50 protein-coding genes and 2 pseudogenes (1 of these 52 running past the window's edge) are annotated in these 57671 nt (G+C 67.2%); 32 read left to right on the forward strand and 20 right to left on the reverse strand.

Features of this window, described 5'->3' with window-relative positions; translation table 11 throughout:
- A pseudogene (locus tag ASE90_RS19585) lies at window positions 1-103 on the forward strand (IS481 family transposase); the annotation flags it as partial.
- 563 nt (window positions 104-666) lie between these two features.
- Here the strand turns inward: ASE90_RS19585 and ASE90_RS06685 are convergent.
- Window positions 667-1074 (reverse strand): response regulator, encoded by a 408-nt coding sequence (locus ASE90_RS06685; RefSeq protein ID WP_055998092.1) that lies wholly within the window; start codon window positions 1072-1074, stop codon window positions 667-669.
- A 183-nt stretch (window positions 1075-1257) separates the two neighbouring features.
- Here ASE90_RS06685 and ASE90_RS19025 point away from each other — a divergent pair, with 183 nt between their 5' ends.
- Window positions 1258-4065 carry an MHYT domain-containing protein gene (locus tag ASE90_RS19025; protein WP_162235062.1) on the forward strand — a complete coding sequence of 936 codons (2808 nt, stop codon included), beginning with the start codon at window positions 1258-1260 and terminating at the stop codon, window positions 4063-4065.
- 188 nt (window positions 4066-4253) lie between these two features.
- Complete coding sequence (locus ASE90_RS06695; RefSeq protein WP_055998095.1) at window positions 4254-4604, forward strand: DUF3147 family protein; 351 nt, start codon at window positions 4254-4256, stop codon at window positions 4602-4604.
- Between the two features lie 257 nt (window positions 4605-4861).
- On the opposite strand, the gene ASE90_RS06700 is transcribed toward ASE90_RS06695, so the two are convergent.
- Window positions 4862-5302 carry a MucR family transcriptional regulator gene (locus ASE90_RS06700; RefSeq protein ID WP_055998098.1) on the reverse strand — a complete coding sequence of 147 codons (441 nt, stop codon included), beginning with the start codon at window positions 5300-5302 and terminating at the stop codon, window positions 4862-4864.
- 84 nt (window positions 5303-5386) lie between these two features.
- Entirely contained in the window at window positions 5387-5569 is a 183-nt protein-coding gene (locus tag ASE90_RS06705; RefSeq protein WP_055998101.1) for a hypothetical protein, read from the reverse strand.
- Between the two features lie 638 nt (window positions 5570-6207).
- Between ASE90_RS06705 and ASE90_RS06715 the strand changes: the two genes are divergently transcribed.
- Window positions 6208-7383, forward strand: coding sequence for a glycoside hydrolase family 5 protein (locus ASE90_RS06715; RefSeq protein ID WP_200910811.1), 1176 nt, complete (start codon window positions 6208-6210; stop codon window positions 7381-7383).
- 23 nt (window positions 7384-7406) lie between these two features.
- Window positions 7407-8978 carry a GH39 family glycosyl hydrolase gene (locus ASE90_RS06720; protein ID WP_235531699.1) on the forward strand — a complete coding sequence of 524 codons (1572 nt, stop codon included), beginning with the start codon at window positions 7407-7409 and terminating at the stop codon, window positions 8976-8978.
- Window positions 8979-9057: 79 nt separating this feature from the next.
- On the opposite strand, the gene ASE90_RS06725 is transcribed toward ASE90_RS06720, so the two are convergent.
- Window positions 9058-9609 (reverse strand): phosphoribosyltransferase, encoded by a 552-nt coding sequence (locus ASE90_RS06725; RefSeq protein WP_055998110.1) that lies wholly within the window; start codon window positions 9607-9609, stop codon window positions 9058-9060.
- A 129-nt stretch (window positions 9610-9738) separates the two neighbouring features.
- On the reverse strand, window positions 9739-10752 hold the full coding sequence (locus ASE90_RS06730; RefSeq protein WP_055998113.1) for an adenosine deaminase: 1014 nt from the start codon (window positions 10750-10752) through the stop codon (window positions 9739-9741).
- Window positions 10753-10950: 198 nt separating this feature from the next.
- Between ASE90_RS06730 and ASE90_RS06740 the strand changes: the two genes are divergently transcribed.
- Window positions 10951-12393 (forward strand): nucleobase:cation symporter-2 family protein, encoded by a 1443-nt coding sequence (locus ASE90_RS06740; protein ID WP_200910813.1) that lies wholly within the window; start codon window positions 10951-10953, stop codon window positions 12391-12393.
- Window positions 12394-12396: 3 nt separating this feature from the next.
- Here the strand turns inward: ASE90_RS06740 and ASE90_RS06745 are convergent, their stop codons facing one another.
- The 3 genes from ASE90_RS06745 to ASE90_RS06755 are packed head-to-tail and all read right to left on the reverse strand — an operon-like array spanning window position 12397 to window position 17418.
- Window positions 12397-13755 carry an 8-oxoguanine deaminase gene (locus ASE90_RS06745; protein WP_055998119.1) on the reverse strand — a complete coding sequence of 453 codons (1359 nt, stop codon included), beginning with the start codon at window positions 13753-13755 and terminating at the stop codon, window positions 12397-12399.
- 10 nt (window positions 13756-13765) lie between these two features.
- Window positions 13766-14869, reverse strand: a complete 1104-nt coding sequence (locus ASE90_RS06750; protein WP_082449633.1) for a purine nucleoside permease — start codon at window positions 14867-14869, stop codon at window positions 13766-13768.
- Window positions 14870-14925: 56 nt separating this feature from the next.
- Window positions 14926-17418, reverse strand: coding sequence for a TonB-dependent siderophore receptor (locus ASE90_RS06755; RefSeq protein ID WP_082449634.1), 2493 nt, complete (start codon window positions 17416-17418; stop codon window positions 14926-14928).
- 228 nt (window positions 17419-17646) lie between these two features.
- On the opposite strand from ASE90_RS06755, the gene ASE90_RS06760 reads away from it, so the two are divergent.
- A complete protein-coding gene (locus tag ASE90_RS06760) occupies window positions 17647-18564 on the forward strand; it encodes a LysR family transcriptional regulator (protein WP_055998122.1) in 918 nt (305 codons plus the stop codon).
- Window positions 18565-18844: 280 nt separating this feature from the next.
- On the opposite strand, the gene ASE90_RS06765 is transcribed toward ASE90_RS06760, so the two are convergent.
- Genes ASE90_RS06765 through ASE90_RS06790 form a run of 6 tightly spaced genes read right to left on the reverse strand, consistent with a single transcriptional unit; the run spans window position 18845 to window position 27253 of the window.
- Complete coding sequence (locus ASE90_RS06765; RefSeq protein ID WP_082449635.1) at window positions 18845-19942, reverse strand: nucleoside hydrolase; 1098 nt, start codon at window positions 19940-19942, stop codon at window positions 18845-18847.
- Window positions 19942-21231 carry a guanine deaminase gene (gene guaD, locus ASE90_RS06770; RefSeq protein ID WP_055998125.1) on the reverse strand — a complete coding sequence of 430 codons (1290 nt, stop codon included), beginning with the start codon at window positions 21229-21231 and terminating at the stop codon, window positions 19942-19944. Before guaD ends, ASE90_RS06765 begins: the two co-directional genes overlap by 1 nt.
- Window positions 21228-22178 carry a xanthine dehydrogenase accessory protein XdhC gene (gene xdhC, locus ASE90_RS06775; RefSeq protein WP_055998128.1) on the reverse strand — a complete coding sequence of 317 codons (951 nt, stop codon included), beginning with the start codon at window positions 22176-22178 and terminating at the stop codon, window positions 21228-21230. The genes guaD and xdhC overlap by 4 nt, the downstream gene beginning before the upstream one ends.
- Window positions 22175-24487, reverse strand: coding sequence for a xanthine dehydrogenase molybdopterin binding subunit (gene xdhB, locus ASE90_RS06780; protein ID WP_055998131.1), 2313 nt, complete (start codon window positions 24485-24487; stop codon window positions 22175-22177). Before xdhB ends, xdhC begins: the two co-directional genes overlap by 4 nt.
- Window positions 24487-25893, reverse strand: a complete 1407-nt coding sequence (xdhA, locus tag ASE90_RS06785; protein ID WP_055998134.1) for a xanthine dehydrogenase small subunit — start codon at window positions 25891-25893, stop codon at window positions 24487-24489. Before xdhA ends, xdhB begins: the two co-directional genes overlap by 1 nt.
- A gap of 4 nt (window positions 25894-25897) precedes the next feature.
- Window positions 25898-27253, reverse strand: coding sequence for an NCS2 family permease (locus ASE90_RS06790; protein ID WP_055998136.1), 1356 nt, complete (start codon window positions 27251-27253; stop codon window positions 25898-25900).
- Window positions 27254-27505: 252 nt separating this feature from the next.
- Between ASE90_RS06790 and ASE90_RS06795 the strand changes: the two genes are divergently transcribed.
- The 12 genes from ASE90_RS06795 to ASE90_RS06845 all read left to right on the forward strand — a co-directional run bounded on the left by ASE90_RS06795 (window position 27506) and on the right by ASE90_RS06845 (window position 39319).
- Window positions 27506-29056: an adenosine deaminase family protein gene (locus ASE90_RS06795; RefSeq protein WP_235531700.1), complete on the forward strand. Its 1551-nt coding sequence runs from the start codon at window positions 27506-27508 to the stop codon at window positions 29054-29056.
- Between the two features lie 133 nt (window positions 29057-29189).
- Window positions 29190-29342 carry a hypothetical protein gene (locus ASE90_RS19590; protein WP_156361485.1) on the forward strand — a complete coding sequence of 51 codons (153 nt, stop codon included), beginning with the start codon at window positions 29190-29192 and terminating at the stop codon, window positions 29340-29342.
- Window positions 29339-30694, forward strand: coding sequence for an AtzE family amidohydrolase (locus ASE90_RS06800; RefSeq protein WP_055998139.1), 1356 nt, complete (start codon window positions 29339-29341; stop codon window positions 30692-30694). The genes ASE90_RS19590 and ASE90_RS06800 overlap by 4 nt, the downstream gene beginning before the upstream one ends.
- Window positions 30691-32274: a gamma-glutamyltransferase family protein gene (locus ASE90_RS06805; protein ID WP_055998236.1), complete on the forward strand. Its 1584-nt coding sequence runs from the start codon at window positions 30691-30693 to the stop codon at window positions 32272-32274. The genes ASE90_RS06800 and ASE90_RS06805 overlap by 4 nt, the downstream gene beginning before the upstream one ends.
- A complete protein-coding gene (locus tag ASE90_RS06810; RefSeq protein ID WP_055998142.1) occupies window positions 32268-33524 on the forward strand; it encodes an allantoate amidohydrolase in 1257 nt (418 codons plus the stop codon). Before ASE90_RS06805 ends, ASE90_RS06810 begins: the two co-directional genes overlap by 7 nt.
- A 37-nt stretch (window positions 33525-33561) precedes the next feature.
- Window positions 33562-34743 carry a pyridoxal-phosphate-dependent aminotransferase family protein gene (locus ASE90_RS06815; protein WP_200910819.1) on the forward strand — a complete coding sequence of 394 codons (1182 nt, stop codon included), beginning with the start codon at window positions 33562-33564 and terminating at the stop codon, window positions 34741-34743.
- Window positions 34740-35642, forward strand: a complete 903-nt coding sequence (puuE, locus tag ASE90_RS06820; protein WP_055998148.1) for an allantoinase PuuE — start codon at window positions 34740-34742, stop codon at window positions 35640-35642. Before ASE90_RS06815 ends, puuE begins: the two co-directional genes overlap by 4 nt.
- The gene (gene hpxZ / locus ASE90_RS06825) at window positions 35639-36019 is read left to right on the forward strand and encodes an oxalurate catabolism protein HpxZ (protein ID WP_055998152.1); all 381 of its coding nucleotides are present in this window, start codon (window positions 35639-35641) and stop codon (window positions 36017-36019) included. Before puuE ends, hpxZ begins: the two co-directional genes overlap by 4 nt.
- The gene (uraD, locus tag ASE90_RS06830; RefSeq protein ID WP_055998155.1) at window positions 36016-36507 is read left to right on the forward strand and encodes a 2-oxo-4-hydroxy-4-carboxy-5-ureidoimidazoline decarboxylase; all 492 of its coding nucleotides are present in this window, start codon (window positions 36016-36018) and stop codon (window positions 36505-36507) included. The genes hpxZ and uraD overlap by 4 nt, the downstream gene beginning before the upstream one ends.
- The gene (locus ASE90_RS06835; RefSeq protein WP_156361486.1) at window positions 36504-37931 is read left to right on the forward strand and encodes an FAD/NAD(P)-binding protein; all 1428 of its coding nucleotides are present in this window, start codon (window positions 36504-36506) and stop codon (window positions 37929-37931) included. The genes uraD and ASE90_RS06835 overlap by 4 nt, the downstream gene beginning before the upstream one ends.
- The gene (uraH, locus tag ASE90_RS06840; RefSeq protein ID WP_055998242.1) at window positions 37928-38269 is read left to right on the forward strand and encodes a hydroxyisourate hydrolase; all 342 of its coding nucleotides are present in this window, start codon (window positions 37928-37930) and stop codon (window positions 38267-38269) included. The genes ASE90_RS06835 and uraH overlap by 4 nt, the downstream gene beginning before the upstream one ends.
- 27 nt (window positions 38270-38296) lie before the next feature.
- The gene (locus tag ASE90_RS06845; RefSeq protein WP_055998158.1) at window positions 38297-39319 is read left to right on the forward strand and encodes a bile acid:sodium symporter family protein; all 1023 of its coding nucleotides are present in this window, start codon (window positions 38297-38299) and stop codon (window positions 39317-39319) included.
- On the opposite strand, the gene ASE90_RS19595 is transcribed toward ASE90_RS06845, so the two are convergent.
- A complete protein-coding gene (locus ASE90_RS19595; RefSeq protein ID WP_156361487.1) occupies window positions 39270-39419 on the reverse strand; it encodes a hypothetical protein in 150 nt (49 codons plus the stop codon). The two genes, ASE90_RS06845 and ASE90_RS19595, sit on opposite strands and share 50 nt — an antisense overlap.
- Window positions 39420-40193: a LysR family transcriptional regulator gene (locus tag ASE90_RS06850; RefSeq protein WP_162235063.1), complete on the reverse strand. Its 774-nt coding sequence runs from the start codon at window positions 40191-40193 to the stop codon at window positions 39420-39422.
- A gap of 252 nt (window positions 40194-40445) precedes the next feature.
- Between ASE90_RS06850 and ASE90_RS06855 the strand changes: the two genes are divergently transcribed.
- Together ASE90_RS06855 and ASE90_RS06860 are read left to right on the forward strand one after the other, a co-directional pair.
- Window positions 40446-41285 (forward strand): hydroxypyruvate isomerase family protein, encoded by an 840-nt coding sequence (locus ASE90_RS06855; protein ID WP_055998164.1) that lies wholly within the window; start codon window positions 40446-40448, stop codon window positions 41283-41285.
- Between the two features lie 394 nt (window positions 41286-41679).
- A complete protein-coding gene (locus ASE90_RS06860) occupies window positions 41680-44604 on the forward strand; it encodes a TonB-dependent receptor domain-containing protein (RefSeq protein WP_235531701.1) in 2925 nt (974 codons plus the stop codon).
- Window positions 44605-44628: 24 nt separating this feature from the next.
- On the opposite strand, the gene ASE90_RS06865 is transcribed toward ASE90_RS06860, so the two are convergent.
- Both ASE90_RS06865 and ASE90_RS06870 read right to left on the reverse strand, forming a co-directional pair.
- Window positions 44629-46062, reverse strand: a complete 1434-nt coding sequence (locus ASE90_RS06865) for a sensor histidine kinase (RefSeq protein WP_055998166.1) — start codon at window positions 46060-46062, stop codon at window positions 44629-44631.
- The gene (locus ASE90_RS06870; RefSeq protein ID WP_055998168.1) at window positions 46052-46717 is read right to left on the reverse strand and encodes a response regulator transcription factor; all 666 of its coding nucleotides are present in this window, start codon (window positions 46715-46717) and stop codon (window positions 46052-46054) included. Before ASE90_RS06870 ends, ASE90_RS06865 begins: the two co-directional genes overlap by 11 nt.
- Before the next feature lie 97 nt (window positions 46718-46814).
- On the opposite strand from ASE90_RS06870, the gene ASE90_RS06875 reads away from it, so the two are divergent.
- The 10 genes and pseudogenes from ASE90_RS06875 (at window position 46815) to ASE90_RS06915 (ending at window position 55352) form a co-directional block, all read left to right on the forward strand.
- Window positions 46815-47885 carry an ABC transporter substrate-binding protein gene (locus ASE90_RS06875; protein ID WP_055998171.1) on the forward strand — a complete coding sequence of 357 codons (1071 nt, stop codon included), beginning with the start codon at window positions 46815-46817 and terminating at the stop codon, window positions 47883-47885.
- A complete protein-coding gene (locus tag ASE90_RS06880) occupies window positions 47882-49375 on the forward strand; it encodes an OprO/OprP family phosphate-selective porin (protein ID WP_055998175.1) in 1494 nt (497 codons plus the stop codon). The genes ASE90_RS06875 and ASE90_RS06880 overlap by 4 nt, the downstream gene beginning before the upstream one ends.
- Window positions 49376-49397: 22 nt before the next feature.
- Complete coding sequence (locus ASE90_RS06885) at window positions 49398-50699, forward strand: CitMHS family transporter (RefSeq protein ID WP_055998178.1); 1302 nt, start codon at window positions 49398-49400, stop codon at window positions 50697-50699.
- A 4-nt stretch (window positions 50700-50703) separates the two neighbouring features.
- Window positions 50704-51197: YjbE family putative metal transport protein (locus ASE90_RS20520; protein ID WP_414888957.1), on the forward strand; the 494-nt coding region annotated here is incomplete at its 3' end.
- Between the two features lies 1 nt (window position 51198).
- Window positions 51199-51460, forward strand: a pseudogene (locus ASE90_RS20525) (TerC family protein); the annotation flags it as partial.
- Entirely contained in the window at window positions 51457-52506 is a 1050-nt protein-coding gene (locus ASE90_RS06895; RefSeq protein WP_055998181.1) for an AbrB family transcriptional regulator, read from the forward strand. The pseudogene ASE90_RS20525 and the gene ASE90_RS06895, both read left to right, overlap by 4 nt.
- Window positions 52503-53168, forward strand: a complete 666-nt coding sequence (locus tag ASE90_RS06900) for an alpha/beta fold hydrolase (protein WP_055998184.1) — start codon at window positions 52503-52505, stop codon at window positions 53166-53168. Before ASE90_RS06895 ends, ASE90_RS06900 begins: the two co-directional genes overlap by 4 nt.
- Before the next feature lie 25 nt (window positions 53169-53193).
- A complete protein-coding gene (locus tag ASE90_RS06905) occupies window positions 53194-53898 on the forward strand; it encodes an NAD-dependent deacylase (protein ID WP_055998187.1) in 705 nt (234 codons plus the stop codon).
- Window positions 53899-54066: 168 nt separating this feature from the next.
- Window positions 54067-54594: a sterol desaturase family protein gene (locus ASE90_RS06910; RefSeq protein WP_055998190.1), complete on the forward strand. Its 528-nt coding sequence runs from the start codon at window positions 54067-54069 to the stop codon at window positions 54592-54594.
- A 26-nt stretch (window positions 54595-54620) separates the two neighbouring features.
- Complete coding sequence (locus ASE90_RS06915) at window positions 54621-55352, forward strand: fatty acid desaturase (protein WP_235531702.1); 732 nt, start codon at window positions 54621-54623, stop codon at window positions 55350-55352.
- A gap of 34 nt (window positions 55353-55386) precedes the next feature.
- On the opposite strand, the gene ASE90_RS06920 is transcribed toward ASE90_RS06915, so the two are convergent.
- Together ASE90_RS06920 and ASE90_RS06925 are read right to left on the reverse strand one after the other, a co-directional pair.
- Window positions 55387-55761 carry a hypothetical protein gene (locus tag ASE90_RS06920; protein ID WP_055998193.1) on the reverse strand — a complete coding sequence of 125 codons (375 nt, stop codon included), beginning with the start codon at window positions 55759-55761 and terminating at the stop codon, window positions 55387-55389.
- Window positions 55762-55838: 77 nt separating this feature from the next.
- Window positions 55839-56471, reverse strand: coding sequence for a TetR/AcrR family transcriptional regulator (locus ASE90_RS06925; RefSeq protein ID WP_055998251.1), 633 nt, complete (start codon window positions 56469-56471; stop codon window positions 55839-55841).
- Between the two features lie 87 nt (window positions 56472-56558).
- Between ASE90_RS06925 and ASE90_RS06930 the strand changes: the two genes are divergently transcribed.
- A protein-coding gene (locus ASE90_RS06930; RefSeq protein ID WP_055998196.1) for an efflux transporter outer membrane subunit crosses the window boundary here: on the forward strand, window positions 56559-57671 show its 5' portion. 351 nt of this gene lie beyond the right edge of the window; only the first 1113 of its 1464 coding nucleotides appear in the window; its start codon is at window positions 56559-56561; the stop codon falls past the right edge of the window.

The following is a 57671-nucleotide window of genomic DNA, read 5'->3' on the forward strand; positions in this document are numbered from 1 at the left end:
CAGCGGCCTCACGCCCTACGAATACATCGCCAAGATCTGGACGTCAGAGCCAGACCGGTTCATCGTCAACCCGATCCACCAGATGCCGGGACTAAACAACTAGGCCCCGCCGCGAAGGGCCGGGTTGATCGATCCGGGGCTGTTCGACCAGTGGGTCGGCGCGGACTGGAATGTCGCCACGCGATGAATGCGGGTGCTGCCGATGCCGAGGACGATGCGTTCAACGCCGTGTAGCCCGGTTTGCCCGACTGGCCGCTATCTTCAGCCGCGTCGACGACCTCGGTCGCGATTCAATCCCTGACCCGGAAGGGTACGATCTTCGTCGGCGGCGATCTCGACGACAAGCGGGCATGACCGTTGCCGGCACCGCATACGGTTCTGCGAAAGTGACCGCTTAGCCAAACACATGATGGCGTCCGGTGTTCGGGGCGACCTTCCCGGCCGGCACGATGCCCGGCACATCATCCCCCAAAATTGCTTTTCGTCCTGGAGGCGGACGGGAAGGCAAGAGGCAATGCTACGTGGTTCGATAGCCATAGGAGGGTCGAGGCATCCCGGACCATTGGAGGGCGTATCCTGCCCATGGCTGATCTGTCGGGAAGCGCCATGCGGACGATCGCGCGGCTTCCCATGCCCGACGTCGGGTCACGTGCTGCTCCAACCCCGCTACACCGCCTTCTTCAGTGGCTCGGGCTTCTTCTCGTCGGGCAGGATCTTGCTGAGATGTTCGTGCACCATCCGCTGGTTGAAGGGCTTGGTGATGAAGGTCGCCCGTTCCGGCATGTCGCCATCCGCCGGGGAGACGTGACCGGACGCGATGACGATCTCGATCTGCGGCCACCGTGCCGCCACGTGCCGCGCAAGCGCGAAGCCGTTGATCGACCCCGGCATGTCGACGTCGGAGAACAGGAGTACGGTGCTTTCCCAGTGTTCGTCGAGCAGGACGACTGCTTCATCGCCGTCGAAGCTCTCCCGGACCCGGAAGCCGGCATCCTCGAGAATATACGTCGTCTCCATCATAATGATGGGATCGTCTTCGACGACGATGGCGTAGGGAACGGTGGACAGGGTCATGACGGCTCAACCGCTGTAGACCATTGGAGTTTCCACTGACGATGTCGTTTCCCGGCATGCCAGCTGTCGACCGCAGGAAAACGGGTACGAACTGGCCGACGGTCGTCGAGGTTGCGAAGCGACGGGACGTATGAAATCGTCATCGCCATGGTTCTACACGGCGTTCACGACTCATACCTCGTTATGCTCTCGACGATCGTCGCGATCACCGCGGCTTTCACGGCGCTCAGCCTTGCCGGGCGAATTCGCGAGTTACGCCGAAGTGCCCGGCGCATATGGCTGGTTGCCGCCGCGACGGCGCTTGGCGGCGGTATCTGGTCGATGCACTTCGTCGCGATGCTGGCGTTCAGCATGCCGGGCGTGGCTGTGCGCTACGACCTCGTACCGACCCTCTTCTCGCTGGCGCTTGCGATCGGATTTACGGGCGGCGGCCTTGCGCTGATCGACTGGTCGGCACCGACGATGCGCCGGACCCTTGTCGCGGGCCTCCTTATCGGTGCGGGTGTCGCGACGATGCATTATGTCGGGATGGCTGCGATGCGGATGCCGGCCATCGTTCGTTACGATCCGCTGTGGGTCGCGATCTCCGTCATCGTTGCGATCGGTGCAGCCACGGGTGCGGTTTGGCTGGCGACGCAGGACCAGCAGGTCGGTCGCCGCGCCATCGCCGCCGTGGTGATGGGCACGGCGATCGCCGGCATGCACTATTCGGGCATGTATGCCGCGACGTTCACCCAGACGTCCGTGTCCGGTGTCGCGGTGGGCGGCGTGGCAAGTTTCGACCAAGCGTTTCTGGCTACGGCGATCAGCCTGGTCACGCTGATCGTGCTCTTGCTGGCGCTGGCGGCAGTGCAACTGGAGCGCATGCTGCAGGGCATTGCGCGCCGGGAAACGCGCGTTCGCTTTTTCAGCGATCTCAACGACCGGCTGTTCGTCGCCAGCGGCGCCATGGAAGCGATGACCATTGCCACGACCGCGCTCGGGACCCGGCTTGGCGCTTCGCGTTGCGCCTATGCCGATGTGTATGCCGATGGCGACCGCTTCTGGATCCGAAGCGATTATACGGCCCCCGGGCACGACAGTTCGGCCGGCGAGTATAGCCTCGATCGCTTCGGGCCGGGTGCGGCGGCGGCGTTGCGGTCCGGATCGCCCATCGTCCTGCGCGACATCGCCGCTGACATCGGTCCCGGCGAAGGGAGCGAAATGTTTCACGCGATCGGCATCAACGCGATCATCTGCTGCCCGCTCATCAAGGACGGCCGCCTCGCCGCGATGATGGCGGTCCATCAGGATCGGGCGCGGCGGTGGACCGTCGAGGAGATCGACCTCGTCAAGGAGGTGGCCGATCGCTGCTGGGCGCATGTCGAGCGGATCGGCGCGGAGGCTAGACTCCGGACGAGCGAGGAGCGGCTTCGGCTCGCCGTCGATAACGCCGATATCGGCTTCTGGGACGTCGATCTGGTTGCGGACGAGCTGATCTGGCCACCGCGCACGAAAGCGATGTTCGGCATCGCCCCCGACATGCCGGTGACCCTCAAGGACTTTTACGACGGCCTGCACCCCGACGACCGCGACGCCACGTCACGGGCGTTCGCCGCCGCCATCGATCCCGCGCGACGGGCATTCTACGACGTGGAGTATCGGAGCATCGGCCGGGACGACGGTGTCGTCCGGTGGGTGGCCGCCAAGGGGCGCGGTATCTTCGACGATCGGGGCAACTGCATCCGGGTGGCCGGCACCGCGCTGGAGATCACGACGCGCAGGGAGGCGCAGGACGCGCTGCGTGAGCTGAATGCGACGCTGGAGGTGCGGGTCGACGCGGCGATCCGCGCGCGGGAAGAGGCACAGGCGGCACTGCGTCAAAGCCAGAAGATGGAGGCGATGGGCCAGTTGACCGGCGGTGTCGCGCACGACTTCAATAACCTGCTCACGCCGATCCTCGGCAGCCTCGACATGCTGCAACGCAAGGGCCTGGGGAACGAGCGGGAGCGGCGACTGATCGACGGGGCGGTGCAATCGGCGGAGCGTGCGCGGACGCTGGTGCAACGGCTGCTGGCGTTCGCGCGGCGGCAACCGCTGCAACCCGTACCGGTCGATGTCGCGGCGCTGATCGAGGGCATGGGCGACCTCGTGTCGAGCACGACCGGGCCGCAGATACGGGTCATCGTCGATGCCCCGGCCGATCTGCCGCCGGCCATGGCGGACCCGAACCAGCTCGAGATGGCGATCCTCAACCTCGCGGTGAATGCGCGCGACGCCATGCCGGACGGCGGCACGCTGCGCATTTCGGCAAGCCGCGAGTCGATCCGTACGGCGCATCGTTCCAACCTGCGGACCGGCCATTATCTGCGTCTGTCGGTCGCCGACACGGGGCAGGGGATGGACAGCGAAACGCAGGCAAGGGCGATCGAACCGTTCTTCTCGACGAAGGGGGTGGGGAAGGGGACCGGGCTTGGCCTGTCCATGGTCCATGGACTCGCATCCCAGCTGGGCGGTGCGCTCACTATCCAGAGCAGCCCGGGTCTGGGCACCAACGTCGAGCTCTGGCTGCCGGAGAGCGCAACGGCGGCCGAAGCCGGTCGGGTGCCGGACGTCGTCGCGTCGACGACGGCATCGGGTGTGGCGTTGCTGGTCGACGATGAAATACTGGTGCGAATGAGCACCGCCGCCATGCTGGCCGACTTCGGCTATGCCGTCGTCGAAGCCGATTCCGGCGAAGCGGCCATGCGGTTCGTCGAGGACGGCCGGCACTTCGACCTGGTCGTCACCGACCATTTGATGCCCGGCATCAGCGGGACCGACCTTATCCGGCATATCCGGACAATGCGACCGGGCACGCCGACGCTTCTGGTGTCGGGCTATGCCGATATCGAGGGACTGGACCCGGCCTTGCCGCGGCTAAGCAAGCCGTTCCGCAAGGACGAACTGGCAGCAGGTCTTCGCGAAGCGCAGTCCGGCCGCGTGTCTGCGGAGGTACCTGCAGGCGTCTGATCCCGGTGCCTGCGCTGCGGTTCTGCCAACCCGCTTGCCATTCGCACAACGCCTTGCTGTCACGGCCCTTGTCGGCGATGAGTTCGGCGGATGGTCACCGCGCGGCAATGCAGGTACGGGCCGTCTGCCGCTGCGGATATTTCCCGGTGTCGGTCGGCGTGGCGAAATACCGAGGAGAGTGTACGCAGATGTTCTACCTTGCCCTCAAGGCGCTGGTCTCCGGTATCCTGATCGCGGTCGCATCCGAAGTGGCGAAGCGGTTTCCGGGCTTCGGCGCGTTGATCGCCTCGCTACCGCTTGTCTCCGTGCTCGGCATGATATGGTTGTGGCGCGACAAGCCCGACGCCGAGAACATGGCCGCGCACGCTGGCGCAACCTTCTGGTACGTCATTCCGTCGCTGCCGATGTTCCTGCTCATTCCCGTGCTGTTGCGGGCCGGGTTGTCGTTCTGGCTGGCGCTGACGCTCGGGTGCATCCTGACGATCATGCTCTACTCGGCGATGACCGTGCTGGCCCCGCGGTTCGGGCTGCGCCTGTGATGTGGGATGCATCCCTCCAGCGGTTCGCCGTTCGGCGTCGTGCTGGCACCCTGCTCGGCGCGCAGGGGTAGCGGAAAAGGATCGTCCACAACGACGATCCGATGCGTGCTGGATGCGATCCCGGTCGGGTTGCCGACGGCGGAGCGTCAGCGTCCGCTTGCCGTCATCGGCGGACGGATCACGAAGCCACCACGACGGAGCGGATAAGCCTCGTATCTGCAGCGGCGCACCTGCGCCGTTGCAGATATGGCCATTCGTTATGCTTCGCTCGCTGCCGCGCCGCGTGGCTTGCGACCGAGACCGATCGTCTTGGCCATTGCCCGACGGCTTTCGCTGTAGGTCGGCGCGACCATCGGATAGTCAGCCTTCAGATTGTAGCGCTTGCGGTATTCGTCCGCGGTCAGACCGTTGCTGGAGAGGTGGCGGCGCAGCGTACGATAGGGCTTTCCGTCGATCATCGACAGGATGTGGTCCGGCGATGCAAGCGATTTGCGCACCGATACCGCCGGCGTGTATTCTTCGTTCTCGCCCCCAGTTTCCACGACCGCGGTCTCCGGCGCGTCGAGCTTCGTCAACGTTTCGTGCATTGCCTGGAGGAAAGCCGGTACGTCGGCCGTCGTCGCGCGCGTGTTGGAATTGCCCAGCCACGCTACCGTCAATTCGGTCGCAAGTTCAATCGTGTTCGTTATTTCAGTCATTCGCTTACATCCGGTACTATTGGTATCTTCTAGCTAGGCCAGAGATGATAACGATTCAATGTCTTCAGCCGTCAACAGGATAGATTAAAGACTGATCCCTCGTCTGATCATCTCGAACTTGGCGATCTCCTTGATCGGATTGTCCGCCTTTGCATCGAAGATATCGGCAAGGTCGAGAAGGTCGTCATTGTCGAGCGCCACGATCGCAGCTTCCATGGCGACGACACGCTGCTCGGTCCGTTCGCTTTTTTCAGCGAGCCGCTTCATTCTGGTTCTCAGCATATTGCAATCCTATGCGGCCGTTTTGGCATATCGTCCAGTGCAATACGAACTCCGTCGATCTCGTTACCGCTGCCGATCTTGATCCGCAGCGGACAACGCGATCGTTAGTCGGGAGTACGGCCGATTGATTGACACTTCATACTGATGCAGGCCGTTTCGGCGAATATCTGGCGTGATATTTTTCTGGCCGGATCGCGCCGACATTAACCGCGATCGGCGTTGCGTCGGTCATCGGCGACCAACAATGCTTCCCTTCGACCACAATGGTGTCGGCCAGTCGGACAGCGGAAGGCGGGACGGATGCTCTGTCGGGGGTGCTGCGCGATGGTCGTCGCCGCGAAACGAGGCGCGCCGAACGCGATCTTGCCCGCATGGCCCCGTTCACCGATCGTCATCAGGTCGCGGGGCAGTCATGCTGTGCGATACAGCGAACCGCCGAAGGATCGACGACACTATCGCTGCCGCCGCCATCCGCCGGTGTCGTGCTGCCGGTCGGTCGGTTCAGGGCTAACAATCCGGCTCCCGCCGTATAGAACAAGCATTGTCAGGAAGAGGATAATATCGTGCAGCATTCGTGGGTTTCTATGCGTACAAGTTGGAACGCTGGCCTGGCCGTGTTCGCGATGGGGATCATCACCGGCTGTTCCGGTGCCGGCAACGCGTCGGGAAGCGTGTCGGCCACGCCAACCGCGACGGTCACGCCGGCACCGATACAGACACCGGCCACGACGCCGTCACCCACGACGACCGCGACGCAGTTCGCCGCGCAGATGGTGCCCGGCTGGAACCTCGGCAATTCGCTGGAGGCGATCGGCAACGCGCCCGCTCTGACCACCGTTTCGCAAGAGACGGCATGGGGCAATCCGGTCGTGTCGCAGGCGCTGTTGAACGCGGTCGCGGCGGCGGGTTTCAAGAGCATCCGCGTGCCCGTTTCGTGGAAGCAATATGCCGACGCCAACGACCGGATCGGGTCGGCATGGTTCGACCGCGTCGCGCAGGTGGTCGATCAGGCGCGACAGGCCGGACTGATCGTCATCATCAACGTCCATTGGGACGGGGGCTGGCTGCAACCGACCTATGCCGATCAGGCGGCAGCCAACGCGCGCCTCAAGACCTTCTGGACGCAGATCGCCACGCGGTTCCGCGACCAGGACGACCGCCTGTTGTTCGCCGGCACCAACGAAGTCATGGTCAAGGACAATTACAACGCGCCAACCGCCGAACATTGCGCCGTGCAGAACGGTTTCAACAAGGTATTCGTCGACGCGGTGCGCGCGACCGGCGGCGGTAACGCGAGCCGCTATCTGATCGTGCAGGGCTATAACACCAACATCGATCACACCATCGCGTGCAACGCCACGCTCCCGACCGACAGCGTTGTCGGACGGATGATGATGGAGGTGCATTATTACGACCCCTATGATTTCGCGCTGAACGAGAAGAGCGCGATCTGGCAATGGGGCGCGGGCGCGACCGACCCGAAGGCCGTTCAGGCATGGGGAAACGAAGAGGGGGTCGATGCGGCGTTCCGGAAGGTGAAGGTGACGTTCGCCGACCGGGGCATTCCCGTCATTCTGGGGGAATATGGTGCGATCGCCAAGACGGAGTATGATCCGGCCGGCAAGTACCGGACCGCATGGGACCGCTATGTCACCCGGTCGGCGGTGCAGCACGGCATGGTCCCGATCTATTGGGACAATGGTCCGACCGGCAATCACACCCTCGGCCTGTTCGATCGCGCTGCGGCACGCGTTGTCCATGCCGATATCGTCGAGGCGATCGTAGACGCAGCGAAGTGATGAACCTTCCGATAGGCGGTTGCGTGCGGCGCGCGATGCTCGCCTCGGCGATGGTGTTGGGCATGGTCCTGACGCCGGCGAGCATCGTTCCGGCGATGGCGCAACGCGCGGCGGCGCGCGAGATCGTCGTCGACGTGCGCGGCGAAACCAGACCGCGCGATCGCATGGCGCAGATGTCGATCGGGTCCGACTTCCCCGGCACGCTGATCCGCGAGGACAGTCTGGCGCAGCTGGCGACGGTGCAGAAGGAACTGCGGTTCCGCTACATCCGCTTCCATCACGTCTTCGCCGACGAACTGGGTACCTATCGCGAGCAGAATGGCAGGCCGGTCTATGACTGGACCCGGCTGGACCATCTCTACGACCGGCTGCTCGGCATGGGGCTGAAACCGTTCGTCGAACTGGGCTTCACGCCCGATGCCATGAAACAGTCGGATCAGACCATCTTCTACTGGAAGGGCAACACCTCGCATCCGCAGCCCGAAAAGTGGACGGCGCTGGTCGATGCGTTCGTGCGGCATATGATCGCGCGCTACGGCCAACAGGAAGTCCACAGCTGGTATTTCGAATTCTGGAACGAGCCCAATCTGGCCGGTTTCTGGGAGAAGGGCGATCGGCAGGCCTATTTCGACTATTACGGCCGCACCGCGCGGACGATCAAGGCGATCGACCCCGCGCTGCGCGTCGGCGGGCCGTCGACCGCGGGTGCCGCGTGGGTGCCCGAATTCCTGCGCTATGTGGAGCGCGAGAAGCTCCCGATCGATTTCGTCACGACGCATACCTATGGCGTCGAAGGCGGCTTCCTCGATGAAAAGGGCGAAGGCGACAACAAGCTGTCGCGCAACCCCGACGCGATCGTCGATGACGTCCGCAAGGTGCGCGGGGAGATCGACGCGACGCGCTATGCCGGCCTGCCGCTGTTCTTCACCGAATGGAGCACCAGCTACAATCCGCGTGATCCGATCCACGACGATTATCTCGGCGCCGCCTATATCCTGTCCAAGCTGCGCCGGACCGAGGGGCTGGCGCAGGGCATGAGCTACTGGACCTATAGCGATCTGTTCGAGGAGCCCGGGCCGCAGCGCAAGCCGTTCGAGGGCGGCTTCGGGCTGATGAACCCACAGGGCATTCGCAAGGCGGCGTGGTTCGCGTACAAATATCTGGCGGAACTGGGCGACCGGGAACTCCCGACCGGCGACGATGCGAGCATCGCGACCTTGCGGGGCAATGCGTTGCAGGTGCTGGCATGGCGCGACGTGCTGCCCGACCAAAACGTCAGCAACCGGCCGTTCTTCACCAGGATCCGTCCGCCTGCCGGGGCACCGGACCTGAGGATTCAGGCGCGGGGGTTGAAGCCGGGGGCCTATCGCCTGTCGGTCCGGCGAACCGGATATGAACGCAACGACGCCTATACCCGCTACCTTCGGATGGGCAGCCCGGCGACGTTGACGTCGGCGCAACTCGGATCGCTGCAATCGCTGACGAAGGATGCCGCCGTCGTCCGTAGCATCGCCGTCGGCCGCGACGGCATCGCACGCGTCGATCTACCGATGCACGACCACGACGTCGTGATGATCGAACTGACCAGATCGTAACGCGCTTCGACGGGATGGCGGGCGTCGCGGGGCGTCCTGCCTTCCATTGCCCTTTCCTGCCGGGTGGACAGGATGACGTTCAGCGCAGGATGACGTCGGCGCCGTGTTTGTGCGCGCGAATTTCCGCTTCGCTCAGACCGTTGATCTCGTGCGGGAAGATCAACCAGTCGTTGGTCTCGTGGACGTAATAGTCGGGCTTCAGGTCGGTCACGTTGCGCGATGGTTTGAAATAGACGGTCGCGACCTTCACTTCGTCCGGGATGTTGTTGCGGCAGCGTTCTTTCAGCTCCTTCAGCACCGCACGGATCGAGCGGCCGGAATCGAAGACGTCATCGATCAGCAGCAGGCGATCCTCGGGGTTGAGGACGTCGATCAGATAGCCGAGGCCGTAGATGCGGACTTGCGGGTCCTGCCGGTCGATGCCGGTGTAGGAGGTGGTGCGGATCGCGATGTGATCGCTCTGGATACCGCGATATTCCAGCAGTTCCTGCACCGCGATGCCCACCGGTGCGCCCCCGCGCCAGATGCCGACGATATGGGTCGGCCGGAACCCCGAATCGAAGACGAGATTGGCGAGGCGAAAGGAATCCTCGAGCAGGCGATCGGCGGACAGATAGACTTTGGTGACCACAAGACTTCCAGTATCGTTGCACGGTTGGCGCGCGCGAAAAATCCGTCCGAAACGCCGCGATCATATTGTCGGCCGTCCGCCGAAAGCGCAAGCAGCCCGACCCCTGCCGAGACGAAGGACGGAACCTGCCTAGTCGGCGGTCCGGGCAAAGGCATCGAGCCCGGCGAGGTGGCCGGCGATCGCGGCATCGTCCATGAACGACCCGAGAAAGCTGTTGCGCGCCAGCGTCACGAGGTCCGCACGGGAGAGTTGCCGGGACCGGGCGACGGCGCGGTAATTCGCCGCGACATAGCCGCCGAAATAGGCCGGATCATCCGAATTGATCGTCGCGCGCAGCCCGAGGGCGAGCATCCGGTCGATCGGATGATCCGCCATGTCGTGCACAACGCACAGCTTGTGGTTGGATAGCGGACAGACGGTCAGCGTCATCGCTTCGCGGGCGAGGCGGGCGGTCAGCAGCGGGTCTTCGAGCGCGCGGTTGCCGTGGTCGAGACGGTCGATCCGCAACAGGTCGAGCGCTTCATGGACATAGGCGGGCGGCCCTTCCTCGCCGGCATGGGCCACGCGTTTGAGACCGGCATTGCCGGCGGCGGCGAACACCCGCGCGAATTTCGACGGCGGGTGGCCGACTTCCGAGGAATCGAGCCCGACGCCATCGATGCGGTCGAGCCACTTCTCCGCCTGCGCGAACGTGGCGAACGCAGCGTCCTCGTCGAGGTGACGCAGGAAGCACAGGATCAGCCTCGACGTCAGGCCATGGCGTTGCTGCGCGCGGGTCATGCCGGCGAGCAGTCCCTCCATCACCACGTCGAACGGAATACCGCGATCGGTATGGGTTTGCGGATCGAAGAAGATTTCGGAATGCACCACGCCATCGGCCGCCGCCCGGTCGAAATAGGCCACCGCAAGGTCGTGGAAATCCTCGGCGGTGCGCAACACGTCGGCACCGGCATAATAGATGTCGAGAAAGTCCTGCAGGTTGGAGAAGGCATAGGCGGCGCGGACTTCGTCCACCGAACGGAACGGGATGTCGACGCGGTTCCGCCGGGCAAGGTCGAACATCAGTTCCGGTTCGAGACTGCCCTCGATATGCAGATGCAGTTCGGCCTTGGGCAGGGCGGTGATGAAATCGTCATCGGTCATGCTGGCAGGCTCCATCGATTGCGCATCGTGGCGCGATGCATGCCCACCATGCGCAATCGCCGCCGCCGGCGATAGCCTCCCGACCCGAGATTCTGCCGGTGATCGGCCGGATGCGGCATCCCGGCGGCGAGCGATGCCTTTTCTCGATCGCTTCGTGCCAGAAACGGCGCTGGTGGCAGGCGGTTCGATGCCGATACCATGACCGTCATCGATCAGTGGACGGAGACCCACCCCATGCAATCGGCGACGACGGAGTTGCCCCTCGCGGGGCGGGGGCTGGCCGATGCTGCGTTCGCACCGGCGGACGACCGGAAGGCGGACGGCGTCGATGCGGTGTTGCCCGCCCGGCGACTGGTACCGCTGGCGCTCCAGCATGTGCTGGTCATGTATGCCGGGGCGGTCGCGGTGCCGCTGGTGGTCGGCCGTGCGCTCGACCTGCCGCCCGCGCAATTGGGGCTGCTGATCAGCGCCGATCTGGTCGCCTGTGGCTTCGCCACGTTGATCCAGACGCTGGGCCTGCCCAAGGTCGGCATCCGCCTGCCGATCGTGATGGGCGTGACCTTCGCGTCGATCAGCCCGATGCTGGCGATGATCGCCACCGGCCATGCCGAAGGATCGCCGCCCGAGACGGTGCTGCGCGGCATTTACGGGGCGGTCATCATCGCCGGGCTGTTCGGGTTCCTGATCGCGCCGTTCGTCGGCCGGGTGTCGCGCCTGTTTCCGCCGGCGGTGACCGGGACGGTGATCCTGTCGATCGGATTGAGCCTGATGCGGGTCGGCATCAACTGGACGGCGGGCGGACAGCCGACCGATCCCGGATATGGCGCACCGGCCCATCTGCTGCTCGCGCTGCTGACGCTCGGCGTCGTGCTGTGCCTGATGCGGTTCGGGCATGGCCTGTTGCGCAGCGGCGCGGTGCTCGTCGGCACGGTCGCAGGGACGGTCGTCGCCGGGGCGATGGGGCATGTCGATCTGACGCCGGTCCGCGATGCGCCGTGGTTCGCGCTGGTGCGTCCGTTCCAGTTCGGATGGCCGACGTTCGAAGTGCCGGCGTCGATCGCGATGTGCCTCGTCATGATGACGGTGATGATCGAATCCTTCGGCATGTTCATGGCGGCGGGGCAGATGGTCGGCCGGCCGGTCGATCGCGGCCAGATGGTGCGCGGGCTGCGCGGCGACGCGGCGGGCACGCTGCTGGGCGGGGTGTTCAATACCTTCCCCTACACCTCGTTCGCGCAGAATATCGGGTTGTTGAGCATCACCGGGGTGCGGTCGCGCTTCGTGTGTGCAGGGGCGGGGGTCATCCTGCTTGCGCTCGGTCTCTGTCCGAAGCTGGCGGCGCTGGTCGCGGCGGTGCCGTTGCCGGTGCTGGGCGGCGCGGCGCTGGTCATGTTCGGCATGATCGCGGCGACCGGCATTCGCATTCTGGGGTCGGTCGACCTGACCTTCGAACGGCTGGTGACCGTCGCGGTGTCGATCGCCGTCGGATTGATCCCGGTCCTGTCCGACCGGTTCTTTCAGGCGATGCCGACCGCGCTCGCGCCGTTGCTCCATTCGGGCATCGTGCTGGCGTCGATCAGCGCGGTCGGCCTCAATGCCTTTTTCAGCGGGCGGTCGAGTAGCGACGACCCAATGGCGTAAGGATCAGGGCGCTTGGAGCCGCGCGATCGACCGGCGGGCGTCGGCAAGGATCGCGGGCAGCGGCGCGCTGCGCAACGCGCCGCCGGCGACGATGGTCCGCCCCTCGACGATCAGGTCGCGGACGCCGGCGGGCGGGCAGAGCACCAGCCCGGCCACCACGTCCCACGCGCCGGTATTCGACGCCGTCGCCACGTCCCACACCGCCAGATCGGCGCGCCGGCCGACGGTCAGCGCGCCGCAGTCGTCGCGTCCGAGCATTTCCGCCCCGCCGCGCGTCGCGAGCCGTAGCGCGGCACGCGGGGATACCGCTTCGGCACCACCGACCACGCGTTGGAGCAGCAGGGCCTGCCGCGCCTCCTGCAACAGATTTCCGCTGTCGTTGGAGGCCGATCCGTCGACGCCCAGTCCCAGCGGCACGCCCGCCGCCAGCATCCGCGGTACGGGCGCGATTCCTGCACCCAGTCGACAGTTCGAGCAGGGGCAGTGCGCGACACCGGTGCCGGTCGCGGCGAACAGCGCGATCTCGTCGGCGTCGAGCTTGACGCCATGGGCCATCCACACGTCCGGCCCGGTCCAGCCGAGCCGTTCGGCATAGACGCCGGGCCGGCAGCCGAACCGTGCGAGCGAGAAGGCGACGTCGTCGTCGTCCTCCGCCAGATGGGTGTGCAGCATCACGCCCTTGTCGCGCGCGAGCAGTGCCGCGTCGCGCATCAGCCCCTCGCTGACCGAAAAGGGCGAACAGGGCGCGACGCCGATGCGGACCATCGCGCCGGGGGCGGGGTCGTGGAACCGGTCGATCACGCGGATGGTGTCGGCAAGGATCGCGGGTTCGCGCTCGACCAGCGCGTCGGGCGGCAGGCCGCCGGCGCTTTCGCCGACGCTCATGCTGCCGCGGGTGGCATGGAAGCGCAGCCCGATATCGGCGGCGGCGGCGATCGTGTCGTCGAGGGTGACACCGTTCGGGAAGAGATAGAGATGGTCGCTGCTGAGCGTGCAGCCCGACAGCGCCAGTTCGGCGAGGCCCAGTCGGGTCGCGGCATGGACGTCGTCGGGGCGATAGCGCGCCCAGATCGGGTAGAGCCGTCGCAGCCAGCCGAACAGCGAGGCATCGGTCGCGCCGGGCACCGCGCGGGTCAGCGACTGGAACAGGTGATGATGCGTGTTGACCAGCCCCGGCGTGACGACGCAGTCGCGCGCGTCGATCGTCCGGTCGGCGCGCTGGCGCAGCGGTGCCAGATCGGCGGTCGTACCGATCGCGGTGATGACCCCGTCCTGCCACGCGACCGCACCGTCGGCGATCTCGCGCCCGTCATCGTCCATGGTGACGAGCATGGCGGCCGAATGCAGGACGGTCAGGGTCATTTCGACAGCGTCATTTGGGCGGCGTCTTGCCGTAGCGATCCCAGTGGGCGAGCAATTCGGTCACCACCTTGTCGCCGACCCGGTACAGGCTCTCGACCGACGCGTTCAGACCAGCATAGCCTTCATTCTCCCGCAGCAGATAGTCGGCGGCGGTGACGCCGGGCGGCGGCAGGGTATAGTTGCTGCCGGTGCGCAGGACGAGGACGCGATCCTTGTCGACCCGCCCGATCCGCGACAGGTACTCGATCGCCTGCAGCGTCCCGGTTTCCTCCATCGCGCTGGTCACGAACTGCCCCTTGCCCTGCGTGAAATAGCGGGTGTGGTCGTTGGCCCAGCGATTGAGGAGCGCGCCATGCCAGAAGGTCATCGCCGAGAATTGGTCGCCGATCAGCACGAAGGGCGGCTTTTGCGCATTGGGATGGTCGGTATAGCGCGCGCGTTCGCGGGCGATGCCCGGATCGTCGGGCAACGCCACGTCGCGGGTCAGCCGATAGGCCCACTCGGTCAGGTCGGGGTTGAGCGCGAAAACCTCACCGCCATCGGTACGCGGCGGAGCGGGATCGTCCGGCCCCTTGCGATCGAGCGGGAAGTAGCCGCTTTTCCAGTTCTTGGGGATTTCGCGCGCGTCGATCTCGTGCGCCAGATCGCCGTCGACGACAAAGCGCGCCCATGCCGCCGAACCGATCGAGGCATCCTCCGGATCGATGCCGGCGATGCCCGCGACCAGCCAATAGGCACGCGACAGGTCGAGCCGGGTGTCGAGGCCGAGCGCGGTGATCGCCGCCGCCGACCGTACCGATCCGACCCCGGTGACGACGCCCAGTATCTGCGTGTCCGGGTTGTAATACAGGTCGTGAAAGCCGTGGGGGAAGGGAATGCGCTGGTGCAGATTGCGCCGCGTTTTCCACAACTGGAACTCGCCGGCGGTGTCGCCCTCGTCCTTGCCGATTTCGAACATGGTCACGACGACCATCCGCACCGGCAGCGGCTTGGCGCAGGGTGCGGCGATGGCGCACAGCGGCGCGGCGACGGCGGGCAGCGCCGTGGGTGCGGCCTGTGCGGACGGAGTGGGCGCGGCTGCGGCAAGCAACAGGCCGGTGACGAAAGCGTGCATGATCGATACTCCGGCGGGCGGGGAGGGGGCGTTCGGCCACCTCCCCGGAAACGCCATCAGAATTTATAGACGGCGGATGCCAGGAAGCTGCGCGGACGTTCGGGCAGGACGATGGTGCTGCCGAACAATTCGGTGAAGTTCGCGCGGAAATAGCGGGCATTGGTCGCGTTCTTGACCACCCCGCGGAACAGCCACGGGCCGGTCTGGTACGAACTCGACAGGTCGAGCAGCGTATAGCCGGGCAGGCGTACCGCCTGCGACTGACCTGAAAACACCGAATCGACCTTTACCAGACTGCCGCTGAACGACAGGCCGTTGTCGAAGCCATAGGTCGCCGTCGCCGAATAGAGATTGGCGGGAATGCCGGCGCGGCGCGCGTCGCTGCGGCTGTTGATCGGGACCAGTCCGATCGGTTGCCCGCCCAGATGCAGGGTCGGGTTGGTGACGTTGACCAGATCGTCGATGCCGAAGAAGCTGAACAGCGATCCGTTTTCCAGCCCGGTCAGGTTGACCACTTCGGTATGGGTATAGGCGGCGGTGATGAGGAGATGACGGTCGACCGCCCAGCGCGTCTCTGCTTCCACACCTTTCGTCTCGACCGCCTGGTTGACGGTGATCGACTGGATGTTGAAATCGGTCCGGTTCTGTTTGTAGACCGACAGCGCGGCATAGAGCGTATCGTTCAGCCAGCTCCCCTTCACGCCGCCTTCATAGAGGCGGGAAGTGGACATGAATGCCGATGCCACGGCTTCGGGAAGTACTTCGGCGCCCTGACCGACGACGATCGTCGATTGCTGCGACGCGGTCGCATAAGGAATGATGCCGAACGGCAGCTTGTACGACGCGCTCGCGGTCCACGACCAGCCATCGTCGCTGCCCTTTGCCGAATTGAGGGTCGGCACCCGGTCCATCACCGATGCGTCGTAGCGCGACGATGCGTCGACCTTGTCATAGCGTCCGCCCAGCAGCAGATCGAGCCCGAAGGCGAAGTCGAGGTCGAACAGCCCGGCGATGCCATAGTCGGTGGTGTGTCCGAAGACCCGGTCGGTATAGCCGCAATTGCATTCGTTCGCGAGCAGCCGGTTCGATGCCGGGGTATAACCCTGGGTCAGGTCGACCCGGTGGAAATATTCGAAGTCGAAATCGTCGCCATAGTCGAAATTGACGTAACGGATCGACGGCGACACCTGTGCAGAGAATTTGCCGACGCTCGTCTCGATCGATTTGGCGACGACGATCTTGTCTTCGATGACGTAGGACTTTACCCGCTGCGAAAATCCGTAATCATTGTTGTTGATGTTCTGCGTATTGTCGAAGAACAGCTGGTTCTTGACCGTCAGATTGTCGGCACCATCGTAGGTGACGTCGTAGTAAAGTGTCGTCTGCTTGTTGGTCAGCTTGTCGTTCACGCCGGTCAGCACGTCACGGCGGCTGAGCTTGGTGGTGCCGGTGTTGACGAGGTTGAGCTGCGGATAGGTCTGGGTGAAGCAGGCGTCGGTGAAGCCGCTGGCGAACGGGCTGAAACTGCTGTTCGGACAGGTGAAGTTGCCGAAGATCGACAGGCCGCCGGGGATCGAGGCCTTGATTTCCCCCTGCGAAATCTGGCCGTCGCCGCTGGTGTCGAGCGGCTTGGCGGTACCGGTGATGTAGGTGCCGTCATCGACCAGCTGCTGGGTCAGCCGGTTCCAGCCACCATTTTGCTGCCCTTTGAAATTCTGGTACTGGCCGCCGAATTCGATGCGGATGCGGTCGGTCAGCTGATGATCGAACGAACCCTGCAAAATCGTCTGCTTGGTCGACATGTTACGGTAATAGCTGCCCGAATCCTCGATCTCGGCATACAGGCTGTAGCCGAGATCGGCACCGAGGATGCGGGCGGGGCCGCGCACTTCGGCGCGCAGGTTGTTGCGGTCCCAGCTGCCGCCGGTGTAGCTGACCTCACCGCGCGGCGCGCTCAGCAACGCCCCGCCCGCCACCCGCGCCGATTTGGGCACGAAGTTCAGATAACCGCCGGTCTTGGACGGGCCATAGATGGGCGAGGCCGGGCCGCGGACGATATCGATCCGGTCGGCCGCAGCGATCGGCGTCGGATAGTTGCCGGCATTGTCGAGCCGGCGGACGCCACGGAAATAGGTTTCGCCCGGCGTGCCACGAATGTCGAGCGCGCCGCCGACCCCGAAGAAGGAGTTGGTGAAGGTGCCGGGCGACTGCGCGACCAGATCATAGATGTCGGTGATGCCGAAGCGTTCGATCTGTTCGTCGCTGATCGTCGAGGCGGAGCGCGGCGTTTCGACCAGCGTCTTGTCGAAGCCGAAGACCGATCCGACGTCCTTGACCGGCAGCGCGTTCAGCGAGCCGGTGACGACGATCTCGTTGCCGTCCTGCGGCTCGGTTTCGGCAGAGGTCGCAGTCGCAGCAAGTTCCTGCGCCTGTGCCGGCGCGGCCAGTGCCGTCCCGCACAGCAGCGACAGGAGCAGCGCGGCGCCGGTGCGACGCGTCGATTTCGGATCGTTCCCGACGATGGATACCGAACGAGCAAGCATGGTCATGGTCAGCCCCCCTATGACGTCCGATCGGTTCCCCCGGATCGGTCCGTCGCTGTTGTTCCCCGCCTCTCCCGGCATGTGCGCGGCGTTGTCCGCCGTCGTCGCCAGCTCGTTTCGAACGGGCAGCCAGACGGCGACCGCGTCACAATTCTGACTTCATAATTGACGTACGGGGGGCGATCGTTGCATTCAAACGCAATGATGACGACGATCCGTTGCAAAAATTAGCGCATGCCGGCCCTATCGCGGTTCATCCGGTATTTCATGGCGGTGGGGCGGCTCGGGTCGATCCGGCGCGCCGCCGATGAACTGTCGGTATCGGCGTCGGCGATCGACCGGCAGATCCTGAATGCCGAAGCGCGACTGGGCGTGCAGTTGTTCGAACGCCTGCCGACTGGTCTGCGGCTGACGGCGGCGGGCGAGGTCATGATGTCGGCGGGCGGACGCTGGCAAAAGCAGCTGGGCGACACGCTGTCGCAGATCGAGGATCTACGCGGGCTGAAGCGCGGTCATGTCGACATCGGGGTGATCGATGCGCTGGCAAAGGGGTATATGCCCGCCGCGATTCATGCGATCCAGCAAAGCCATCCCGGCATCACCATCGGCGTGCAGGTGCTGGGCAACGAGCAGGTGCGCCGCGCCATCGCCGCCAACGACGTCGATTTCGGCATCCTGTTCGATCCGCAATCCTATCGCGAGCTGACGGTTCGCGCCTTTGTGGATGTCGTGCTGGGGGTCGTCTCGCCGCCCGACCATCCGCTGGCGCAGCGGTCGGACGTCCGGTTCTCGGACTGCGACGGCGAGTCCGTGATCCTCCCCGCCGCCCCGCTGGCGGTGCATCAGCAGGTGGACATACTGCAGGCGACGTCTGGTGTCTCGCTCCACCGCCGGGCGACGTCCGACAATATCCAGATGATCGCCTCGCTGATTCAGGAGGGGGGAAGCGTAGGCATCCTTACCTCGCTGGACGTGTCGACCGAGGTTCGTGCCGGCACGCTGGCCTTTACCCGCATCGTCGACAAGGTGCTGCGCCCGATGACGCTGGCGCTGTGCACTGCGACCGCACGTACCCCGTCCTATGCCGCCACGATGGTGTTGCGCGAGATCGAGGCGGGGTTCACCCAGTTCGCCTATATCCCGCCGGCGTAGGGCCGATCGGCGTTCGGGAACCCCCTGGCCCGCTTCCCTTCCTGACAAGGGAGGGGAGTAACAGGCGACCGCGTCCGACGAAGGTCGATCAGGCCTAGGCGGGATCGACCTTCAGTTCGCTGGGCGCAGGAATAGCGTTCGATTCCCTTTGGTCACTCCCGCGCAGGCGGGAGCCCATATACGCCAGCGTCGCGGATCGAGCCGAACCGTCGGCGTCTATGGATTCCCGCCTGCGCGGGAATGACGAAATTCCGTGGCTATCGCTGAAGGTCGATCGGTCCTAGCGCACGGCAGGACGGGACAACAGTCGCAGCATCATCGCTTCCAGACGGGCGGGGTCGATCGTGCGGATCACCTCGGCGCGCTGTTCGCCGATACCCGGTTGATAGCCGGTGCTCCACGACAGCATGTCGCCGTAATTCGGCCCGAACTGCGTGTCGTAATCGACGAAGGCGGTGTCGCGCGCGGTGACGATGGTCGGGTCGAGCCAGACGCCGGCGGCGATTTCGTCCCACAGCGGAAAGCCGGGTTCGAGCGCGGCGATCCATGCGGCGACGGCGGGCGGCGACGCGCCCCGCAGCCGGGCGATCAGCGCGGGCGTCAGTTCGGTCGCGGTCGACGGATCGGCGGGGATGATCGTGATATGCCGCCACGGGCTGCGCGAGACGATGCTGGCCGCTTCGGGATCGAAGCGCGCGTTGAACTCGCGGCGCGGGGAGTGGAGGAATTCGCGGGCGAACTGGGTTGCCGAAACGCTGTCGCGCACCTGTCGGGGGTTCAGGCTGCCGCCCATATAGACCAGCTCCTTCGCAAGGCCGGCAAAGGCCGGATCGAGCCGCTGGGCCAGCGCGAGGTTGGTGAGCGGCCCCATCGCGATGATCGTCACCTGTCCCGGATGTTCCCGGACCATCCGTAAAAGGAAATTGGCGGCGATTTCGGGCGAGGGGCGGGTGGTCGGATTGCCGCCGGGCAGGTCGACCGGATCGTCGGCGCGGTAATAGGGGGGCGTGCTCTGCCGGGTCGGTTCGACCCATTGCCGCATCCATGCGCCTTTCCACGTCAGCTTGCCGTACAGGCTTTCCCAACGCTCCGTCAGCACCTCGGAATTGACCAGCGGATAGGTCGCGCCCTGCATGACCGGGACGGTCCGCTCCATCCGCTCGACGCCCTTCAACGCCATCGCCGTCGCGCGATTGGCCCAGACGTTGCCGGTCACCGTCGTGATCCCGAGCACCTCGACATCGGGAGCATCGAGCAGCATCGCATGGGCAAGGCCGAAGCCTTCGTCGTCGATGATGACGAGGCGGCGTGCCGGTTGCGCCTGCGCGGGCATCGTCGCCACCAGCAAGGCCATCAGGCCGAACAAGAACTTCCGCATCAACCCGTCCCCCGATCCCAAGCGCACTCGCCCATGATGTACGTTCGTCGCACGGTGCGGTCGTCGCCCAGCACCTGCATCGCGAACAGCCGCGCCGCGAGATCGGCCCCGGCGGTGCGCCGCGCGAGCAGCGGCGTGGCGGCGTCGTCCAGCACGACGAAATCGGCCTCCTGTCCCGGCAGCAGCGCGCCGACCCGGCCGGCGATGCCGAGCAGCGCCGCGCTGCCCCCGGTCGCCAGATAGAGCGCCCGGAACGGATCGAGCCGCATTTCGCGGGCGAGCGCGGCCTGATAGGCGACGCCAGCGGTGTGCAGCATCGAAAAGGACGTGCCCGCGCCGATATCGCTGCCAAGGCCCAGCCGCATCCGGTGCGCATCGGCCTGTCCGAAATCGAAGAAGCCCGAACCGAGGAAGAGATTGGAAGTCGGGCAGACCGCGATCCCTGCTCCGGTTTCGGCGATCCGCGCGCAGCTGCGATCGGTCAGGTGGATGCCGTGCGCGAACACCGACCGGGGACCGACCAGCCCGAACCGGTCATAGACGTCGAGATAGTCTTGCGCCGCGGGGAAGCGTTCGGCGACGGCGGCGCATTCGTATCTGTTTTCGGCGAGATGCGTGTGCAGCAGGACATCCGGGTTGGCGTCGAGCACGGCAGCGGCCTGTCGCAACTGTTCGTCGGACGAGGTCAGCGCGAAGCGCGGCGTCACCGCATAGCCGAGCCGCCCGCGCCCGCGCCACCGCCGGATCAGCGCCTCGCTGTCGGCGCGGCCCGCTTCGGCGGTGTCGCGCAGGCCGTCGGGGCCGAGGTCCATCAGCACTTTCCCCGAGACGATCCGCATCCGCCGGTCGAGCGCCGCGTCGAACAGCGCGTCGACCGATGCAGGATGTACGGTCGGGAATACCAGTGCGCTGGTGGTGCCGTTGCGCAGCAGCTCGGTCAGAAACGCGTCGGCGACGGTGGCGGCATGCACCGGATCGGCGAACGCCATTTCGGCGGGAAAGATATGGCGTTCGAGCCAGTCGAGCAGCTGTTCGCCGTGCGATGCGATCCGGTCCATCTGCGGATAATGAACATGCGCGTCGACGAAGCCTGGGACGGCGATGCCGGGCAGGCGTTCGACCGGCAGGCCGGCGAACCGCGACGCCAGTGCTGCATGATCGCCGCGGGCGACGACCAGCCCGTCCTCGACCACCAGCAGCCCATCGGGTTCGTGCCGGATCGCGCCGGGATCATCACGGGGATCGGCCGAAACCGACAGCAGTTCGGCGCGGAAGAGGCGGAGGGTCATGGATACTCCGGCGTGATGCGCGCGTCGGCGTTGGCGAGGGTGAGAAGCTGGGCGAGGAGCGACAGGGCGATGACGTCCGGTTCCTTGCCGGGGATCGTCGCCAGCCCGATCGGACAGGTGAGCCGCGCGCGGGCGTCGGTCGAAATCCCTTCGCAGGTCAGCCGGGCAAGGAACCGGGCGCGCTTGGTCGCCGAGCCGATCAGTCCGACATAGGCGAGCGGCGCACGGGTCAGGGCGGCCCTGGTCAGTGCATAGTCGAGCGCGTGGTCGTGCGTCAGGATCACGACGGCCGCTTCGTCGGGCGCATCGGACAGGCAGGCGGGCAGGCGATCCGCGTCGACGATCGTCACCCCCGGTGTATCGGCCAGTTCGGGACGGCTGTCGAACCAGGCGAGCCGCAGCGGGAGGCCGGCGGTCCGACGGGCGATCGCCTGCCCGACATGGCCGGCCCCGAACAGATACAGCGGCCGCTGCCACGCGCCGGGCCGTTCGGACCATGTCGTTCCCGCCGCGGGACGCGCGCCACGGGCCGATAGCGGCAGGATCGCCGCCGTCGGATCGGGTGCGCGCGCGATGCTCCCGGCGTGCAGCGTCGTGGTGAGCGTCGTGCCGGCAGCCGCCGCATCCAGCCATTCGAGCGCCGCCGGGTCGACCCGCTCGATCAGCAGGCGCACCCGCCCGCCACAGCATTGGCCGAGCAAGGGGCCGAGCGGATAATCCTGCACCCGCCAGCTGCCCGGCGGATAGGCGAGGATCGAGCGTGCCTGTTCGATCGCCTGATGCTCCAGCGCGCCGCCGCCGATCGTGTCGAACGAGGCCGCTGCGCCGACCGCCATTCGTGTGCCTGCGCCGCGCGGAGCCGATCCTTCGGTGGCGAGGACGGTGACCAGCGCGACCGGTTCCGCTAGCGCGGCACGGCGCAGACGCGCGATCCAGTCGCCGGTCATGCGCGATGCGCGGCGATCGCGCGCAGGATCGCCTCCGGCGTGGCGGGCGCGTCGAGCGGGGGAAAGGCGCGTCGATCGGGGACGGTCGCCGCCACCGCTTCGCCCAGTGCCGACAGGACGCACTGGGCCAGCATGAACGGCGGTTCGCCGACCGCTTTCGACCGGTTGATCGTCGGTTCGACATTCTCCCCGTCCCACAGCGCGATCGACAGGCGGTCGGGGCGGTCGGCGGCAGTCGGGATCTTGTAGGTCGCGGGCGAATGGGTCAGCAACCGGCCATCGTCGGCGAACACCAGTTCCTCGGTCGTCAGCCAGCCCTGCCCCTGCACGAAGCCGCCCTCGATCTGCCCCAGATCGATCGCCGGGTTGAGCGACCGGCCGACGTCGTGGAGGATGTCGACCGCCAGCACGCGATGTTCGCCGGTCAGCGTGTCCACCACCACCTCGGCACAGGCCGCGCCGTACGCGAAATAGTAGAAGGGGCGACCGCGATGGGCGGCACGGTCATAGGCGATGTGCGGAGTCGCGTAGAAGCCGGTCGACGACAGCGACACGCGCGCCAGATGCGCCTTGCGACACAGGGTGGCGAAGGGGATCGTCTCGGCCCCCGCAACGATGCCCGTCGGCGTGAAATGCACGGCGTCGGGTTCGCAGCCGCCAATCGACGCGGCGACCCCCGCCAGCCGGTCGCGGATCGTGCGCGCCGCCTCGAACGCCGCCATGCCGTTCAGGTCGGCCCCCGACGAGGCTGCGGTGGCGGAGGTGTTGGGCACCTTGTCGGTGCGGGTCGCGGTGATGCGCACCGCGCCGACCGGCACGGCGAACACGTCGGCCACGACCTGCGCGACCTTGATATACAGGCCCTGACCCATCTCGGTGCCGCCATGGTTCACCTGTATGCTGCCATCGGCGTAGACGTGCACCAGCGCCCCGGCCTGATTAAGATGGGTCGTCGTGAAGCTGATCCCGAACTTTACCGGGGCGAGCGCGATCCCCTTTTTCAGCACCTTATGACGCGCGTTGAAGTCGCGGACGGCGGCGCGGCGGGCGTCATAGTCGCTGTCGCGGCGCAGCCGGGCGATCAGCGCGGGCGCGATATTGTCGGTGATCGTCATGCCATAGGGCGTGACGTCACGCCCCGGCCCGTACAGGTTGGCGGTGCGCACATCGAGCGGGTCGCGCGCCAGCGACGCGGCGACGACATCGATGACCCGTTCGATCGCCAGCATCCCCTGCGGCCCGCCGAAACCGCGAAAGGCGGTGGCAGAAACGGTGTGAGTCTTCAGCCGTTCCGACAGGATCTCGACTGCCGGCAACCAATAGCTGTTGTCGGCGTGGAACATGGCGCGATCGTTGATCGCCGGCGACAGGTCGACCGTCGCGCCGCACCGCGACGCCAGCCGGAGGACCAGTCCGAGGATATGGCCATCGTCGTCGAAGCCGACATCATAATCGACGGTGAAGTCGTGGCGCTTGCCGGTCAGCACCATATCGTCGTCGCGGTCGCAACAGAATTTGGCGGGCCGACCGGTTTTGGCCGCGACCAGCGCGGCGGCGGCGGCGAAGGGCGCGGCCTGCGTTTCCTTGCCGCCGAACGCGCCGCCCATGCGGCGGACCTCGACCGTCACATCCGCCGACGTGACGCCGAGCAGATCGGCGACCAGATGCTGCACTTCGCTGGGATGCTGGGTCGAGCTGGCGATATGGACCTGTCCGTCCTCGCCCGGTCGGGCAAGGGCTATCTGGCCTTCCAGATAGAAATGATCCTGTCCGCCCATCGCGAAGCTGCCCGAGCGACGATGCGGTGTGGTGTCGAGCGCGGCGCCAGCATCGCCGCGTGCCATGCGCTGGGTCGGTTCGATCAGCGAGGCAGCGGCGCGGGCGTCGGCGATGGTCAGCAGCGCGGGGCGGGGGGCGTATTCGATCTTGCCGAGCCGCGCCGCCCGCCGCGCCGCACCCCGGCTGGTCGCGGCCACCAGAAACACCGGCTGGCCGCGATACAGGACTTCGCCATCGGCGAGCAGCCGGTCGTCATGCGCGACCGGGCTGACGTCGTTATGGCCCGGTATGTCCGCTGCGGTGAAGACCGCGACGACACCGGGCGCGGCGCGCACCGCCGACAGGTCGATCGCGACGATCCCGGCATGGGTTTCGGTCGACTGGCCGAAGGCAAGGTGCAGCAGGTCGGCGGCTTCGGGTTCGTCGTCGATATAGCGTGCAGCCCCGGTGACGTGCAGCAGCGCGCTGTCATGCGGCAGCGACGGCTTTACGTCGGATCGGACCGGAGGCGGTGCGGCACGATCGGCCATCACAGCACCTCCCGGACCGACACCGGTTCGCCCTGTTCGCGGTGCCACAGCCGCCACAGCAGATTGCCGGCGGCTTCCTGTCGATAGGCGGCGCTGCCGCGGACATCGGTCAGCGGCGCGAAATCCTCGCGGAGCGCCGAGACGGCGCGGGCGACGGTGGCTTCGGTGAACGGCGCGCCGGTCAACGCGGCCTCGCACGCCGGGGCGCGGCGCGGGGTCGCGGCCATGCCGCCATACGCAACCAGCGCCTCGGCGACGATCCCATCACGCAAGGTCAGATGGAACGCGCCGCAGACCGCCGAAATGTCGCTGTCGAACCGGCGCGACAGCTTGGCGATGTGGACGATCGCGTCGGGGGCGGGGCGGGGCATGTGGATACGCTCGACGAACTCGCCGGGTGCGCGGTCCTGTTTGCCATAGGCGAGGAAATAATCCTCCAGCGCCAGCGTCCGCCGCTGGTCGCCCCGGCGCAGGACCAGCGTCGCGCCGAGCGCGATCAGCGCGGGCGGACCGTCGCCGATCGGCGAGCCATTGGCGATGTTGCCGCCGATCGTGCCGGCATTGCGCACCTGCAATCCGCCGATCCGCCGCACCAGCTCGCCGAGATCGGGATGCAACCGGGCGAGCACATCATGCGCTTCGGCATAGCGGACCGCCGCGCCCAGCGTGACCCCGGCGACATCTTCGGTGATCGTGCGCAATTCGGCCACGTCGCCGATGAAGATCGGCGTATCGATGTCGCGCAGTCCCTTCGTCACCCACAGGCCGACGTCGGTGGCGCCGGCGATCAGCCGGGCATGCGGATGTTCAATCAGCAGCGCGGCGAGTTCGTCGGTCGATCGCGGTGCGAACCATGTCGGCCGCGCTTCCGGTGCATCCATCGCCGTCAGTTCGCGCAGCGCGGCGGCCAGTTGCCGGTCGTCGCGATCGATCCGGGGGACGTCGCGTGCGGCGTTGAGGATCGGGCCATAGCCAGTGCACCGGCACAAATTTCCCGCGATCACATCGGCGACGGGCAGGTCGTGCCCGGCCGCCCCGACCGCGCGACCATACAGCGACATGACGAAGCCCGGCGTGCAGAAGCCGCATTGCGAGCTGCCGTTGCGCGCCATGCACGACTGGAGCGCGGTCGGCGCACCGCCCTGCGACAGGCTCTCGACGGTCAGCACCGCCTTGCCGTGGATCATCGGCAGGAACAGGATACAGGCATTCACCGCCCGCCACGCGACGCCGTCATCGACCGGTTCACCGACCAGCACGGTGCAGGCCCCGCAATCGCCCTCGGCACAACCTTCCTTCGTTCCGGTACGGCGCAGGCGATAGCGCAGGTGATCGAGCAGCGTCGCGGTCGGTGCGGCATCGGCGATCTCGACGATCGTGTCGTCGAGGAGGAAGCGGACCGTCATGACCTCACGCCGCCCCCATCCATGCGAAGCGCGCGATGAAGAGCGCGGCGAGCAGGAACAGGAACCAGTCGGCGCGCGTCGCCTGACCCCGCATCGCCTTCAGCACGGCATGGGCGGTGATGCCGAACGCGAGGCCATTGGCGATCGAGAAGGTTAGCGGGATCATCGCCACGGTCAGGAACGCGGGGATCGCCGCCAGCGGATCGTCCCATTGCACCTCGACCAGCGGCAGCAGCATCAGGCCGCCGACGACGATCAGCGCCGGTGCGGTCGCGGCCAGCGGCACCAGCTGCGCATACGGCGCGACGAACATGGTCAGCAGAAACAGGATGCCGGTGACGACAGCGGTCAGGCCGGTGCGCCCGCCCGCCTGTACGCCCGCCGCGCTTTCGACATAGCTGGTGACGGTGCTGGTGCCCGCCACCGCGCCGACCATGGTCGCCACGGCGTCGGTCAGCAGGATGCGGTTCAGCCGGGGAATGCGGCCGGCCGCGTCGATCAGCCCGGCGCGCTTGGTCACCGCGACCAGCGTGCCGATATTGTCGAACAGGTCGACGAACAGGAACACGAACAGGATTTCGAACAGGCCGAGCCCGTGCCGCCCGCCCGCGCCGAACACGCCGGCCAGATCGATCTGAAACGCGGTCTGGGTCAACATGGTCAGGCTATAGGGTTCGGGCGCCATGGTGACCTGTCCGGCCATCCACGCGACGGCGGTCGTAATGACGATCCCGATCAGCATCGCGCCGCGCACGTTCCAGATGCTCAGCACCGCGATCACCAGCAGGCCGAGCAGCGCGAGCAGCGCGCCGGGCGCGGTGAGCGGGCCGAGCGCGACGAGGGTCGCGGGGCTGGCGACGACGATGCCGGCATTGCGAAGCCCGATAAAGCCGATGAACAGGCCGATCCCGCCCGCCACCGCCGCGAACAGATGCGGCGGAATGACCGAGACGATCAGCTGTCGCACACCGGTCAGCGTCAGGATGAGGAAGCAGAAGCCCGAAATGAACACGCAGCCGAGCGCGACCGGCCACGCTATGCCCATCTGCTGCACGACGGTGAAGCTGAAATAGGCGTTCAGCCCCATGCCCGGCGCGAGGGCCAGCGGCACGTTGGCGACCGTCCCCATCAGGATCGAGGCGAAGGCGGCGGCGAAGCAGGTGGCGGCGGCAACCGCCGCGACCGGCATCCCGGCCTGTCCGAGGATCGCCGGATTGACCAGCACGATATAGGCCATGGTCAGGAAAGTAGTGGTGCCCGCCAGCACCTCGGTCCGGACCGACGTGCCGCGTCCGGTCAGGTCGAACCGGCGCTCCAACATGGTCGCTGCCGGTGTTTCCGTCGCTACCGTCTGTGTCATATCATTCCCCGACCGCCCTGCGCCTGTCATGCCAGCGGGTAGCCGCCCGATCTACATCAATGATCGGCATTCCGCGTTGCAAAAATGAGCGCACCGCGGTGCAGGTGCGGTTCGGCGGGGTTCATCCGGGCGCGCGTTTTACGGCAACGCGACGTCCCGGATATTGCGATGGGCGCGCCACGATCCGTCCCATAGACAGGCGGCAAGGGGGCCTGCGCCACGACCGGCGGGCATCATCAAAGGGGAATGGCGATGAACGCCCGTTGGAACGACGGCCGCATCCGCGCGCGCTTCGGCGCGGTACAGGCGGGATGGATGCTGGCGGCGGCGCTGCTGTGCGGTGCCGCCGCGCCGCGCGACGCGGTGACGCCCGAAGCGCGGACCGCCGCGTATCTCGACCGGATCGCCGACAGTCCGCCACGGCTGCGCATGTTCCTGCAGACCATGCCCAAGGGGGGCGACCTGCACAATCATGCCGGCGGTGCGATCTACGCCGAGGACATGCTCAACTGGGCGGCGGCGGAGGGGCTGTGCCTGTCGATCGATCCGGCGGGGATGGCGCCGCCGCCGTGCGACGCGCCCGGCCGGGTCGCGGCGGCGGATCTGGTGCGGGATTATCCGCGCTATGCCGCCTTCGTCGACGCCTTCTCAACGCGTGGTTTCGAAGGCGGCACCGGCGATCCGCGCGTGTCGGGCTATGATCGCTTCTTCTCCACCTTCGGCGCGTTCTGGCCGATCGCCGCGCGTCATGGGGGCAAGGTGATGGCGATCAGCCGCCAGCAGGCCGCCGCCGACAACCTGTCCTACGCCGAATTGAGCACCGGTTCGGCGGCGACGCAGCCGTTGCTGGCGAAGGTCGGCGACGGCGACGTGCGCGACCTGGCGGCGCTGTACGCGCGGATCGCGCCCGAATTGCCCGACGCGGTGCGGACGACGCGCAAGGAATATGACGGCTATGACGCGGAAATGGCGGCGATCGACGGCTGCGCGACGCCCGTGCCCAAGCCCGCCTGCGCGACCGAAATCCGTTATCAATATGCCGCCATCCGCACCCGGCCGCCGGCGCAGGTCTTTGCCGAACTGGCGCTGGGCTTCGCGCTGGTACAGGCCGATCCGCGCTTCGTCGCGGTCAACATCGTCGCGCCCGAACATGACCCGGTCGCGCTGCGCGACTATGCGCTGCACATGCGGATGCTGCGGTTCCTGAAGGAACGCTATCCCGCCGTGCAGCTGTCGTTGCATGCCGGTGAACTGACGCTGGGGCTGGTGCCGCCGCGCGATCTGGCGTTCCATATCCATGATGCGGTGACGGTCGCCGGGGCGCGGCGGATCGGCCATGGCATCGACATTTCCTACGAAACCGATGCCCGCGCGCTGCTGGCGCGGATGGCGCGGGACCGGGTGGCGGTGGAAATCAATTTGACCAGTAATGCCGTCATCCTGGGGGTGAAGGGGCGCGACCATCCCCTGTCACTCTATCGGCAGGCGGGGGTGCCGGTCGTGCTGTCGACCGACGACGAAGGCGTTTCGCGCAGCGACATGACCAACGAATATCTGCGCGCGGTGACCGAGCAGAAGCTGCGCTACCGCGATCTGAAGCAGATTGCCCGCGATTCGCTCCATTATGCGTTCCTGTCGGGCGACAGCCTCTGGCAGGATCGGGCGGGCGGTTCCCGCGTGCCGGCGTGTCGGCTTCTCGATTCCGACCCCTGCCGCATTTTTACCGCCACCCATGCGAAGGCGCGTCTCGAAGTGCGGTTAGAGCGCGACTTCGACCGGTTCGAGCGGCAGCGGTTCGACTGATCCCGCCGGCCAATGGGGTGCGCGAAAAATGCGCGCACTCGAAGCGCAATATTGTGCTTCCGATACGTGATTCGTCACCGCTACCAAGGGGGCGCGCTGCGGTCCGGTGCGGCACGCGATGGGAGATACTGGCATGACCCCGGCAACCGACGACGAACGGCGACTTGCCCTGCTGCTGGCCGATCGCCTCGGTCTGATGATCCCCCCGGCCGCGCTGGACGGTGTGGTCGCGAACCAGCGGTTGCTGGCGCGGCATCATGCCGCCGTGCGCGGGGATGCGCGATGAGTGATCCCGGCACGGCGACGGCGATCGCCGCCGATGTCCGCTCAGGGCGGCGCTCCGCGCACGCGGTCGCGACCGAAACGCTCGACCGCATCGCGCGCCACGACCGGCTGAACGCCGCGACCCGGCTGTTGCGGCAGCGGGCGCTGGCGGACGCGGCGCGGGTCGATGCCGCCGTCGCCGCCGGGCGCGATCCGGGACCGCTGGCCGGCGTCCCCTTTGCGGTAAAGGACCTGTTCGACGTTGCCGGCGAGCCGACCACGGCGGGCGCACGACAACGGGCGATTGCCCCTGCCGCGACCCGCGATGCGCCGGTCGTCGCCCGGCTGTGCGCGGCGGGGGCCGTGCTGGTGGCGACGACCAATATGGACGAATTCGCCTATGGGTTTTCGACCGAGAACGCGCATTTCGGCACCACCCGCAACCCGCATGATCCCGACCGGCTGGCGGGCGGATCGTCGGGCGGATCGGCGGCGCTGGTCGGGGCCGGGCTGGTGCCGCTGGCGCTGGGGTCGGACACCAACGGATCAATCCGCGTACCGGCCAGCCTGTGCGGCATTTACGGCCTGCGTCCGACCTTCGGCGCGGTGCCGGTCGAGGGGGTCTATCCCTTTGTCGAGCGGCTCGACACCGTCGGATGGTTCGTGCGGTCGGTCGAAGACCTTGCCATCGCCCATGCGGTGATGGCCGGCACGGTACCGGCATCGGACCCGATCGAGTCCCCGCGCGTCGCGGTGCTCGGTGGATGGTTCGCGACGCGCGCCGATGCCACGATTCTTGCCGGGATCGATCGCATCGCGCGTTATTTGCTTGCCGGACCAGCGGTCGTGCTGCCCTCCGCCGCCGCGGCGCGGTCGGCCGGTTTCGTGCTGACGGGGGCGGAGGGGGGGCATCGCCATCTGTCGGCGCTGCGCCGCGATGCGATGGCGTTCGATCCGGTCACGCGCGACCGGCTGATCGCCGGGGCGCTCCAGCCGGTCGCCGCCGTCCGCGAAGCCGAAGCGGTCGCCGATCGTTTCGCCGGCGAAGTCGCCGACGCGCTGGCCGGGCACGACCTGTTGCTGGCCCCCGCAACGCCGATGGCCGCGCCGCGGATCGACGCGACGACGGTCGTCATCGACGGCGAAACGCTGTCGGCGCGGGCCGATCTGGGCCTGCATACCCAGCCGCTGAGCATTGCCGGCGTGCCGATCCTGTCGGTGCCGCTACACCAGAGCGACGGGGCGATGCCGATCGGCGTGCAACTGATCGCCGCGTCGGGACGTGAGGGATTGCAGTTCGACACGGCGGCGGCGCTGGTCGCGGCCGGGCTGGTCGCCTGTACGCCGGCACCGCCATGGGCGCAGGCGGCATGACGCGCGCGACGCTCCGGTCGCTGCGCGGCATGGTCAGCGCGCCGCATCATCTGGCGGCACAGGCCGGGCGCGACGTGCTGGCCGATGGCGGCAGCGCGGTCGAGGCGGCGGTGGCGACCGCCGCGTGCCTTGCCGTCGTCTATCCGCACATGACCGGCATCGGCGGCGACGGGTTCTGGCTGGTCGCCGAACCGGACGGCCGCAACTGGGCGATCGACGGCAGCGGCGCGGCGGCGATGGCGGCGGACCGTTCGCTGTACCAGGGCCATGCGACGATCCCGTGGCGCGGGCCGCTGGCGGCGAACACCGTGGCGGGGACGGTCGCGGGATGGCGGGCGGCGCTGGCTGAGGGCGATGCCACGCTGCCGTTGGACCGGGTGCTGCGCGATGCGATCCACCATGCGCGGACCGGGGTGGTCGTTACCGCCGGCGGCGCGCAGGTCGCTGCCGCCGTGTCGTATGCGCTGCGCGACCTGCCCGGCGACTATGCCTGCATCTTCGAACCCGAAGGCCGGCCACTGATCGAAGGCGACCTGTTGCGGCAACCGGCGCTGGCGGCGACGCTGGAACGACTGGCGGGTGACGGGCTGGACGGTTTCTATCGTGGCGGGCTGGCACAGGCGATCGCCGCCGATCTCGCGCGGCTCGGCAGTCCGCTGGTGGCTGCGGATCTTGCGGCGTTCGATGCGCGGCCGGTGGAGTCGCTGTCGGTAGCCATCACTGGTGCGCGGCTGCTGAACCTGCCGCCGCCGACGCAGGGGGTCGCGTCGCTGTTGATCCTTGCGCTGTTCGACCGGATGCGGGACGTCGAGCGTGACGGGTTCGGCCATGTCCACCGGTTGGTCGAGGCGACGAAACAGGCGTTCCGCTGGCGCGATGCGCATGTCGGCGATCCGGCGACGATGGCGCAGGATGCGCAGGCGATGCTGGACGATGCCGCCGCGATCGACCGGATGGCCGGCGCGATCGATCTCGGGCGGGCGGCTCCATGGCCGCATCCGTCGGCACTGGGCGACACCACCTGGTTCGGCGCGGCGGATGCGCGGGGTCAGGTCGTCAGCTGTATCCAGAGCACCTATTTCGAATTCGGATCGGGCATCGTGCTGCCGCAGACCGGGATCGTCTGGCAGAATCGGGGATGCTCGTTCGCGCTCGACGGCGATGGGCCGAACCGGCTGCGGCCCGGTGCGCGGCCGTTTCATACGCTCAATCCGGCGCTGGCGCGGTTCGATGACGGTCGCGTCATGGCCTATGGCACGATGGGGGGCGAGGGGCAGCCGCAGACGCAGGCGGCGGTCTTCACCCGCCACGCGCTGTTCGGTCAGTCGTTGCAGGCGGCGGTGGATGCACCGCGCTGGCTGCTGGGGCGGACGTGGGGCGATCAGAGCACCACGCTGAAGATCGAGGCGGGGTTCGATCCGGCGCTGTACGAACAACTGGCGGCGGCGAGCCATGCGGTCGAGCGCGTGGCCGCAGGGTCGTCGATGATGGGCCATGCCGGGGCGATCGTGCGCCATCCGAACGGCGTGATCGAGGGGGCGACCGATCCGCGCAGCGACGGGATGGTGGCGACATGGTGACGACGACCGCGTCGGGTGCCCGGGCGGCGGCACGCTGTCTCGACCTGTCGCGCGCGCCTTACAGTGACAGCGCGGACCGGCTCTTCCGCGGCTGGCTGACCCCGGCCTATCGCGCGACGATCGAGCGGGTCGGGGCATGGATGGAAGCGGCGGGCATGACCGTGCGCCGCGACGCCGCGATCAACCTGATCGGTCGCTATGAAGGCACGCGCTCGGACGCGCCGGCGCTGGTGATCGGCAGCCACCTCGACAGCGTGCGCGACGGTGGTGCCTATGACGGGCCGCTCGGCGTCATGCTCGGCATCGAATGCGTCGCCGCGCTCCATGCCGAAGGACGTCGCCTGCCGTTCGCGATCGAGGTGATCGGCTTCGGCGACGAGGAAGGATCGCGCTTTCCCGCAGCGATGCTCGGCAGCCGTGCGGTGGCGGGAACGCTGACGCCCGGTGCCGCCGACATGGCCGATGCGGCGGCGATCGGCGTCGATGCGGCACTGCGCGCGTTCGGGAGCGAGGCGGCGGCGCTGGCCACCGCACGCCGGGCACCGGGCACCATGCTCGCCTATCTCGAAACGCATATCGAACAGGGGCCGGTGCTGGAGGCCGAAGGGCTGGCGCTGGGCACCGTTACCGGCATCGCCGCGCAATTGCGCCTCGCAGTGACGGTCGGCGGGGTGGCGGGACATGCCGGCACGGTGACGATGCAACTGCGCCGTGACGCGCTGGCCGCCGCCGCGCGCATGGTGTCGGCCATCGAGGATATCGCGGTCGCCGATGCGTCAGATCTGGTCGCGACGGTCGGGCGGATCGAGGTCGCGCCGGGGGCGGCGAACGTCATTGCGGGCGAGGTGCGCTTCACCGTCGATATCCGCGCGGGCGCGACCGACCGGCGCGACCGGGCGGCGGTCGCGATCGGGGCGGCGATGGACGCGATCGCCGGGGAACGGGGCGTGTCGATCACCGTGGCGACGATCCACGACCTGCCGCCATGCCCGTGCGACCCGGCGCTGATGGACCTGCTCGACGCCGCCATCGTCGCCACCGGGCAGCCGTCGCGGCGGCTGATGTCGGGGGCAGGGCATGACGCGATGGCGATGGTTGCGCTGGGGCCGGTGGCGATGCTGTTCGTGCGCTGCGCCGGCGGGATCAGCCATCATCCGGCCGAACATGTCGATCCGGCCGACGCCGACGCCGCCTTTGCCGCGATGCGCGGCTTCATCGACCGATTGGGAGAAGACTATCGTGACGCCTGACCTGTTCGGCGAGATCGATCCGCCGCAGCGGCTGTTGATGGGGCCGGGTCCGGTCAACGCCCATCCGCGCGTGCTGCGCGCAATGAGCGCCGACCTGCTCGGCCAGTTCGACCCGGAAATGACCGGCTACATGAATCAGGTCATGGCGCTGTACCGCCCGGTGTTCGGGACGGAGAACCATTGGACCTTCCTGATCGACGGCACCGCGCGCGCGGCGATCGAGGCGTCGCTGGTGTCGCTGCTGGCCCCCGGCGACCGGCTGCTGGTCATCGATTTCGGCCGGTTCGGATTGCTGTTGCAGGAGATCGGCGAACGGATCGGGGCAACGGTCGAGCGGCTGTCGGTGCCGTGGGGGCAGACCGTGCCGATCGACGCCATCGCCGACGCGATCGAGCGTACCGCGCCGATGGTCGTCGCCTGCGTCCATGGCGATACATCGACCACCATGGCGCAGCCGCTCGACGGGGTGGGGGCGTTGGTCCGTGCGGCGGGGGCATATCTGTACGTCGACGCGACCGCTACGATCGGCGGTATGGAGATCGCCACCGATCGCTGGGGCGCGGACATCGTCACCGGCGGGTTGCAGAAATGCCTTGGCGGTCCGTCGGGGTCGGCCCCGATCACCGTGTCGCCGCGCGCAGCGGAACGCATTCTCGGGCGGCGGCATGTCGAGAAGGGGATTCGCCGCGACGACCTGACCGATGCCGGTGGGGTGCGGATCGGCAGCAACTATTTCGACCTCGCGATGGTGATGGACTATTGGTCGGACAAGCGGCTGAACCACCACACCGAAGCCACGACCATGCTGTACGGCGCGCGCGAATGCGCCCGCGTGGCGCTGGGCGAGGGGTTGCCGGCGCGGTTCGCGCGCCATGCGGCGGCGGGACGGGCGGTGGTGGCGGGGGCGCGGGCGCTGGGGCTGGAGGTGTTCGGCGACGACCGTTTCCGCATGACCAACGTCACCGGCATCGTCATCCCGCACGGCGTCGACGGCGAGCGGGTCCGCGCCCGGATGCGCGAGGATTTCGAGATCGAGATCGGGACCGCGTTCGGACCGCTGCAGGGCAAGGTCTGGCGGATCGGCGCGATGGGATACAACGCCATGAAGCACAAAGTGCTGCTGACGCTGGCCGCACTGGAGGCGGTGTTGCGCACCGAAGGGCTGTTGCTGCCGTCCGGGGCCGGGGTCGATGCCGCCCTCGAAAGCTATGCCGCATGATCCCCGAACGCGATCTGATCGGATATGGCGCATCGCCGCCCGATCCGCGCTGGCCGGGGCGTGCCCGCGTCGCGGTCCAGTTCGTCGTCAATGTCGAGGAGGGGGCTGAGAACAGCGTCCTGCACGGCGATGCCGGGTCGGAGGCGTTCCTGTCGGAAATGGTCGGTGCGGCGAGCCATCCGGCGCGGGCGATGGCGATGGAAAGCCTGTACGAATATGGTTCGCGCGCCGGCTTCTGGCGGCTGCACCGGCTGTTCGTGGAGCGGCAGGTGCCGGTGACGGCGTTCGCGGTCGCCACCGCGATGGCCGCCAATCCGGCGAGCGTCGATGCGATGCTGGCCGCCGAATGGGAGATCGCCAGCCACGGCCTGCGCTGGATCGATTACCAGCGCGTCCCGCCCGAGGTGGAGCGCGCGCATATCGCCGAGGCGATCGCGCTGCACGCCCGGCTGACGGGAGCGCGGCCGCTGGGCTGGTATCAGGGGCGGACCTCGCCCGCGACCGCCGCGCTGGTCGCTGCCGAGGGCGGGTTCGTCTATGACGCCGACAGCTATGCCGACGATCTGCCCTATTGGGACCGTCGCCATGCCGCCGCCAATGGCGGGCGGGCGCAACTGATCGTGCCCTATACGCTCGACGCCAATGATATGAAGTTCGTGGCGTATAACGGCTTTGCCGATGGCGAACCGTTTTTCCGCTATCTGCGCGACACGTTCGAGCAATTGCGAAGCGAGGGCGGGCGGATGATGTCGGTCGGGTTGCACGGGCGCATCGCCGGCCGGCCCGGCCGCGCGGCGGCGCTGGCCCGCTTCGTCGATCATGTGATCGCCAGCGGCGACGCATGGATCGCGCGCCGCATCGATATCGCGCGACACTGGCAACAGGTGCACCCGGCATGACGATCGACGACCCGCACGTGGTGGCCGAGGTGACTGCCGCGTTCATGGCCTATGAAGCGGCATTGATGGCTGACGACGTGCCGGCGATGGACCGGCTGTTCCACGATCATCCGACCACCATCCGTTATGGCGTGGGCGAGGTGCTGTACGGCGCGGACGCCATTCGCGCATTCCGTGTCGGGCGTGGCGGATCGCCGCAGCGCCGGTTGGGCACGGTCGCGATCCACAGCTTTGGCCGCGACCACGCCACCGCCAATGCCGAATTCTTCCGCGAGGGCGATGCGCGGCGCGGGCGACAGAGCCAGAGCTGGGTCCGCTTCGCCGATGGCTGGAAGGTCGTCGCCGCGCATGTCTCGATCGAGGGGGCGGGATCATGACCGAGCGTGATTTCAACACGTTGTCCTCCGAAGCATTCGTCCAACGCTACGCCGCGATCGTCGAGCATTCGCCATGGGTTATCGAACGCGCGGCGGCGCGGCGCCCCTTTGCCGATCTGGCGGAGGGGATCACCGCGACGCTGGCCGATGCCACGCCCGACGAGCGGCTGTCGGTGATCCGCGCCCATCCCGAACTGGCCGGCCGCGCCGCCATCGCCGGTACGCTCACCGCCGAATCGCAGAGCGAGCAGGCGTCGGCCGGGCTGGACCGGATGACGCCTGACGAGTTCGAACGATTTCATGCGCTCAACGCCGCCTATCGCGCGCGGTTCGGCTTTCCCTTCCTCATCTGCGTCCGGCGGACCGACCGGGCGGGCATCCTGCGGGCGATGGCCGAGCGGTTGGGCAACGACCCCGCGACCGAGATGGCGACCGCGCTCGACGAGATCGGCCATATCGTCCGCCTGCGACTGGAGACCCTGGCATGACCCGACCCATCGGCCTTGCCGCCCTCGCGGAGCAGGTCGCGCGCGACCTCGAACGCCTCGCGCATGGTGGCCCGGCATGGACCGTGCCGCAGGAAAGCGCGGAGGGCCATGTCCATGACGTCGTCATCATCGGCGGCGGGCAGAGCGGGCTGGGCGCGGCGTTCGGGCTGCTGCGCGAACGGGTGTCGAACATCCTCGTGCTCGACGAAAATCCGGCGGGCTATGAGGGGCCGTGGGACACCTATGCGCGGATGATGACGCTGCGCACGCCCAAGCATCTGACCGCGATCGACATGGGGTTACCGTCGCTGACCTTTCGCGCGTTCTGGGAGGCGCAGCACGGGCGCGCGGGCTGGGACGCGCTCGACAAGATCCCGCGCCGTGACTGGATGGCGTATCTGCGCTGGTATCGCGCCGTGCTGAAGCTGCCGGTGCGCAACGATGCACGCGTCACGCTGATCGAGCCGCTGGGCGGGCGGTTCCGGCTCCATCTGGCCGAGGGTGCGCCGCTGCTCGCGCGCAAGGTCGTGCTGGCGACCGGGATCCAGGGCGGTGGCAACTGGCACGTACCGCCCTTCATCCGCGATCGGCTGCCGGTGACGCGCTATGCCCATACCTCCGCCGCGATCGACTATGCGGCGCTGGCGGGCAAGCGGATCGCGCTGCTGGGGGCGGGGGCGTCGGCGTTCGACAACGCCCATGCCGCGCTGTCCGCCGGTGTGGCGCAAGCGCATGTTTTCGTTCGCCGCCCGGCGCTGCCGCAGGTCAACCCGATCCGGCATATGGAGCGCAGCGGGATCATCGGGCGCTTCCCGGCGCTGGACGATGCCGCCAAATACCGGATGATGGTCGCGTTCTTCGACCGCAGCCAGCCGCCGACCAACGACACGTTCGAACGGGCATCGGCGCTGCCCGGCTTTCACCTGCATCTCGGGACGCCATGGCTCGACGTGGCGGACAGCGCCGAAGGGGTCGTGGTCACGACGCCGGGCGGGACCGAGACGTTCGACTTCCTCGTGCTGTCGACGGGGCTGGTCACCGACCCGGCGCTCCGGCCCGAGCTGGCGCTGGTTGCCGACGGCATTGCGCGATGGGCCGATCGGTATCGCCCGGCGGACGCGGCGGCCACCCATCCGCTGATCGATGCCCATCCCTATCTGGGGCCGCAATTCCAGTTCCTGCCACGTGACGCGGATCATGCGGACAAGCTGCACGGCCTGTTCGCGTTCAACTATTCGGGTCTCATCAGCCTCGGCCTGTCGGCATCGGCGCTGTCGGGATTGCGCCACGCGCTCCCGCGATTGGTGGCGGGCGTGGCGGACCAGCTGTTCCTCGACGATCGCGAGGCGATGATCGCCGCGTATCTGGCGTATGACGAGGTCGAATTCGTCGGTTCGTGGCCGCGCGGGGAGGCGGCGGCATGAGCGTGACCCTGTCGACCCATGTCCTTGATACCGCGCATGGCAGACCGGCGGCCGGGGTCGCCGTCACGCTGCTCGACGGGTGCGGCACGGTGTTGTTCGACGGCGTGACCAACGCCGATGGTCGCTGTCCCGACCTCGCCGCGTTGCGGCTGTCGGCGGGTCGCCACGCGCTGTGCTTCGCGGTGGCCGATTATTTCCGTGCCGCCGGGGTGACGCTGGCCGATCCGCCGTTCATCGACCGGGTGACGATCGATTTCGGAATAGCGCAGGACGGCGGCCATTATCATGTGCCGTTGCTCGTTTCCCCTTACGGCTATTCCACCTATCGGGGCAGTTGATCCCGTGTTGCGTACCGGAGTGCCCCGATGATCCGCCGATTGTTCGCCACTATCGAACCCTATGTGCTGATGCTGCTCGCGACCGTCGTGATCGCGACGCTGTTGCCGCCGCGCGGGGTCGGCGTGCCGATTTTCGACATCGCCGCCGATACCGCGATCGTCGCGCTGTTCTTTGTCCATGGCGCGAAACTGTCGCGCAGCGCACTGTTGGCCGGGGCGCGGCACTGGCGGTTGCACGCCGCGATCCTCGCGACCAGTTTCGTCGTGTTTCCGCTGCTCGGCCTTGCGATTACCGGCAGCGGCTTGCCGGCACCGGACCTTGCCACCGGATTGCTGTTTCTGACGCTGCTGCCCTCGACGGTGCAATCGTCGATCGCCTTCACCGCGATCGCGCGCGGCAACGTCGCGGCGGCGGTATGCAGCGCGTCGCTGTCCAACCTGCTCGGCATCGCGGTCACGCCCGCGCTGGCCGCGTTGCTGCTGCCGGGGACCGGCGGGGTGAACCTGTCGTTCGGCAGCGTGCAGGCGATCGTGTTGCAGTTGCTGGTGCCGTTCGCGGCGGGGCATTTGCTGCGGCCCTTCATCGGCGACTGGATCGCGGCCCGCAAGCGGTTGGTGACCACGCTCGATCGCGGGTCGATCCTGCTGGTCGTTTATACCGCGTTCGGCGCGGCGGTAACCGAGGGGCTGTGGTCGCAGGTCGGGGCGGCGGAACTGGCCGAACTGGTCGGATGGTGCGCGGCACTGCTGGCGGTGGTGCTGGTGCTGACCGGGCTGATCGCGCGGGCGATGAAGCTGGACCCCGCGGACGCGGCGGTGATGCGCTTTTGCGGCTCGAAGAAAAGCCTCGCGACCGGGGTGCCGATGGCGGGGGTGCTGTTTCCGCCGGCGCAGGTCGGCGTCGTGCTGCTGCCGGTGATGGTGTTTCACCAGTTGCAGCTGATCGCCTGTGCGTTTCTGGCGCGGCGACTGGCGGACGCGGCCGATGCCGCCGACGCGGTCAGGCCAGTGTCGGTGCCGGTGTCGCCAGCAGCGCGAACTCTTCCTTGAGCAGGTCGACGAAGCTGCTGAGATAGATCGGCATCACCCGCCCGCGTTGCAGCAGGATCGACATGCTGGCCGGGCGGACCACGCCCTCCGCCAGCGGCACTCAGCAAAGCTCGCCCGCCGCCAGTTCGCGCTCCAGCCCGATCCGCGACAGGAACGCGATGCCGATCCCCGCGCGGACGAGGTTCTTGAGCGTGTCGATCCGCTCGACCGTCGCCACCCGTTTCAGCGGCATATCGCTCGCGTCGAACAGGTCGTGCAACACGCTCTGCTTCAGCCAGTCGTCGTTCGGCGTCACGATCGCATGGGGAATGCAGTCGGGCAGGGTAATCCGGTCGAGCGCGGCCAGCGGATGGCCGGGCGGCACGATGACGCCGATCGGCGTCTGGACATGGGCGACGGTCGCGGTGCGCGACGTTCCCGTCAGATCGAACGCGCAGATCACGTCGGCGTCTTTCGACAACAATTCGGCCTTCACCCGGTGATTGTCGCCCGCCAGCAGCGAAAATTCGATCAGCGGAAAGCGCGACTGATACCGGGCGATGGTGCGCGGCACGAGGTCGTCGGCCAGACTTTCGGCGGCGGCGATCCGGATCAGCCCGCGCTCCCCGCCGCGCAGCCGCAGCATCTCGTGGCGCAGTGCGACGCTCTCGCGCTTCCACCGCCGGATATAGCCGAGCAGTGCCTCGCCCGCGGCGGTCGGGCGTATCCCCCGCGGCATCCGGACGAACAGCTGCACGTCGAGCTCCTCCTCCAGCTGCAACAGCTGGCGATTGACCGCCGACGACGCGATGTTCAACGATTCGGCGGCCTTGCGGATCGAGCCATGGCGTATCGCCTGATCGAAATAGAGTAACCCGGTCTTGATCAGGATCACCACCTCCGCACCGAACCGGCCGGCTCATTCGTCATCGACCGGAAGCCGTTGCCGGTCGCTGGTCTGCGCCAAATCGGAGCAGCCGTCGAGACGGTGTCGGGCTTGCCGATCGCGACGATAGCCTTATTTACATAATATCTCTTATCGAACTTGGTCAAAGTTGTAGCCGACGGTCAAACGGACCGAATTGCGACGCGATGCATCGGCCGCTTTGTTCTTTGCCGCCCGTGGATTTTGTCATATCATTCGGGGATGATTGATCGGCGCACCGTCCTCGGCTCTTCCCTCGCGCTCGGCGCTACCGCGGCCATGCCCGCGCCGGCGGTCAGCGCCGGCCGGCTCAAACAGTCGGTAAGCCGGTGGTGTTACCAGGATATTCCGCTCGACCGGCTGTGCGCGGCGGCGGCGGGTATGGGCTTGCAGGGCATCGACCTGTTGCAGCCCGCCGAATATGACGTGCCGCGCCGCTACGGACTGCGCTGCACGATGGGCTATGCCGCCGACGTGATGACGATCGCGAACGGCCTCAACCGCCGCGAGAACCATGCGGCGATCGAGCAGGCGTTCCGCGTCGGCATCCCGCAGGCGGCGAAGGCGGGCGTGCCCAACGTCATCGCGTTTTCGGGCAATCGCCGCGGCCTGTCGGACGAGGAAGGTGCGGCGAACGCCGTCATCGGCCTGAACCGCGTCAAGCGGATCGCCGAGGATCACGGCGTGACGATCTGCATCGAACTGCTCAACAGCAAGGTCGACCATGCCGACTATATGGCCGACCACACCGCATGGGGGGTGCGCGTCGCCAGCGAGGTCAATTCGCCGCGCGTAAAGCTGCTGTACGACATCTATCATATGCAGATCATGGAAGGCGACCTGATCCGTACCATCCGCGACAACATCCGCTGGCTGGGCCATATCCATACCGGCGGCGTGCCGGGGCGTCACAATCTGGATGCGACGCAGGAAGTGAACTGGCAGGCGGTCGCCCGCAGCATCGCCGATCTGCAATTCGACGGTTATTTCGCGCATGAATTCGTGCCCGTCGGCGATCCGCTGACCGCGCTGGCTCAGGCGGTGCGTATCTGCACGGTGTGAGCGGCGGGACGGTTTCGTTCCAGTTTCCTTGACGTCACGCCGGACGTGATCCGCCGTGCCGATGCACGATCGATGCCGCGACGTTTTCAAACGCGTCCTATTGCGGCGGTTCCTGCGCGCCACCTCCCGCACAAGCCGCCCGAAACGGCAGCCGCGTCCGGCGGCAGGGCGACATACAAAAAATTGTTTTCACAATTCCTTGGGTCCTTAAAGCGTTGGTAACGACCCCGGCAATAACGGACCCACCGTGTCGTGACGAACGACGCATGGGGACAGGCGGTACATCCGTCGCGTTATTTGAGGGAAATTCTCGGTGCATCTGTTCAACTCGGTATCCGCCACCTTGCGTTGCGGGATCTCGACCGCTGCCTTACTGACCGCGACGGCTTTTCCGGTGCATGCGCAGCAAGCGGTACCGGCACCGGTCGCTACTACCGCCGATCCCGCAGCAGTGCCGCAGGTCGATGGTGCGGCAGCAGCGCCCGTCGATGCCGGGCTGCCCGCGACCATCGTCGTCACCGGTACGCTGTTCCGCGATTCGAACGCGAGCTCGATCTCGCCGGTGACCGTGCTGACGTCGGAGACGCTCGAACGCGCCAACATCACGACGGTACAGGACGCGATCCGTTCGGTTTCCGCCGACAGCGCCGGTTCGATCTCGACCGGGTTCCGCAACGGCTTTTCGGCCGGCGGTGCCGCCGTATCGCTGCGCGGCCTCGGCGTTTCGTCGACCGTCGTGCTGATCGACGGGCTTCGTTCGGCGAACTTCCCGCTGAACGATGACGGGCACAATGCCTATGTCGACCTGAACTCGATCCCGTTCAGCGTCATCGACCGGGTCGAGGTGCTGAAGGACGGCGCGTCGTCGACCTATGGCGCGGACGCGATCGGCGGCGTCGTGAACCTGATCAGCAAGAAGCAGTTCCAGGGCGTCGAAGGCTCGATGCAGGGCGGCACGACCGAAAAGGGGGACGGCTCGCGCTACCGTGCCACGATGACCGCCGGCTATGGCGATTATCGCGAACAGGGCTTCAACTTCTACCTGAACGGCGAATACACCTACGACGCGTACATCACCAACAACTCGCGCGGCTATCCCTTCAACACGCTCGACCTGCGGCCGAGCGGCCTGTCCGACCGCAACCTCAACGACGAATCGCTGGTCGCGCAGAACCCGCAGGCGGTCGTGGTCCGGGTCAGCCAGAGCGATCTGAACAACCCGCTCTCGGGCAAGGTCGGTGCCCCGCTTTCCAACCAGTATCAGCTGCTCAATCCCGGCTCCTGCCCGTTTGGCACCTATACGGTGAACACGACGGCGGCACAGGGAACGGGCTGCGCCCACAACCTGCCCGACGAATATTCGATCATCCAGCCGCAGCAGCAGCGCTATTCGACCACCGGTCGCCTGAGCATCCGCCTGAGCGACAGTTTCGAAGCGTTCGCCAGTGGCAGCTATTCGCATTCCGAAGTCGACATCAAGGGCGCACCGACGGGCATCCGCCAGACGCAGCCGTTCGGCGGATCGGCGGCGCTCGCGTCCAGCAGCCCCGGCATCGTCCTGCCGGTCTATGTCTGCGCGGCCGGCGTCAATTGCGCGACCGCGGCCGACCGACGCCTGAACCCCAACAACCCCTATGCCGCCGCCTTTGCCAACAACCCCGGTCAGGGGGCGGCGCGCATCTATTATTCGTTCGGCGACATCCCGGCGAACAGCCACCGCTATGTCGACGTGTTCCGGACGACGGCCGGTATCTCGGGCGATCTGGGCGGCGGTTTCAAGTTCCGTCTGAACGGCGTCTATGCCCGCGACAATTTCAGCGTCACGCAACGCGGGTTCCTGAACATTCAGGGCCTGCTGAACGCGATCAACACCGGCAGCTACAATTTCGTCAATCCGGAGCAGAACACGGCGGCGGTACGCGAACAGATCTCGCCCGATCGCACCACGCCATCCTATTCGACGGTCGCGACGATCGGCGGTTCGCTGCTGAAGTCGGTGATGGTGCTGCCGGGCGGCGACCTGAACGCCGGTGTCGGTTTCCAGGTCCGTCGCGAGACGCTGATGAACCGCAACCAGAACCGCGACCTCAGCTATTACGGGCTGAACACGTCGTCGGCGCGGGGCGCGCAGACGGTGACTGCGGGCTTCTTCGAAGTCGACGCACCGTTCTTGCGCGAATTCGACCTGAACGTGTCGGGCCGCTACGACAGCTATTCGCAGGGCTATAGCCGTTTCTCGCCGAAGGTCGGCATGAAGTTCATGCCGATCGACCAGTTCTCGCTGCGGGCGACCTATTCCAAGGGGTTCCGGGCACCGACCTTTGCCGAGAACAACCCGGCCAGCAGCTATTCGGGCTTCTCGTCATTCACCCCGCCGGCCAGCTTCGTCGCGGCGCATCCCGGCAACTCGGCCTATACCGCCACCTACAACATTGGCGGCGGTTCGACCGGCAATCCCGACATCCTGCCCGAAGTCTCGCGCAGCTTCTCGGCCGGCGCCATCTTCAAGCCGGTGCGCTGGTTCAACCTGACCGTCGACTATTACAACATCAAGAAGTCGGACCTCATCATCAGCGGCCCGCTGCGCGCCAATGCGATCAAGGCCTATTACGAGCAGACGAACGCAACCGCCGGCTGTGCCGCGCTCGCGGCGGTGGGCGACGGCTATCGGTGCAACGTCATCGACGCGCCCGATCCCAACAACCCGGGTGCCCTGCCCCGCCTGCTCGTGTTCAACGTACCCTATGTCAACGCGAACTATCAGGTCAGTTCGGGCGTCGACATGCAGGCGAATCTGAACGTCGCGCTGTCGGACCGGGTGCGCCTCATCAGCCGGCTGGACATCACGCAGGTCATCAATCTCAACCTGGTGACCCCGGCGGGCGTGGTTCAGAAATATGCCGGTACGCTGGGGCCGTACCAGCTGTCGTCGGGCGGCGGTACGCCGCGCACCCGTGGCAACTGGCAGAACTCGGTCGAAATCGGCAATTTCGCACTGACCGCGACGACCTATTATGTCGGCCGGATCAAGCAGGTCGCCGCTGATCAGATCCCCGACGTCAACGGAGTAATCGATCTGTCGTGCAGCAAGGCGCTGACCGCGCAATGCTATATCCGGCCGTTCATCTATGCCGATCTGAATGCCGCGGTGGCGGTGAACGATCAGTTCCGTTTCTTCGTCAACGTCCAGAACGTGACCAACAACCGGGCACCGCTCGCATCGGGGGCCTATACCAGCAATCCGAACTATCTGAGCAGCTGGCATTATGCCGGTCTGGTCGGCCGGGCGTTCAGCGCAGGGGCCAATTTCAGCTTCTGAGCGCAACCGTCGATGCGTCCAGCGTCAGTCGTCACCGACCGCAGCGATGCGGTCGGTCCCGACATCGTCGAAGTGGAGCGTCACGCGGAAACCGGGTCGGGTATTGCGAAACTCGATCCGGCCGCCCAGTCGCTGGGTTGCGGAGCGGACGATCGCGAGACCCAGGCCGCTCCCTTCGCGACCCGCGCTCGTCGCAAGCCGCACGAAACGTTGTCCGACCCGGTCGAGATCGGCATCGGGCAAGCCAGGACCGTTATCGGCGACGCTCAGCGTCACGCTACGGCCTGCTTCGGCGATGCCGATCGTGACCATGCCGCCGTCGCCATTGTACCGGATCGCGTTGTCTAGCAGGTTCGACAGGATCTCGAACAACAGCGTGCGGTGACCGGCGATCGCCACGTCGGCTTCCGGCGCATCCAGATGGATGTCCACTCCCGCCTCGATCGCCTGACCGATCCGGCGATTGATGACGGCCACCACCACCTCGCGCACGTCGACCCGTTCGCGGGGGGGCGATGCACCGGCTTCCTCGGCCCTGGCTAGGGCAAGAAGTTGCGTGACGAGGCGTTCGAGCCGGTCGGCCGCATCGGCGATCTCGCCAAGCGCCGCCGGATCGCCGCGTCGCGCCAGCGCGACCTGTACCTTCAGCACCGCTAGCGGCGTGCGCATCTGATGCGAGGCGTCGGCGGTAAAGCGGCGGATGCCGGCCGTAGCGGTGTCGAGGCGCGCTAAGAGGTGGTCGAAGGCCTCGGCTAGCGGGCGTAGTTCTACCGGGAGCGGACCGGTATCGAGCGGCGACAGGTCGGGAGTTGCCCGCGTGTCGCGCGCCGCCACCGTGCCGCGCAGCCGGGCGAGCGGACGCAGGCTCCAGCCCAGCGCGGGGCGGATCAGCAGCATCGCCATGCCCACCAGCAACACCTCGCCCAGCAGCAGCGCGACCAGCAGCCGGCGTTGCAGCGCGTGGCGTCCGTCGAGCGTCTCGGCGACCTGCACGATCACCGGCCCGTCGATGCGTGGCAGGTCGCGACGCAACTCGGCGATGCGGATCGGCTGATCGCGATAGCTGGCATAGCGGAACCGCGGCGTATCGATCGCGAGATCGGCGATGCGCGGTGCCGACAGGCCGGCATAGCCGGTCAGCAGCCGCTCGCCGACCGCGATCCGGTAATAGACATTGTCGCGTTCGCTGTTTTCCAGCATCCCGAACGCGGCGGCGGGCAGGTCCATCGTCACCTCGCCGCGTTCGACCTGTACCGTTTCGGCGACCGCGCCCAGCGCGCCGCCCAGCACCCGGTCGTTGGTCCGCCGCACGACATCGGCGATCAGCGTCGCCCCGGCGAGACCCAGCAACACCGCGATGCCCAGCAGGGGGGCCAGCATCGCCGCGAGCAGCCGAGTGCGCAGCGCCAGCGCACGACCGCGATGGTTTTCGGTGCCGGCAGGACGCTCAGCCGGCATCGAGCAGATACCCGACGCCGCGCACGGTGCGGATCGTCGGCCCATCGGGGGCGAGCTTTCCGCGTAGCCGGGTGATGTTGACCTCGATCGCGTTGGGACCGACCGGATCGTCATAGCCGAACACTTCGGATTGCAGCGTTTCGCGCGGGACGATCTGTCCGGCCCGCGCCGCCAGCGCGTCGAGCACCGCCCATTCGCGCCGCCGCAGGTCGAGTACGCGGTCACCGATCTGTGCCTGCCCCGTCGACCGGTTGAGCACCAGCGATCCGATCACCAGTTCCGGGGTCGGATCACCGCCGCGCCGGCGGCCAAGCGCCCGGATACGCGCCTCCAGTTCCTCGGGCGCGAACGGTTTGCGCAGATAATCGTCGGCACCGAGATCGAGCCCGCGCACCCGGTCGTCGAGCGCGTCGCGCGCGGTCAGCATCAGCACCGGCACCTTGTCGCCGCGCCGGCGCAGCGCCTGCAAGACCGCGAACCCGTCGATGTCCGGCAGCCCGACGTCGAGAATGACCAGCGCATACGGCTCGTCTGCCAAGGCGATGAGCGCGTCCTCGCCCCGCGCGACCGGATCGACCGCGTGGCCGGCGCTGCGCAGCAACGCGACGATGCTGCGCGCCAGCGCGGCATCGTCCTCGACGATCAATATTCGCATCGGAAACCAATCCGGTGAAAGGTGGCTGACAGGTTCGATGCGTACGACATGCCCCAGTGCTTACCCGAACCGAGAGACGGGAAGCGAGAGGATGTGCATGAAACGACTCCTGATCCTGTTGATGACGCTGATCGGTCTGGCCGGGCCGGCGGTGGCGCAACGCCCGGCGGGCTATCCGCAGTCGTACGACGCGCTGATCGAGGCGGCGCGGGCCGAGGGCGGCGTGCGCATCTATGGCAATGCCGATGCGGCGGCGATGGCGGCGCTGATCGCCGCGTTCCGCCGCACCTATCCCGGCGTCGCCGTGCGGTACGAGGTACTCGAGTCGCGCGACATCTATCGCCGCGTCGTCACCGAAGCGCAGCGCCGGGTCCCAAGTGCCGACCTGATCTGGTCGTCGGGCATGGATTTGCAGGCCAAGCTGATCAACGACGGCTATGCCCAGGCCTATCACAGTCCCGAAAAGCCCGCCCTGCCCGCCGATGCGGTGTGGAAGAACATGGGATATGGCGTCACCGCCGAGCCGGTCGCGTTCGTCTACAACCGCCGCCTGATCCCGCCGGGGCGGGTGCCGCGTACCCATCAGGCGTTCGAGGCATTGTTGCGCGCCGGCCGCGTGCCGCTGACCGGCAAGGTCGCGACCTATAATCCGGCGCGATCGAACGTCGGCTATCTGTATCTGGCCGAGGATTATGCCATCACCCGCGACACCCGCTTGCTGGTCCAGGCGATGGCGGCGACGCGGCCATGGCTGTCGCCGCAGACCGAACCGATGCTCGCGGCGGTCGCGGATGGCCGCATCGCCATCGCGTACAACGTCGTCGGCCCCTATGCGCTGGCCGCCGCGCAGCGCGACCGCCGCGTCGGCGTGGTGTTTCCCCGCGACTATACGCTGATCGCCTCGCGCGTCGCCTTCATCGCGCGCGATGCGCGGCGTCCGGCGGCGGCGAAGCTGTTCCTCGATTTCCTGCTGTCGCGCACCGGGCAGACGCTGCTGGCCCGGCAATGGCTGTTGCCGGTGCGCAGCGACGTGCGCGCGCCGCGCCTGTCGGCCGGACAGCAGCGCCCGATCCGCGTCGGGCCCGAACTTCTCGTCAATCTCGATACGATCAAGCGCCGCCGCTTCCTTGCCGACTGGCGCGCGATCCTCACCGAAGGAAGCAAATGATGAAGCTTTTCCGAAGCGGTTGCGCGCTCGTCGCGCTGGTCGCCGCCACGCCGGCGCTGGCACAGACGCCGAGCGCCGCCGAACTGGCCGAACTGGTGCGCGCACAGGCCACCGAGATCGCGACGCTGCGCGCCCGGCTCGACCGGTTGGAGGGCGCGAGCGCCGCTACCGCCCCGGCCCTGCCCGCCACGCCCGCCGCCGCTGCGCTGCCACCGGCTCAGGTCGCGCAGACGCCGTCGCAGTCGGGCGGCAACGTGACCAGCCCGTTCGCGCCGCAGCTCGTTCCCCCCGGCCCCGCCGAGCGCGACGTCGCGCAGGCGCGGCAGGCCAATGCCGCCGGCGTCACCACCGAATGGGGCGCGGGTCTGCCCGTGTTCCACTCGGCCGACGGCATCTATACCTTCAAGCCGCGCGGCCGCATCCTGACCGATGTCAGCTCGACCTTCGGGTCGGACTATACCGCGCGCAACATCACCACCACCGGCATGCGCGCGCTGCGCCTCGGCCTCGAAGGCGGGGTCGGCACGCACTTCTTCTACCAGTTCGAAAGCGACTTTTCGGAGAACGAGGTCGACATCGTCACCGCGTTCATCGGGTGGCGCAACCGGATCGCGCCGGGCATCGATTACGACGTCCGCGCCGGCCACCTGTTCAACGATCGCGGGTTCGAAGGATCGACGGGTTCGGATTCGACGCCGTTCATGGAACGCACCGTCGTGTCGACCGCGATCATCCCGCAGCGCGGCTTCTATGGCATCGGCATCATGCCGCGCCTGTTCTGGAAGACCGGCCACGCGTCGCTGACGCTCACCGGCGACCGGATCGACGGTAACCAGTCGGGCAACGACAGCCGCACCGTGCTGGCCCGCGCCCATTGGAACCCGATCAAGACCGGCAACAGCGTCCTGCATCTGGGCGCATGGGGGTTCGACGAAGGGCTGGCCGCGGGCGCGACCACGCTGACCCGCAACACCGTGATCGGCGGCCGGTTCAACGGCGCGCTGCGCGTATCGTCGGGCGCGCTGACCGGCGGCACCGGCACCACCGGCTATGGCCTCGAACTCGGCGGCTATGTCGGCCCGGTGTGGCTGATGGGCGAAGCGGGGCAGCGCCATGCCCGCCTCGACGCCGGTCGCCCCGATTTCGTCAGCAAGGCGTGGAGCCTGTCGGGCGGATGGTTCGTCACCGGCGACCTGCCGCCCTATAATCCGCGTCTCGGCAGCTTCGGACAGCCGCGCGTGCTGCGTCCGATCTTCGAAGGCGGGCCGGGCGCGATCGAGCTGACCGCGCGCTACGAGAATCTCGATTACGCCGATCTGCTGACCGGTGGACAGGGCTGGGCCGCGACGATCGGTGCCAACTGGTATCTCAACAGCTTCACCCGCTTCCAAGCCAATCTGGTCCACTGGAACACCGACAATCGCGCCGGCGCCTATGTCGGGCCGGACGACGGCCAGACCGTCATGACCCGCATCGCCGTCACCTTCTGATCCCTCGGGGAGCATTACGCATATGGATCTCGCCCTGCTCGGCTTCCTGATGGTCGCCACCTTCATGACGCTCATCATGACCAAGCGGATGACGCCGCTGGTCGCGCTGATCACCGTCCCCACCGCCTTTGCCCTGCTCGCCGGTTTCGCCGGCGGCTTGGGCGACATGATGATCGACGGGATCAAGAACCTCGCGCCGACCGGCGTGATGCTGTTGTTCGCCATCCTGTTCTTTTCGATCATGACCGATACCGGTCTGTTCGACCCGCTGGTCAACCGATTGCTGAAGGTCGTGCATGGCGATCCGATGCTGATCCTGATCGGCACGGTCGTGTTGTGCGCGATCGTCAGCCTCGATGGCGATGGGTCGACGACCTACATCATCACCATCGCCGCGCTGCTGCCGCTGTACAAACGCTATGACATGAACCGGCTGTATCTGTGCTGCCTGCTCATGAGCACCAGCGGCGTGATGAACCTGACGCCATGGGGCGGCCCGACCGCGCGTGCCGCCAGCGCGCTGAAGATCGATCCCGCCACGCTGTTCCTGCCGCTGATCCCCGGCATGCTCGCCGGTCTCGCCTTCCTGATCGGTCTCGCCATCTGGTTCGGCCGCAAGGAACGACGCCGCATCGGCCATGTGAAGGCCAACGGACCGACCGCCTTCACCGGCATGGCGGTGTCGCAATTCCCCGAAGCGCGCCGCTATCACCTGCGCTGGTTCAACGGTGCGCTGACGCTGGCGCTGATCGTCGGGCTGGTGGTCGGCCTGCTGCCGCTATCGGTGCTGATGATGCTGGCGTTCGCCATCGCGATGATCGTCAACTATCCGCAGGTCGCCGAACAGAAGGAACGCATCGCGGCCCATGCCGGCAACGTGCTCTCGGTCGTGTCGCTGATCTTTGCCGCCGGCATCTTTACCGGCATCCTGTCGGGCACCGGCATGGTCGAGGCGATGAGCAAGGAAGTCGTCGGCTTCATCCCGCCGGCGCTGGGGCCGTATATGGCGCCGATCACCGCGCTGCTCAGCCTGCCCTTCACCTTTTTCATCTCCAACGACGCCTTCTATTTCGGGATGCTCCCGATCCTCGCGGAAGCCGGCGCGCATTATGGCGTGTCGCCGATCGCCATCGCCCGCGCGTCGCTGATGGGACAGCCGGTCCATCTGCTCAGCCCGCTCGTCCCCTCGACCTATCTGCTGGTCAGCCTTGCCGGTATCGACCTTGCCGATCACCAGCGGTTCACGCTGATCCCGGCGACGGCGGTCTGTGTCGTGATGACGCTGGTCGGGATGATCGTGCTCGCCTTCCCGTTCGTCAGCTGAACCGATGACCGAACTTTGGAACCATATCGTCGCGGACTTCGCCAATATCGGCAGTCCGTCCGCGCTCGCCGCCTTTACGCAGGTCGTGCTGATCGACGTGATGCTGGCCGCCGACAATGCCATCGTCGTCGGGGCGCTGGCCGCCGGATTGCCGGCGGACATGCGGCGCAAGGTGATCCTGATCGGCGTCGGTGCGGCGCTGGTCCTGCGCGTCGCCTTCGCACTGGTCGTGACGCAGTTGTTGCAGCTTACCGGCCTCGTCTTTGCCGGCGGACTGCTGCTGGTGTGGGTGGCGTGGAAGATGTGGCGCGAACTGCGCGATCATGACGATACGCCGGGCGAGGACGGCGCGATCAAGGCCGTCGCCCCACGCAGCTTCGCCAGCGCGGCATGGGCGGTGGCGGTCGCCGATGTCAGCATGAGCCTCGACAATGTGCTGGCGGTGGCCGGTGCGGCGCGCGAGCATCCCGGCATCCTCGCCGTCGGCCTGATCCTGTCNCGCGGTCGCCGATGTCAGCATGAGCCTCGACAATGTGCTGGCGGTGGCCGGTGCGGCGCGCGAGCATCCCGGCATCCTCGCCGTCGGCCTGATCCTGTCGGTCGCGCTGATGGGTCTTGCCGCCAACGTGCTGGCGCGGGTGATCGAACGCTATCGCTGGGTCGCCTATATCGGCCTTGCCGTCATCGTCTATGTCGCCTGCCGCATGATCTACGAAGGGCTGACCGATCCGTCGCGCGGCGTGCTGAGCCTGTTCGCTTGAAACGGGACGCGGCGAACATCGTCCTGCGCTTCCTCGCCGCGATTGCGGTGGGCGGGGCCGGCGGCGCGATCTTCGCCGCGATCGGCGCGCCGCTGCCATGGGTGCTGGGATCGATGGCCGCCTGCGCCGTCGCCAGCATCGCCGGCCTGCCGATCGCCGCCAGCGGCGCGACCCGCCGACCGATGGCGGCGGTGATCGGTCTGGTGCTCGGCAGTTCCTTCCATCCCGGCCTGATCGCGCTGGCGCGCGAATGGTGGCTGCCGCTGCTGTTGCTGCCGCCGTTCCTCGCGCTGGCCGGGCTGTTGTGCGTCCTATGGTTCCGGCGGGTCGCCGGCTTCGATCCCGCCACCGCCTATTTCGCCGGCATGCCCGGCGGCATCGCCGAAATGGTGGTGATGGGCGGCGAACGCGGTGCCGACGAACGCACCATCGGCCTGATCCATGGCGCGCGCATCTTTCTCGTCGTCTTTCTCCTGCCCTTCGTCATCCGGCATTTTCATGCGGCGGCGGCCATCGCCGCCGCGCCGGTCACGTCGATCAGCCCATGGCCGTCGCCCGCGTTGTTCGTCTGGGGCGGGATCAGTCTGACTGTGGGCCTCGTCCTCGGTCGCGCTTTGCGTCTGCCGGCATGGCATCTGATGGGGCCGCTCGCGATCAGTGCCGCGCTGCACATGACCGGCGTCACCGATTTCCGCGTGCCCGGCTGGCTGCTGGCGGCGGCGCAGATCGGGCTGGGCGCGACGATCGGCTGCCGCTTCGCCGGGCTGGATCTGCGGGCGTTCGTCCGCCTGCTGGCGCTGGCCGCCGGATCGACGCTGATCCTGATGGTGCTGACCTTCGTCGTCGCCATCCTGCTGGGTCGGGCCGCCGGGTTCGACATCGCGCTGCTCGCGCTCGCCTATTCGCCCGGCGGGCTGGCGGAGATGAGCATGGTCGCGCTCAGCCTCTCGCTCGAACCCGGTATCGTCGTCGTCACCCATCTGGCGCGGGTCGCCATCGTCCTGCTGTTCGCCCCCCTCGCCTTTCGTTCGGAGAAGCCGTCATGACCCCAAAACCGACACCGCTCGTCCTGCTCCCGGCCATGGGATGCGACGGCCAGCTATGGGCGCGACAGGTCGTCGACCTCGGCGACATCGCCCATCCCGAACTGGGCGACCTGAGCGTCGACGACAGCCTGTCGGCAATGGCCGCCCGCGTGCTGGCCCATGCCCCGCCGCGCATCGCGGTCGCCGGGGTCAGTCTGGGCGGCTATGTCGCGCTGGAGATGATCCGGCAGGCACCCGAGCGGATCGAACGCGTCGCGCTGTTCGGGACGCGGGCGACGATGGCGATGCGCGCGCGCACCGTCGACGAACAGGGGCTGCTCGCCACCGCACCGCATGCCGACCCCATGTTGACCCCGATCGTCAGCGGCCCGGTACAGGCAATGGCCGAACGCGTCGGCACCGATGTCTTCGAACGCCAGCAGCGCGCACTGCTCGCCCGGCCCGATCTCGACCTCGCCATCGCTGCGGTCCATGTGCCGACGCTGGTCGCGGTGGGGGACCGCGACCGCATCTGCAAGGTCGAGGATGCGCAGGCATTGGCCGATCGTATTCCCGACGCCCGCTTTCATGTCATCCGCAACTGCGGTCACCTGTCGCCGATGGAGCGATCGGGCGAAGTGACCATGTTGTTGCGACACTGGCTGACCGACCGCTTGCGCTGACCACGGTGTCGCCTATGCAGGTCTGATGCAGCCAATCCGCAATATCGTCGTCCTGACGGGAGCGGGCGTTTCCGCGGAGTCGGGTATTGCCACGTTCCGCGGCCCCGGGGGCTTGTGGGAAGGGCACCGAGTCGAGGACGTCTGCACGCCCGAAGCGTTGCGGGCCGATCCCCGGCTCGTGCACCGCTTCTACGATCTGCGGCGCGCGGCGCTGGCGGACGTGGATCCCAACGCGGCGCATGTGGCGTTGGCGGAACTCGAAAGGAGCTGGACCGGCGAACTGCTGATCGTGACGCAGAATGTCGATGACCTGCACGAGCGCGCGGGGACGCACCGGCTGCTGCACATGCACGGCGCGCTGCGGTCCGCCCTGTGCGCAGTATGCGGCACCCGCGTAGCGCATACCGGCCCGTTGCCGCCGAACAGCCCCTGCGGCGCATGCGGCGGAGCGGCGTTACGGCCCGACATCGTGTTCTTCGGCGAGATTCCGTACGCGATGGACCGGATCGTCGACGCCATCGGCACCTGCGATCTGTTCGTGTCGATCGGCACGTCGGGCGCGGTCTATCCCGCCGCCGGGTTCGTCGAATGGGCCAATGATCGCGGCGCGGCGACGCTCGAACTCAACCTCGAACGCTCGGCAGGGTCGGGCCGCTTCGATGAAAGCCGCCTCGGCCCGGCGAGCGAACTGGTGCCGGCATGGGTCGCGCAGGTGCTGTCGGAACGGTGACCGCGACTGCAAGGCGACGGGTCGCAGCGGTGTCGTGCCCGCGCCAACCGACCGGAACCCGCCGATTTTCCCCGGCGGCGCACTCGCATCGTCGACCCGCATGCCTTATGTGGACAGCATGTTGTTCTGGTCCTTCCCGCCCGTCGCGCGTCGCAATGGTGTCCCGCAATGACCTGGCTCGAAAAAATCGCGATCGTCGCCTTCATGGTCCTGTTCATGGAGTGCTTCGCTTGGGCGGCGCATAAATACGTCATGCATGGCTGGGGTTGGGGCTGGCACAAGTCGCATCACGAGGATCACGCCGGCTGGTTCGAAAAGAACGACCTTTATGCGGTAGTCTTCGCGATCGTGCCGATCGCGCTGTTCGTCGTCGGCCTGTGGTGGGAACCGCTGTGGTGGGCCGCGCTCGGCATCACCGTCTATGGCGGCATCTACGCCTTCGTCCACGACATGCTCGTCCATCAACGGGGCGGTTTCCGGTGGGTGCCCAAGCACGGCTATTTCAAGCGGCTGCTGCAGGCGCACCGGCTGCACCATGCGGTCGAGGGCAAGCATGGCACCGTTAGCCACGGGTTTCTGTTCGCCCGCAAACCTGCCGTGTTGAAGGCGCAGTTGCGCGCCCATGCCGACCAGCGCCAGCGCGTTCCGCAGCGCGACCGACAGGATGATCTTTTACCGTCAGACGCTGAGCGGTGAGGTCGATCGCGTCCGGATCGAAGGCCTTGCGACGTCAGACGCTGATCGGCGTATCGCTGTCGGTTGCGATCGTCGTCACCTGGCTGGCGATCCATATCACCGGCATATTCTTCTGGCAGTGGAGCGTCGGCACCCTGCCGATCGCCATCGCGCTGATCCTGGTGCAGACATGGCTCAGCACCGGGCTGTTCATCATCGCCCACGACGCGATGCATGGCGCGCTGGCGCCGACCCATCCCGTTCTCAATCGCACGATCGGTACGCTGTGCCTGTCGCTCTATGCCTGCCTTTCCTACGCCGCGCTGCTGCCGCAGCACCATCTGCACCACAAGCATGCGGGCCGGCACGGCGACCCCGATTTCCATGGCGGCGATCCCCGTCTGGCCGCGTGGTTCCTGCAGTTCTTCCGGACCTATTACTCGCACGGACAAATCGCCCGCATCACGGTGATGGCGCTGATCTACATCTTTGGGTTCGGCGCATCGCTCGGCAACATCGTCGTGTTCTGGGCAGTGCCTGCGCTGGGCGCGGTCGGGCAATTGTTCGTGTTCGGAACATGGTTGCCACACCGCGAACGCGAAGCGCCGTTCGTGGACGCGCATCGCACGCATAGTCTTAGGGTCGGTCCGCTACTATCGCTGCTGACCTGTTTCCATTTCGGCGGCTATCATCACGAACATCATCTTTCGCCCGGTACGCCGTGGTGGGGACTGCCCGCCCGACGCCGGGCGATCGTCGGGCGGACCGACCAGCGCTGAGCGTCGATGCGCGCCGCCTGATCCTCGCGATCCGTCACGCCATGCGCAGGGTCGATTGCATCAGCACGTCGTCGGGCGTCCGGCGGTGATCGATCCACCATTTCGCATCGACCTGCGCCGCGAGTCCGGCGATGCAGGAGGGGTGCGAGCGAACCAGTTTCGCCAGCCGTTCGGCGCGGATCGTGTCGGCCCATGCCACCTGTTGCGCACTGCCGGTCAGGGGCGGCAGCGCATATCCGGCGATGGCGGCGCGATCGGCGGCGGCCTGTTCGGCCCGGGCCGTCGCCATGCAATCGGCGCAACGCTGCCGCTCCAGCCGCAATTCGGTGCGGGTTTGGTCGGCGGCGGTGAAGGTGAAGATGTCATGGTGCTGCAGATGGCCGCAGCGATGCCGGATGGTTCGTTTCATGCGCGCGACGATGAGTCGGCGAGTCGGGCCGATCCACTGGCTTGAGTCGAGACGAGTCGCCCGCGCGGCGAACCGAATCAGCCGATGGCGAACAGCCGCAGGAAATAGCCGGCGAAGCGCCGCGCCTCCGCCTCCATCCCGTCCGCCGGCGCGGGTTCGACCCCCCACAGGCGACGATTTTGTTGCGCACCGGTCATGCCGATCAGCATCCGCGCCATGTCGGTCGGTCCTTCGTCGCGCAGCCGGCCCGCCGCGATCTGTTCGGCGATGTAGGTGGCAAGCGCGCGTTCGATATGGCCTGCCGCCTGTTCGTAGAAGATCGCCCCCACTTCGGGGAAACGGCCGCTTTCGCCGACGACCAGACGCCATGCCGCCACCGCGTCGGGATGCGCGGTCTTGTTCATGAACACCCGGCAGAAATTGACGAGCGTCGCCGGCATGTCGCCGGGCGTCAGCAGCTCGTCGGTCACCCGCTGGCGAAAGGCGGCGGTGACGTCGGCAATCACCGCCGCGAACAATTCCTCCTTCGACCGGAAATAGCTCCACAATGTCGCCTTCGACCCGCCCAGCGTCTTGAGCAGGCCCGACATCGATGTCGCGGCATAGCCGTCGTCGAGGAACGACCGACGCGCGGCGGCGACGATCGCGTCGCGGCGATCCTGTTTGCGCGCTTCCCGCTTGCCGGGCGCGGTTTCTTCGGTCGTACTCATAAACTGTACCGTCGGGTACAGATAATCGTTGACAGGCGCAAGCCGCAGGATCATGGCACGCGGCGTACCCACTAGTACGGTTTTCGCATGACAACTGAGATTCTCCGGAACGCCCGTTCGCTGGTGCCGCTTGCGGTCCTGTTCCTGTCCGGCTGCGCGACCGTACCCCATCTTGCGGATGCGCCGGTGCCGCGGACGTCGGCCAGCTTCGCCGCCGACCGCAGCCTTGCGGCAACGGGCGATGCCGCATGGCCGGTGCAGAACTGGTGGCAGGGCTATGGCGACACCCAGCTCGATACGCTGATCGCCGAGGCGCTGGCCGGATCGCCCGACCTTGCCGCCGCGACCGCGCGGATCGCGCAGGCCGAGGGCTATGCGCAGCAGGCCGGCGCCGCGCAGCTGCCGACGCTCGGCGCATCGGGCAATGTCGCGGCGACCAAGCAAAGCTATAACAACGGCATTCCCGCCGATTTCGTGCCGAAGGGCTGGAACGACACCGGCCGGGTGCAGGGCGAACTGGGCTTCGATCTCGATCTGTGGGGCCGCAACCGTGCGGCCTTTGCGGCGGCACGGTCGGACGCGGCGGCGGCGCAGCTCGATCTGGCGCAGGCGCAGCTGACGCTGTCGACCAATATCGCCGATGCCTATGCCGATCTGGCGCGGCTGTTCGCCGAACGCGCGGTGGCGCTGGCGGCGCTCGACGTGCGGCGGCAGACCGCGAAGCTGACCGCCGACCGGGTGACCGGCGGTCTGGATACGCGCGCCGAGCAGAAGCAGGCGGACTCGGCGGTGCCGGCAGCGCGTGCCGATGTAGCGGCAACCGACGAAGCCATCGCCCTGACCCGCAACCGCATCGCCGCGCTGCTTGGCAAGGGGCCGGACCGGGGGCTGGCGATCGCCCCGCCCGCCGCGACCATCGCCGCGCGCGGACTGCCGATCGGCATCACCACCGACCTGATCGCGCGCCGTCCCGATATCGTCGCGGCCCGGACCCGCGTCGAGGCGGAAGCGAGCCGGATCAAGGTCGCGCGCACCGATTTCTATCCGTCGTTCAGCCTGTCGGCGGTGTTCGGCCTGCAATCGCTGGGCCTGAGCAATCTGGTGAAGGGCGGATCGACCGCGGGCAGCATCGGTCCGGCGTTCAGCCTGCCGATCTTTCGCGGTGGCGAGTTGCAGGGCCGCTACCGCGTGGCGCGGGGC

The sequence above is a fragment of the Sphingomonas sp. Leaf67 genome, assembly GCF_001421965.1.
Lineage (GTDB): Bacteria > Pseudomonadota > Alphaproteobacteria > Sphingomonadales > Sphingomonadaceae > Sphingomonas.

Coding starts and splice junctions, on each gene's coding strand:
- ASE90_RS06685 (WP_055998092.1), bottom strand. CDS start 1,074: ATGACCCTGTCCACCGTTCCCTACGCCATCGTCGTCGAAGACGATCCC.
- ASE90_RS19025 (WP_162235062.1), top strand. CDS start 1,258: ATGCTCTCGACGATCGTCGCGATCACCGCGGCTTTCACGGCGCTCAGC.
- ASE90_RS06695 (WP_055998095.1), top strand. CDS start 4,254: ATGTTCTACCTTGCCCTCAAGGCGCTGGTCTCCGGTATCCTGATCGCG.
- ASE90_RS06700 (WP_055998098.1), bottom strand. CDS start 5,302: ATGACTGAAATAACGAACACGATTGAACTTGCGACCGAATTGACGGTA.
- ASE90_RS06705 (WP_055998101.1), bottom strand. CDS start 5,569: ATGAAGCGGCTCGCTGAAAAAAGCGAACGGACCGAGCAGCGTGTCGTC.
- ASE90_RS06715 (WP_200910811.1), top strand. CDS start 6,208: ATGGGGATCATCACCGGCTGTTCCGGTGCCGGCAACGCGTCGGGAAGC.
- ASE90_RS06730 (WP_055998113.1), bottom strand. CDS start 10,752: ATGACCGATGACGATTTCATCACCGCCCTGCCCAAGGCCGAACTGCAT.
- ASE90_RS06740 (WP_200910813.1), top strand. CDS start 10,951: ATGACCGTCATCGATCAGTGGACGGAGACCCACCCCATGCAATCGGCG.
- ASE90_RS06745 (WP_055998119.1), bottom strand. CDS start 13,755: ATGACCCTGACCGTCCTGCATTCGGCCGCCATGCTCGTCACCATGGAC.
- ASE90_RS06750 (WP_082449633.1), bottom strand. CDS start 14,869: ATGCACGCTTTCGTCACCGGCCTGTTGCTTGCCGCAGCCGCGCCCACT.
- ASE90_RS06755 (WP_082449634.1), bottom strand. CDS start 17,418: ATGACCATGCTTGCTCGTTCGGTATCCATCGTCGGGAACGATCCGAAA.
- ASE90_RS06760 (WP_055998122.1), top strand. CDS start 17,647: ATGCCGGCCCTATCGCGGTTCATCCGGTATTTCATGGCGGTGGGGCGG.
- ASE90_RS06765 (WP_082449635.1), bottom strand. CDS start 19,942: ATGCGGAAGTTCTTGTTCGGCCTGATGGCCTTGCTGGTGGCGACGATG.
- guaD (WP_055998125.1), bottom strand. CDS start 21,231: ATGACCCTCCGCCTCTTCCGCGCCGAACTGCTGTCGGTTTCGGCCGAT.
- xdhC (WP_055998128.1), bottom strand. CDS start 22,178: ATGACCGGCGACTGGATCGCGCGTCTGCGCCGTGCCGCGCTAGCGGAA.
- xdhB (WP_055998131.1), bottom strand. CDS start 24,487: ATGGCCGATCGTGCCGCACCGCCTCCGGTCCGATCCGACGTAAAGCCG.
- xdhA (WP_055998134.1), bottom strand. CDS start 25,893: ATGACGGTCCGCTTCCTCCTCGACGACACGATCGTCGAGATCGCCGAT.
- ASE90_RS06790 (WP_055998136.1), bottom strand. CDS start 27,253: ATGACACAGACGGTAGCGACGGAAACACCGGCAGCGACCATGTTGGAG.
- ASE90_RS06795 (WP_235531700.1), top strand. CDS start 27,506: ATGAACGCCCGTTGGAACGACGGCCGCATCCGCGCGCGCTTCGGCGCG.
- ASE90_RS19590 (WP_156361485.1), top strand. CDS start 29,190: ATGACCCCGGCAACCGACGACGAACGGCGACTTGCCCTGCTGCTGGCC.
- ASE90_RS06800 (WP_055998139.1), top strand. CDS start 29,339: ATGAGTGATCCCGGCACGGCGACGGCGATCGCCGCCGATGTCCGCTCA.
- ASE90_RS06805 (WP_055998236.1), top strand. CDS start 30,691: ATGACGCGCGCGACGCTCCGGTCGCTGCGCGGCATGGTCAGCGCGCCG.
- ASE90_RS06810 (WP_055998142.1), top strand. CDS start 32,268: ATGGTGACGACGACCGCGTCGGGTGCCCGGGCGGCGGCACGCTGTCTC.
- ASE90_RS06815 (WP_200910819.1), top strand. CDS start 33,562: ATGGGGCCGGGTCCGGTCAACGCCCATCCGCGCGTGCTGCGCGCAATG.
- puuE (WP_055998148.1), top strand. CDS start 34,740: ATGATCCCCGAACGCGATCTGATCGGATATGGCGCATCGCCGCCCGAT.
- hpxZ (WP_055998152.1), top strand. CDS start 35,639: ATGACGATCGACGACCCGCACGTGGTGGCCGAGGTGACTGCCGCGTTC.
- uraD (WP_055998155.1), top strand. CDS start 36,016: ATGACCGAGCGTGATTTCAACACGTTGTCCTCCGAAGCATTCGTCCAA.
- ASE90_RS06835 (WP_156361486.1), top strand. CDS start 36,504: ATGACCCGACCCATCGGCCTTGCCGCCCTCGCGGAGCAGGTCGCGCGC.
- uraH (WP_055998242.1), top strand. CDS start 37,928: ATGAGCGTGACCCTGTCGACCCATGTCCTTGATACCGCGCATGGCAGA.
- ASE90_RS06845 (WP_055998158.1), top strand. CDS start 38,297: ATGATCCGCCGATTGTTCGCCACTATCGAACCCTATGTGCTGATGCTG.
- ASE90_RS06855 (WP_055998164.1), top strand. CDS start 40,446: ATGATTGATCGGCGCACCGTCCTCGGCTCTTCCCTCGCGCTCGGCGCT.
- ASE90_RS06865 (WP_055998166.1), bottom strand. CDS start 46,062: ATGCCGGCTGAGCGTCCTGCCGGCACCGAAAACCATCGCGGTCGTGCG.
- ASE90_RS06870 (WP_055998168.1), bottom strand. CDS start 46,717: ATGCGAATATTGATCGTCGAGGACGATGCCGCGCTGGCGCGCAGCATC.
- ASE90_RS06875 (WP_055998171.1), top strand. CDS start 46,815: ATGAAACGACTCCTGATCCTGTTGATGACGCTGATCGGTCTGGCCGGG.
- ASE90_RS06880 (WP_055998175.1), top strand. CDS start 47,882: ATGATGAAGCTTTTCCGAAGCGGTTGCGCGCTCGTCGCGCTGGTCGCC.
- ASE90_RS06885 (WP_055998178.1), top strand. CDS start 49,398: ATGGATCTCGCCCTGCTCGGCTTCCTGATGGTCGCCACCTTCATGACG.
- ASE90_RS06900 (WP_055998184.1), top strand. CDS start 52,503: ATGACCCCAAAACCGACACCGCTCGTCCTGCTCCCGGCCATGGGATGC.
- ASE90_RS06905 (WP_055998187.1), top strand. CDS start 53,194: ATGCAGCCAATCCGCAATATCGTCGTCCTGACGGGAGCGGGCGTTTCC.
- ASE90_RS06910 (WP_055998190.1), top strand. CDS start 54,067: ATGACCTGGCTCGAAAAAATCGCGATCGTCGCCTTCATGGTCCTGTTC.
- ASE90_RS06920 (WP_055998193.1), bottom strand. CDS start 55,761: ATGAAACGAACCATCCGGCATCGCTGCGGCCATCTGCAGCACCATGAC.
- ASE90_RS06925 (WP_055998251.1), bottom strand. CDS start 56,471: ATGAGTACGACCGAAGAAACCGCGCCCGGCAAGCGGGAAGCGCGCAAA.